The 57,671-nt window shown below is 61.6% G+C and carries 46 protein-coding genes (1 of these 46 running past the window's edge); 15 read left to right on the forward strand and 31 right to left on the reverse strand.

The annotated features are described in order from the left end of the window. Positions 1 to 168 precede the first annotated feature (168 nt). On the forward strand, positions 169 to 1,473 hold the full coding sequence (locus tag AC0L3X_RS17665; RefSeq protein WP_063986522.1) for an HlyD family type I secretion periplasmic adaptor subunit: 1,305 nt from the start codon (positions 169 to 171) through the stop codon (positions 1,471 to 1,473). 102 nt (positions 1,474 to 1,575) lie between these two features. Here the strand turns inward: AC0L3X_RS17665 and AC0L3X_RS17670 are convergent, their stop codons facing one another. The 4 genes from AC0L3X_RS17670 to AC0L3X_RS17685 all read right to left on the reverse strand — a co-directional run bounded on the left by AC0L3X_RS17670 (position 1,576) and on the right by AC0L3X_RS17685 (position 6,434). Continuing rightward, a complete protein-coding gene (locus AC0L3X_RS17670; RefSeq protein WP_063984334.1) occupies positions 1,576 to 2,262 on the reverse strand; it encodes a N5-glutamine methyltransferase family protein in 687 nt (228 codons plus the stop codon). 61 nt (positions 2,263 to 2,323) lie between these two features. Continuing rightward, positions 2,324 to 2,821 carry a hypothetical protein gene (locus AC0L3X_RS17675; RefSeq protein WP_187387758.1) on the reverse strand — a complete coding sequence of 166 codons (498 nt, stop codon included), beginning with the start codon at positions 2,819 to 2,821 and terminating at the stop codon, positions 2,324 to 2,326. A 119-nt stretch (positions 2,822 to 2,940) separates the two neighbouring features. Next, complete coding sequence (locus AC0L3X_RS17680; RefSeq protein WP_063984332.1) at positions 2,941 to 3,963, reverse strand: TAXI family TRAP transporter solute-binding subunit; 1,023 nt, start codon at positions 3,961 to 3,963, stop codon at positions 2,941 to 2,943. Positions 3,964 to 4,010: 47 nt separating this feature from the next. Continuing rightward, on the reverse strand, positions 4,011 to 6,434 hold the full coding sequence (locus tag AC0L3X_RS17685) for a coiled-coil domain-containing protein (protein ID WP_063984331.1): 2,424 nt from the start codon (positions 6,432 to 6,434) through the stop codon (positions 4,011 to 4,013). Between the two features lie 213 nt (positions 6,435 to 6,647). Between AC0L3X_RS17685 and AC0L3X_RS17690 the strand changes: the two genes are divergently transcribed. After that, entirely contained in the window at positions 6,648 to 7,184 is a 537-nt protein-coding gene (locus AC0L3X_RS17690) for a DsrE family protein (RefSeq protein WP_063984330.1), read from the forward strand. Positions 7,185 to 7,312: 128 nt separating this feature from the next. Here the strand turns inward: AC0L3X_RS17690 and AC0L3X_RS17695 are convergent, their stop codons facing one another. From AC0L3X_RS17695 to AC0L3X_RS17785, 19 genes are all read right to left on the reverse strand, one after another. Beyond that, on the reverse strand, positions 7,313 to 10,045 hold the full coding sequence (locus AC0L3X_RS17695) for a non-ribosomal peptide synthetase (RefSeq protein WP_063984329.1): 2,733 nt from the start codon (positions 10,043 to 10,045) through the stop codon (positions 7,313 to 7,315). 137 nt (positions 10,046 to 10,182) lie between these two features. After that, complete coding sequence (locus tag AC0L3X_RS17700; RefSeq protein ID WP_063984328.1) at positions 10,183 to 12,072, reverse strand: GumC domain-containing protein; 1,890 nt, start codon at positions 12,070 to 12,072, stop codon at positions 10,183 to 10,185. A gap of 10 nt (positions 12,073 to 12,082) precedes the next feature. Continuing rightward, entirely contained in the window at positions 12,083 to 14,071 is a 1,989-nt protein-coding gene (asnB, locus tag AC0L3X_RS17705) for an asparagine synthase (glutamine-hydrolyzing) (protein WP_063984327.1), read from the reverse strand. A gap of 3 nt (positions 14,072 to 14,074) precedes the next feature. Beyond that, on the reverse strand, positions 14,075 to 15,331 hold the full coding sequence (locus tag AC0L3X_RS17710) for an O-antigen ligase family protein (RefSeq protein ID WP_063984326.1): 1,257 nt from the start codon (positions 15,329 to 15,331) through the stop codon (positions 14,075 to 14,077). Then, positions 15,328 to 16,515 (reverse strand): glycosyltransferase, encoded by a 1,188-nt coding sequence (locus AC0L3X_RS17715; RefSeq protein WP_063984325.1) that lies wholly within the window; start codon positions 16,513 to 16,515, stop codon positions 15,328 to 15,330. The genes AC0L3X_RS17710 and AC0L3X_RS17715 overlap by 4 nt, the downstream gene beginning before the upstream one ends. A 275-nt stretch (positions 16,516 to 16,790) precedes the next feature. Further along, complete coding sequence (locus AC0L3X_RS17720) at positions 16,791 to 17,453, reverse strand: helix-turn-helix transcriptional regulator (protein ID WP_144030703.1); 663 nt, start codon at positions 17,451 to 17,453, stop codon at positions 16,791 to 16,793. Between the two features lie 289 nt (positions 17,454 to 17,742). Further along, positions 17,743 to 19,014 (reverse strand): polysaccharide biosynthesis/export family protein, encoded by a 1,272-nt coding sequence (locus tag AC0L3X_RS17725; RefSeq protein ID WP_063984324.1) that lies wholly within the window; start codon positions 19,012 to 19,014, stop codon positions 17,743 to 17,745. 65 nt (positions 19,015 to 19,079) lie between these two features. Continuing rightward, a complete protein-coding gene (locus tag AC0L3X_RS17730) occupies positions 19,080 to 20,120 on the reverse strand; it encodes an NAD-dependent epimerase/dehydratase family protein (RefSeq protein WP_063984323.1) in 1,041 nt (346 codons plus the stop codon). Positions 20,121 to 20,132: 12 nt separating this feature from the next. Further along, the gene (locus AC0L3X_RS17735) at positions 20,133 to 20,870 is read right to left on the reverse strand and encodes a sugar transferase (RefSeq protein WP_063984322.1); all 738 of its coding nucleotides are present in this window, start codon (positions 20,868 to 20,870) and stop codon (positions 20,133 to 20,135) included. Continuing rightward, positions 20,867 to 22,033 carry a DegT/DnrJ/EryC1/StrS family aminotransferase gene (locus tag AC0L3X_RS17740; protein WP_473316567.1) on the reverse strand — a complete coding sequence of 389 codons (1,167 nt, stop codon included), beginning with the start codon at positions 22,031 to 22,033 and terminating at the stop codon, positions 20,867 to 20,869. The genes AC0L3X_RS17735 and AC0L3X_RS17740 overlap by 4 nt, the downstream gene beginning before the upstream one ends. Before the next feature lie 18 nt (positions 22,034 to 22,051). Then, on the reverse strand, positions 22,052 to 22,768 hold the full coding sequence (locus AC0L3X_RS17745) for a nucleotidyltransferase family protein (protein WP_063986521.1): 717 nt from the start codon (positions 22,766 to 22,768) through the stop codon (positions 22,052 to 22,054). A 341-nt stretch (positions 22,769 to 23,109) separates the two neighbouring features. Further along, positions 23,110 to 23,388 carry an acyl carrier protein gene (locus tag AC0L3X_RS17750; protein ID WP_014496395.1) on the reverse strand — a complete coding sequence of 93 codons (279 nt, stop codon included), beginning with the start codon at positions 23,386 to 23,388 and terminating at the stop codon, positions 23,110 to 23,112. A gap of 48 nt (positions 23,389 to 23,436) precedes the next feature. Continuing rightward, a complete protein-coding gene (locus AC0L3X_RS17755) occupies positions 23,437 to 24,999 on the reverse strand; it encodes a class I adenylate-forming enzyme family protein (RefSeq protein ID WP_063984320.1) in 1,563 nt (520 codons plus the stop codon). After that, on the reverse strand, positions 24,996 to 27,023 hold the full coding sequence (gene asnB / locus AC0L3X_RS17760; protein ID WP_063984319.1) for an asparagine synthase (glutamine-hydrolyzing): 2,028 nt from the start codon (positions 27,021 to 27,023) through the stop codon (positions 24,996 to 24,998). The genes AC0L3X_RS17755 and asnB (AC0L3X_RS17760) overlap by 4 nt, the downstream gene beginning before the upstream one ends. A 5-nt stretch (positions 27,024 to 27,028) precedes the next feature. Next, complete coding sequence (gene nadE, locus AC0L3X_RS17765; RefSeq protein WP_231144506.1) at positions 27,029 to 28,039, reverse strand: NAD(+) synthase; 1,011 nt, start codon at positions 28,037 to 28,039, stop codon at positions 27,029 to 27,031. Beyond that, positions 27,993 to 28,895: a thioesterase domain-containing protein gene (locus tag AC0L3X_RS17770; protein WP_231144507.1), complete on the reverse strand. Its 903-nt coding sequence runs from the start codon at positions 28,893 to 28,895 to the stop codon at positions 27,993 to 27,995. The genes nadE and AC0L3X_RS17770 overlap by 47 nt, the downstream gene beginning before the upstream one ends. Continuing rightward, positions 28,888 to 29,046, reverse strand: a complete 159-nt coding sequence (locus AC0L3X_RS17775) for a hypothetical protein (protein ID WP_354097007.1) — start codon at positions 29,044 to 29,046, stop codon at positions 28,888 to 28,890. The genes AC0L3X_RS17770 and AC0L3X_RS17775 overlap by 8 nt, the downstream gene beginning before the upstream one ends. A 56-nt stretch (positions 29,047 to 29,102) precedes the next feature. Next, positions 29,103 to 30,407, reverse strand: coding sequence for a lipopolysaccharide biosynthesis protein (locus tag AC0L3X_RS17780; RefSeq protein ID WP_063986520.1), 1,305 nt, complete (start codon positions 30,405 to 30,407; stop codon positions 29,103 to 29,105). Positions 30,408 to 30,666: 259 nt separating this feature from the next. Next, a complete protein-coding gene (locus tag AC0L3X_RS17785) occupies positions 30,667 to 31,572 on the reverse strand; it encodes an FkbM family methyltransferase (protein ID WP_231144508.1) in 906 nt (301 codons plus the stop codon). A 370-nt stretch (positions 31,573 to 31,942) separates the two neighbouring features. On the opposite strand from AC0L3X_RS17785, the gene AC0L3X_RS17790 reads away from it, so the two are divergent. Continuing rightward, the gene (locus AC0L3X_RS17790) at positions 31,943 to 32,941 is read left to right on the forward strand and encodes a glycosyltransferase family 2 protein (RefSeq protein ID WP_063984317.1); all 999 of its coding nucleotides are present in this window, start codon (positions 31,943 to 31,945) and stop codon (positions 32,939 to 32,941) included. An 18-nt stretch (positions 32,942 to 32,959) separates the two neighbouring features. On the opposite strand, the gene AC0L3X_RS17795 is transcribed toward AC0L3X_RS17790, so the two are convergent. Both AC0L3X_RS17795 and AC0L3X_RS17800 read right to left on the reverse strand, forming a co-directional pair. Beyond that, on the reverse strand, positions 32,960 to 34,207 hold the full coding sequence (locus AC0L3X_RS17795; protein WP_231144509.1) for a hypothetical protein: 1,248 nt from the start codon (positions 34,205 to 34,207) through the stop codon (positions 32,960 to 32,962). A 314-nt stretch (positions 34,208 to 34,521) separates the two neighbouring features. Then, positions 34,522 to 35,328: a LuxR C-terminal-related transcriptional regulator gene (locus AC0L3X_RS17800; protein WP_063984316.1), complete on the reverse strand. Its 807-nt coding sequence runs from the start codon at positions 35,326 to 35,328 to the stop codon at positions 34,522 to 34,524. A gap of 582 nt (positions 35,329 to 35,910) precedes the next feature. On the opposite strand from AC0L3X_RS17800, the gene AC0L3X_RS17805 reads away from it, so the two are divergent. After that, positions 35,911 to 36,603, forward strand: a complete 693-nt coding sequence (locus AC0L3X_RS17805) for a LuxR C-terminal-related transcriptional regulator (protein ID WP_084795225.1) — start codon at positions 35,911 to 35,913, stop codon at positions 36,601 to 36,603. A 115-nt stretch (positions 36,604 to 36,718) separates the two neighbouring features. Here AC0L3X_RS17805 and AC0L3X_RS17810 read toward each other — a convergent pair whose 3' ends face one another. Both AC0L3X_RS17810 and AC0L3X_RS17815 read right to left on the reverse strand, forming a co-directional pair. Continuing rightward, complete coding sequence (locus AC0L3X_RS17810) at positions 36,719 to 36,955, reverse strand: DUF6894 family protein (protein WP_028147263.1); 237 nt, start codon at positions 36,953 to 36,955, stop codon at positions 36,719 to 36,721. A gap of 392 nt (positions 36,956 to 37,347) precedes the next feature. Next, positions 37,348 to 38,355 (reverse strand): NAD-dependent epimerase, encoded by a 1,008-nt coding sequence (locus AC0L3X_RS17815; protein ID WP_166097372.1) that lies wholly within the window; start codon positions 38,353 to 38,355, stop codon positions 37,348 to 37,350. Between the two features lie 376 nt (positions 38,356 to 38,731). Between AC0L3X_RS17815 and AC0L3X_RS17820 the strand changes: the two genes are divergently transcribed. The 3 genes from AC0L3X_RS17820 to AC0L3X_RS17830 all read left to right on the forward strand — a co-directional run bounded on the left by AC0L3X_RS17820 (position 38,732) and on the right by AC0L3X_RS17830 (position 42,545). Beyond that, positions 38,732 to 39,718: an aldo/keto reductase gene (locus AC0L3X_RS17820; RefSeq protein ID WP_063984313.1), complete on the forward strand. Its 987-nt coding sequence runs from the start codon at positions 38,732 to 38,734 to the stop codon at positions 39,716 to 39,718. Positions 39,719 to 40,006: 288 nt separating this feature from the next. Then, a complete protein-coding gene (gene glmS / locus AC0L3X_RS17825; RefSeq protein ID WP_063986518.1) occupies positions 40,007 to 41,830 on the forward strand; it encodes a glutamine--fructose-6-phosphate transaminase (isomerizing) in 1,824 nt (607 codons plus the stop codon). Positions 41,831 to 42,344: 514 nt separating this feature from the next. Then, positions 42,345 to 42,545: a hypothetical protein gene (locus tag AC0L3X_RS17830; protein ID WP_063984312.1), complete on the forward strand. Its 201-nt coding sequence runs from the start codon at positions 42,345 to 42,347 to the stop codon at positions 42,543 to 42,545. Positions 42,546 to 42,663: 118 nt separating this feature from the next. Here the strand turns inward: AC0L3X_RS17830 and AC0L3X_RS17835 are convergent, their stop codons facing one another. Both AC0L3X_RS17835 and AC0L3X_RS17840 read right to left on the reverse strand, forming a co-directional pair. Further along, complete coding sequence (locus AC0L3X_RS17835) at positions 42,664 to 43,062, reverse strand: hypothetical protein (protein ID WP_063984311.1); 399 nt, start codon at positions 43,060 to 43,062, stop codon at positions 42,664 to 42,666. Positions 43,063 to 43,352: 290 nt separating this feature from the next. Further along, positions 43,353 to 43,601 (reverse strand): hypothetical protein, encoded by a 249-nt coding sequence (locus tag AC0L3X_RS17840; RefSeq protein ID WP_063984310.1) that lies wholly within the window; start codon positions 43,599 to 43,601, stop codon positions 43,353 to 43,355. Positions 43,602 to 43,833: 232 nt separating this feature from the next. On the opposite strand from AC0L3X_RS17840, the gene AC0L3X_RS17845 reads away from it, so the two are divergent. The 7 genes from AC0L3X_RS17845 to AC0L3X_RS17875 all read left to right on the forward strand — a co-directional run bounded on the left by AC0L3X_RS17845 (position 43,834) and on the right by AC0L3X_RS17875 (position 52,666). Next, complete coding sequence (locus AC0L3X_RS17845) at positions 43,834 to 44,013, forward strand: hypothetical protein (RefSeq protein WP_166097357.1); 180 nt, start codon at positions 43,834 to 43,836, stop codon at positions 44,011 to 44,013. A gap of 77 nt (positions 44,014 to 44,090) precedes the next feature. Further along, positions 44,091 to 44,771 (forward strand): response regulator transcription factor, encoded by a 681-nt coding sequence (locus AC0L3X_RS17850; RefSeq protein WP_014496376.1) that lies wholly within the window; start codon positions 44,091 to 44,093, stop codon positions 44,769 to 44,771. A gap of 59 nt (positions 44,772 to 44,830) precedes the next feature. After that, complete coding sequence (locus tag AC0L3X_RS17855; RefSeq protein WP_063984309.1) at positions 44,831 to 46,252, forward strand: sensor histidine kinase; 1,422 nt, start codon at positions 44,831 to 44,833, stop codon at positions 46,250 to 46,252. Positions 46,253 to 46,443: 191 nt separating this feature from the next. Next, on the forward strand, positions 46,444 to 47,364 hold the full coding sequence (gene rpoH / locus AC0L3X_RS17860; protein ID WP_063986517.1) for an RNA polymerase sigma factor RpoH: 921 nt from the start codon (positions 46,444 to 46,446) through the stop codon (positions 47,362 to 47,364). Positions 47,365 to 47,503: 139 nt separating this feature from the next. Then, a complete protein-coding gene (locus AC0L3X_RS17865; protein WP_071915337.1) occupies positions 47,504 to 50,686 on the forward strand; it encodes an efflux RND transporter permease subunit in 3,183 nt (1,060 codons plus the stop codon). Continuing rightward, complete coding sequence (locus AC0L3X_RS17870; protein ID WP_063984307.1) at positions 50,683 to 51,954, forward strand: efflux RND transporter periplasmic adaptor subunit; 1,272 nt, start codon at positions 50,683 to 50,685, stop codon at positions 51,952 to 51,954. The genes AC0L3X_RS17865 and AC0L3X_RS17870 overlap by 4 nt, the downstream gene beginning before the upstream one ends. A 10-nt stretch (positions 51,955 to 51,964) precedes the next feature. Next, a complete protein-coding gene (locus AC0L3X_RS17875; protein ID WP_473316568.1) occupies positions 51,965 to 52,666 on the forward strand; it encodes a hypothetical protein in 702 nt (233 codons plus the stop codon). 87 nt (positions 52,667 to 52,753) lie between these two features. On the opposite strand, the gene AC0L3X_RS17880 is transcribed toward AC0L3X_RS17875, so the two are convergent. Together AC0L3X_RS17880 and AC0L3X_RS17885 are read right to left on the reverse strand one after the other, a co-directional pair. Then, entirely contained in the window at positions 52,754 to 53,962 is a 1,209-nt protein-coding gene (locus tag AC0L3X_RS17880) for an ABC transporter substrate-binding protein (RefSeq protein WP_208089359.1), read from the reverse strand. A 79-nt stretch (positions 53,963 to 54,041) separates the two neighbouring features. After that, the gene (locus AC0L3X_RS17885) at positions 54,042 to 56,942 is read right to left on the reverse strand and encodes an ATP-binding protein (RefSeq protein ID WP_063984304.1); all 2,901 of its coding nucleotides are present in this window, start codon (positions 56,940 to 56,942) and stop codon (positions 54,042 to 54,044) included. Between the two features lie 596 nt (positions 56,943 to 57,538). Here AC0L3X_RS17885 and AC0L3X_RS17890 point away from each other — a divergent pair. Next, positions 57,539 to 57,671: the 5' end (the start) of a helix-turn-helix transcriptional regulator gene (locus AC0L3X_RS17890; protein ID WP_231144511.1), read on the forward strand. Its footprint extends 761 nt past the window's final position; the window shows 133 of its 894 coding nt (coding positions 1-133); its start codon is at positions 57,539 to 57,541; its stop codon lies off the right edge, out of view.

Consider the following 57,671-nt stretch of genomic DNA (forward strand, 5'->3'; position numbering starts at 1 on the left):
TTCAACAAAGCAGATAAAGTGGCGCAGGAGCCGCGACCTCCGAGCAAACTCCTTGCGAAGACGGAGACCATGACAAGGTCGCTGGTCGATCTTGCCAAGCTGGTAGATCTTGCCAAGCTGGTCGATCTTGCCAAGGCGAAACTGCCGACCTTGTGGCCCCGGGGGGCAATGGGCAACGATGAGGATCCGTCGGGCGATTGGCAGACCCCCGCGCGGCGAGGCTTCCTGGTCGTCTTCCTGACCTTCGGCGTATTTGGCGGCTGGACCGCCCTCGCATCGATCGACGGTGCCGTGGTGGCCCCCGGCTCCGTCGTTGTCGAGAGCGACCGTAAGGTGGTGCAGCATCTCGAGGGTGGCATCGTCCAGAACCTGTTGGTCACAGGCGATTCTCATGTCGCGGAAGGTCAGGTCCTGTTGCGGCTCGATCCGACCCAGGAGCGGGCCAAGGAAGAGATCGCACGCTCGGCGGTGTACTCGGCGGTTGCCGAGGAGGCGCGCCTACAGGCGGAATCCGAAGGCAAGGACAGCATCACGTTTCCGACCGAGCTGCTCCAGAAGACGTCCGATCCGAACGCGATACGCGCAATGGGTGATCAGAAGCGGCGCTTCGATGAACGTCGCGCTGCACGAAAGATCGAGATCTCGATCCTCGAGGAACGTATCGCGCAGGCGCAGCGGCAGATCCAGGGGAATACCGCGCAGAACAAGGGCGCGCGCGCGCAGTTCGACAGTGTCAGTCAGGAATACACCAAGCTCAAGCCGCTCGTTGATCAGGGCATCGTACCGTTCGCGCGCGTCGCCACGCTGGAGCGCTCCAGAGCCGATCTCGAGGGCAAGATCGGCGCATATGAAGCGGATATCGCTCGCTATGGCCGCATCATCGACGAGTCGCGGCTCCAGATCGATCAGGTCGGGCAGAAGGTGCTGGAGGAAGCGACCGGGAAGCTCACCGACACGCGCGCCCAGCTTGCTGATGCGCGTGAGAAGCTGCGCGTCGCGGTCGATGTTCTGGCGCGGATGGAAGTACGCGCACCGCGATCGGGGCGGATCGTGAACCTCAAGCTTCACACGATCGGTGCCGTGATCAAGGCGGGCGACGTGCTGATGGAGATCGTGCCGGACAACGACGTTCTCGTGGTGGCCGCAAGGGTGTCGGCACTTGATATCAACCACGTCCAGCTCGGCCTTCCGACCGAGGTGCGGCTTCCCTCGTTCAAGGCGCGCTCCACCCCGATCGCTGTCGGCGAGGTTCTTTCGATCTCGGCCGACGCCACGCGCGACGATGTCACCCATCAGCCCTATTACGAGGTGAAAGTCTCGGTCCAGGTGACGCAATTCCCCGACAAAGTCCGCGAGAAGCTCAAGCCGGGCATGATGGCCGACGTCCTGATCGCAACCGGAGAACGCACAATTCTTGCTTATCTGACCCAGCCGATCACGGACGCGATCCGGCGCGGGATGCGGGAGAGCTGAGAACGTGTAGGCTGTGGCTGGTCGGCCCGTGCGAGGGCCGCTGGGTTCAGGGTGCTACGCTGCAATGCCAACGATCATTGTGGAGGAAGTGCTCGAATCCGGCTATCCCTTCGCGTACGCCATGACGACGCGACCGGCGCCCGCGTAGTCCAAGACCACGCTGACATTCTCGTAAGCGTCGTTGCGTTCGAGCAGGGTTGCCACCTGTCGATCCTGGTCGCGACCCACCTCGAACAACAGCAGTCCTCCCGGCCGCAAGTAGCGAGGTGCGTCTTTTGTAACGCGCATATGGATGCTCAGTCCGTAGGGCCCGGCGGCGAATGCCTCGCGCGGCTCGTTCATGAGTAGAGAGGCGCGATCGCCTTTGAGCCGGGATTCCGAGATATAGGGTGGGTTGCAGACGATCATATCGATGGTTTGCTCGAGTTGCAGGCCTGCGAGAGCTTCGAACAGATCGCCCTGGAGCACGGTGATGCGGGTCTCGGCGCCCTGGCTCGCGGCATTGCGTCGCGCGAGCTCGACACATCCGTCAGTCAGATCGCTCGCCCAGACGCGAGCGTCGGGAATATTGAGCGCGATCGCGCATGCAAGATTGCCGGCGCCGCAGCACATGTCGACGATCCGCGGCGAGGGGAGGTGTGCTCGGCGCAGTGCTTCAACCGCGGTCCTGCCAAGTAACTCCGTCTCCGGCCGAGGCACCAGCGCGCCGGGAGCAACCTGCAGTTCGATTCCCATGAACTGGGTACGTCCTCGCTCGTAAGCCTCGGCTACATTGATCGTCTCGCTCATCGCATTCACACCTCACGCGTGACGTCCTCCCTGTCAGCCGTTCAGCCCGACTTGCGGCTATTCAGCTGGGCGGCCAGGTGCAGACCTTTGCAAATCGCCGGCGAACGGCGTCCAGACCTGTCAGTTCAAATGTTTCCTCGTAGGGCGCAGCCGTTCCAGCATACACTTTCGTCAGAAGCCGGCCCACCCCTGGCATGGAGTTGATGAAGCGAACGGCGTCGCCCGGAAAGGTGAGACTTCGTCCGCCATCAGCAACCCTCCAGCGTTGATCGACAGGCGGTTGATCATTGATCTGGAATACGACCCTTATGTCGGTGCCTGGAGTTTTGGTCCAGGAACTCGCGGCGGAGAGCAAGACCTCGGTCCGATTGGCGCGACAATGAATGGCGAGCGACGAGGGCCCATCCTTCGCGCCGGCTCGCGCGGTGGTCCGGGCGGAGATCTGCGGCTTGTGGTCCACCGGTGATGTCGTTTCGCTCAAGATCCAGTTGGGACTTTGCGGCGGAGCTTGGAAGGACTGCTCAGGTGCTTCCCCAATCTGCTCGTCGACGCAAGTCATGTGCTCCATTCCCTGAAACTGCGTACATGCCCTCGAACGATCTGGCGTGTTGCCGGCTTGCGTGCAGCTTAGATGACCGGTACCCACGAGCAAGACGGCCGCAAGGGTACCGGTTCGCTTCATCGCGATAGTCCGACTGTCGCGCTGGGCGAGCGATCGAGCCATTCCTGCGCCGGACCAAACCGGGCAAGAGTGGGGACGCTGGCGCGGAGATTCACGTCCTTCCATTTTGTATCGAAGCCAGCGGATTGCAGCCGGTCGAGCCGTCCGAACAGGTGGTCAACAAAGCGCACCATGCGCCGATAGCGATCGGTCTGCGGCTGCCAGTTGTAGGCCGCAAGAATCGTCGGGACGGCAATGGTCGCGACCCGCTTGTCCGCCGGCACGAGGTTTGGATAGTCCTTTGAATCGAGGGACGACGGAAGATAATAGTCTTCAAATCTGGGGTCGTATTCGATCGGCAGGAACTTGAAGCCATCATCCCAACGTCCTTTCAAGAAGGCGTCGACCGGCTTTGATGTGATGAAGACGACCGCTGCGATTTCGCCGCTCTTCATCTGCTGCAATGCGACCTGGTGGGGAATGAACATTTTTTCGACGTTCAGTCCCAGCCGACTGAAGATCAGCGGACCAGAATATGCGGCTGCCGTACCCTGGGTGTTGAAATTGACCTTCTTTCCCTTGAGGTCGTCGAGCGACTTGATCTCGGGACGCACGAAGACGTGCAGCTCGGCCGGGAAGAGGTTGAGAACATAGACGATGCGCTTTTCGATCGACGGAACCTGCGCCTTGTACTCGTCAAGGGCATCCATGTTGATGATCGCGGCATCAACGCCCTTGAGATAGAGCAGCGAATTGACGTTCTCGGTCGCGCCGGTCGTCACGATCGGAATGACGTGAAGCTTGTCCTCCTCGTTGGCGACGCGTGCGATCTCTGCGGCGAGCCGAAGCGGTGCGCCCTCGATAAGTCCTCCGGCGAGTCCCACCGTCCATGCATTGATACGTTCCTTTGCGGCCGTATCGGCATTCCGCGGCGCGGTCGGCGCCGGCGGGTCGCGCGGCGAGCGAGATTGGGCATTGGCAGCAAGCTGCAGGCCGACCAGTGCCAATGCGACCGTGAACGCGAGCTTACTCAATGACATGGGGCCTCTCCATTCTCTGGTCTGGCTTCCGAGGCTCGCTCCAGCAGCTATTTGAGCCCCTTGATCCGTCCTTCTGCATCTCGAATGCCGCCGGCCTGGGCTCGTTCATACAGCTCGCGCGCCTTCGCGGAATCGCCGGCGACGCCGCGAGCGTCCCAAGATTGCAGTACGTGAGGATCGTAAGTTTCGGCCAGCATAAAGGCTGCTTGCGCGCTGCCATGTCCAAGCACGTATTCCAGCAAGCCGCGGGCACCGTTGATGTCGGACTGCCGCAACAATGCGCTGGCGCGCGCGAGCAGTCGCTCCTCGTTCGCAAGCGGGCGCGGTACTCCGCTCGCGGCGGCCTGTCGCTCCACCGAGGCCATGGCCTTGGAGTCGGCACCGGGCAGGGCAGCCCCCTTTGTGATCTGCGCGCTCGGTTGCGTCGGGGCGGAGGCAGATGGCGCGGGCGGAGGCGAAGCGGCGGGCCGGAGGCTGCTCTGGCTCGGTGCGCGGCCGGTGGGCTCACGCGATGGCGCCGCCACAACCGCGGAGGCATTCCATGCGGCCAGATGATCCCGGACGGATGCGAACGTTGGGAGCGTTGCCGCGCCGCTGCCCGGTTGTTCCTTTTCGCGCTTGGCTGCGGTCTTTGCGGCGGCCTCGGCGGTTCGTGCAGCCTCCGACGTTTCAGCCCGCGCCAGGTCGCGTTGATCCTTCAGCGACGCCGCCTCGCGCGCGAGAGCGTCCGCGCGACCGCGCTGCTGTTCGACCTCGCGTTTCAGTGCCAGTTTTTGCTCGGCGTCTGCAGCTCGGGCGGCAGCCAACTCGGAGCTCGCGGTTTGCGCTGTACGGAGTTCAGCCTGAAGGGGCTGCAGCTGGCGGTCCGCGCTTTCAGCTCGGTCGCGCTGCTTCTCGACCTCTCGTTTCAGTGCCAGTTTTTGCTCGGCGTCTGCAGCTCGGGCCGCAGCCAACTCAGAGCCCGCGGTTTTCGCTGTGCGGAGTTCAGTCTGAAGGGGCTGCAGCTGGCGGTCCGCGTTCTCAGCTCTGTCTCGCTGCTTCTCGACCTCTCGTTTCAGTGCCAGTTTTTGCTCGGCGTCTGCAGCTCGGGCCGCAGCCAACTCAGAGCTCGCGGTTTTCGCTGCGCGGAGTTCAGCCTGAAGGGGCTGCAGCTGGCGGTCCGCGTTCTCAGCTCTGTCCCGCTGCTTCTCGACCTCTCGTTTCAGTGCCAGTTTTTGCTCGGCGTCTGCAGCTCGGGCCGCACCCAACTCAGAGCTCGCGGTTTGCGCTGCACGGAGTTCAGCCTGAAGGGACTGCAGCTGACGGTCCGCGCTCTCAGCTCTGTCCCGCTGCTTCTCGAGCTCGCGTGTCAGCGCCAGCTTTTGATCGACATCTGCAGCGCCGCCCCTCGCGGTCTCGGAGGCCGCGTTCCGAAGGGGGCCGAGTTCGCTGATCAGGGCTTCTGTCTTGTCCTGCTCCTGCTTTAGTTCGCGCTCGAGAGCCTGCCTTTGTGCGGCCTCCGCCGCGGCAGACTTCGTGGCTTCGGATGCTGCGTTGCGCGAGGCCTCAAGCTCCGAGCGAAGCGAGGCAAGCTGGAGGGCAAAGCGTTTGGCCCCATTCCGTCGGTCGACCGGACGCTCCTGCTTCGGTTCGGGTTCGGGCGCCTGCATAGCCTTTGAAGCCGCAACCCTTGCGACGTCGAGCTCCGCCTTCAGGAAGGAGATCTCACGTGACAGATGATCGGTCTTTTCCCGCTCCTGTTCGAGCGCCTGCGTTTGCTGAATACCAATCTCCATGGCGCGGACAGTGTGCGTCTGGGTCTGCCGCGCCGCGTCGAGCTCCACTCGAGCCGCAGCCAATTCGCGCGCAAGCTTGTTCGCTCGTTGCCGCTCCTGATCCAGCAACAGGTTCTGGTTGAGCCGCTCCGTCTCGGAAGCTGCTTGAGCCGCATTTGACACCGGGGGCGGCGTAGACGTCATGTCCTGCGCAGGGGCATCGGCAGCCGCGCGGGGCTGCTCGGTCGCGGTCTTCGCTCCGCGCGGTCCGGTCGCGGCGGGCCTGCTTCCAGCGGGCTGTGTCGCGGCGGGTCGCGCCTCGTCCGCGCGTTGGACGAGCTTCAGCCTTTGTTTAATCCCATCGATCTGCTCTGGTCCGCGCGTACATCTGCACAGATCGAGCATCGCCGGTGTGATGTAGGAGGCACCCCGGTCGCCAACGTCCTGGGATTTGGCATCGGCAGTTCCTGTCAGAACCGGCAGAAAGCAGGTGATCAGAACCACCATGAGCCGGCCGGCTCTGTCGCATGCGCGCGAGCCGTCAGCGATGTCGAACAATCCGAGTTCGCGGAACGCAAATTGCCGGTGCCTGGGCCGGCGCGCAGCTTTGCTCAGCGCGACGGCTGTTCCTTTCGACAAGTCGAATCCGTGTACCCCCATTGCGACGCCCAACTGCTTGGTAGGGACCATGATGCTTGGTAGCTTGGTAGGGATCATGATGCTTGGTAGCGATCATGGCATGTCGTTTATGACGGCGCTTTCATCGACGCGATGTCGATGTCGCAGTTGCGGTAGCCAAAACGGAGTAGTGCGCCGACAATGGGAATTAAGTAGATCGGGCGGAGCTTTGGCCAAAGCTGCTTGCCCCCACGGTTGCGCTTAAATAGCTTGCGACGTGCACGCTTCGTCACACACGCAGGAAGCACAGTCATGAGCAGATCATTTGCCATTTTTGCCGGCGTGGCGGCTGTCGGACTGGTTCTCATTAGCGGCATCGAAACCCGCGGTTCTGCGCAAACCACCCTCTCCACCAAGAATCCCGGCACTGCCGCCAGGAACGCAAATGCCAAGATGGGTGTTGCGACACCTCGGAAGCAGCCGCCGCATCGACTTGTCATCCATGTCGACGTCAACGATCCGGCCGTCATGAATCTCGCTCTCAACAACGTCAGCAACGTCGTTCAGCACTACGGCGACCTCAGTCAAAAGGTCGAAGTCGAAGTCGTCGCTTACGGGCCAGGACTGCACATGCTGCGAGACGATACCTCGCCCGTGAAGGGGCGCATCAAAATGATGACCGAAACAACGCCCGAGCTTACGTTCTCGGCCTGCGGAAATACACGAGAGAACATGACCAAGAATGAGGGCAAAGAAGTGCCTCTCATCACGCAGGCGAAGGTCACCAAATCCGGGGTTGTTCGCCTGATGGAGCTTCAGGAGCAGGGCTGGAGCTACCTGCGGCCCTGATGATCGTACGCGGCACCCCCAAGCGCGAGACGGCGGGTTCGAGCCAGGTTTGAGCCGAACCCGCGTGATCTCCCCGTGCTGTCCTGTGGTGGGCAGGACCGACCCCTCAAAAAGCATTGTGTTGTGGATCAGGAGCAGGACGCCCCGATCGCGCGCTCGATGACGGGGCGATTGATCGAGAGGTGGGGCTCGACCACCAGATCAAGATGTCCCCCGGCGATCGGAATCACGTCCAGTTCTTCAAACAGGGAGTCCCATCCGAGGCGCGGCGTCACGCCAGGCCGATGGCAGGCAAAGACAGTTCCCTTGATGGCCAGACGAGGCTTGGCATCCTCGACCCAGCGTCCGAACGCGCGCATCCGGAGAATCTCCTCGAGCTCGAGCCTGAGCATGAAGCGCGTGTTTGCCAGGCGGGGCCATGTAATGGTGTCGATGAGCCTGCAGAATCGAGCCTCCTGGCCCAAGCGAGCGGCGAACTTCGCCACCGAGCGACAGAACATGCGGTAGATCGTCACTCGATGGGATCGAATCCGCTGTAGCGTGCGAGAGAGGGCTTCTCGGTGATTTGCTCTGCGAGGGCCGACATTGGTGTCGAGGATGCCCAGGAATTTGACGGCACGACCTTGTTCGATCAACCGGCTTGCGACTTCGAAGGCGACGCCGCCGCCCAGGGAATAGCCGATCATTCGGACGTCGCCGCGTGGTTGGGCTGCATTGATCTGCTCGACGGCCATCGCGGCCATCTCCTGCACGGAATCGCGTCCCGCGAGGCTCCAGCTCAGATCTGGATAGCGAATCGGAATCACCCGCGCCACCTTGCCGAGCTGAGCGCCAAATGCGGCCATGCTCGGGCCATAGCCCATGGAGCCGGGCAGTATGACAAGACCTGGGAGAATCTGGTCGTTGAGACGCTGCCGCACCGGTGGCTCCACCGTCGCGATAGCCCGGATCATGTCTTCGGCGCTCATATCGACCGTGAACGCTTCCATGCTGACTTCGCGGCCGATGAGGTCTTCGATATCCATGACGCAGCGCAGGAGCTTTAGGGAATCGCCGCCGGCCTCATCCCAGCGTCCGGCAGCTTCCGGCACGCCGAGGATACTGGTCCACACCTGCTGCACGATCCTGTTGGCCTCGGCCATTCCTTGCATCGTCGGCACAGGCGCGGGCGAGGTCGTTTTGCTCTCGAGATCGAGCAGTTTCAGCTTGGCGTGATCGATCTTACCTCCTGGAAGGCGCGGCATCTCCTGTATCTCGTGCAGCCTGGTCGGATGCAAAGCCGCAGGAACAGCCTGCCGGATGCTGTTGCGAACGTCGGTCCTGAAGTGCGCTTTTGGCGGATCGGCCGGCGATGCAAACAGGACCAGCTCGTTCGCGTCCGTCACGACGGCGACAGCGTCCTTCACATAGGTGAGCTTGCGCAACGCACTCTCGAGCTCGGCCGGCTCAACGCGCTGGCCATTGATCTTGAGCTGGCGTCCCTTCCGTCCAACGATCCGCATCAGTCCGTGCGTATCCACGATGACGAGGTCGCCGGTCTGATAGATGCGAGACTTTGGGTCATCCGGGGAGGGCGATGCCGGAGAAAGCCGTCCGTCTTCCCAGTATCCGAGCATGACGTACCTGCTCTTGATTACCAGTTCGCCGACTTCACCCTGCTGGGCGGGCTTCCCACTTTCGTCGACCACGGCGTACGATATGCCGGGAAGCAGGTAGCCAACAGGAACGCTGACGCCGTCCTCTCGCCATTGCTTGGGAAGAAACCACTGGGTGCCGGTGGTTTCCGTCGACAGATAGCTGACCTGGATGAAGCAACCCGGTGGTATCGCTCGCCGAACGAGCGCGATATCGGTCCACAGGACCTTCTCCCCGCCGATGCGGATCATGCGAAGCGAGTCGAGATCGCCTGGCCGGCTTGCGTTGATCAGTGCGCGCACCAGGGCTGGTACAACGTATGTAATCGTCACCTGTTGCGTGGTGATCTGGCGAAGAACGCTGCGCAATCCGAGCGCCTCGACGTCGACGATGTGCAGTCTTGCCCCCGTCAACAAAGCCGACAGCATCTCCCGGCAACCAGCGATCGTGGTGGGGCCGCTCAGAGGCATGAAGACGTCTGCTGCACCTATGTGGCAGGCGTCCACATATTGCTGGACGCGCTGGAGCAGGTTGCGTTGGCTGTTCACGACCCCCTTCGGAGCTCCGGTGCTGCCGGAGGTATAGAGCACTACGGCAGGCGCATCGACCGAAACCTTGGGGAGTGTTGAAGTTGCTGCGGAAGGGTCGCTGGCGCCGGCGACGTCGAGCCAGCGCAGGCCGTGCTGTTGGATCCACCCGGCGGAGCTGTCGCCGTCTTGCCCGATCAGCACGGAAATCCGGGCGGCCGCGGCGATAGCCGTGAGCCGCTGAACTGGATCGCGGGGATTGAGTGGGACAAGGACTCGTCCGGCCGCCATGCAGGCCAGCATAGCGATCGGCTGCCAGGCCGAGCTGCGCAATAGCCATCCGACGGCTTCCTGCTCCGGGATCAGCGCGCTGATCGCCTGGGCCAAGGTCAAGACGCGGGACAACAGCTGCGCGTACGTGAAGCTGTGATTGCCGTCGCTGATTGCGACCCTGTCGGCGAACTTCGCCGTCACCGCAATCAGGTGTTCGATGGCGGGAACGCAGGCAAAGCCGGCTTCCAGGGGATCGAATGATCGATCGACCGGACCGTTCAGATCGAGAGGGACTTCCACAGGGCTCAGCCAGCTCAGCGTCGCTGGAGCTTGCTGAACGGTCGAGGGCAGGTGCGCGTCAAGGGCGTCGCATGGATCGCCCGACGGATCGCCAGATATCTGAAGCCGCATCACCGTACCCGTCATTTTGCTGTCCCAACGTATTTAATCAGGCCTGGGCACGCATACTTCAAACGAAGGATGCCGGTTTCGCAGCCACCGTCTGGTCGATCGGCTGGCTGCCATATCGGAAGACCCGGGTGATTAACCCAAGCCGCCTGGGGTCATTGCCGTGGTCTCAGGCCAGATTCAGCGTGGTCGGAAACATTGATTACAGGTTCGATGCTTGTCCACCGTACCGCCGTTGTTTTGAAGCTGCGATAGTAATGCATCAAAGTCGATGTTGATGACGGCTCCAGATCCGAGGGCGCGAGCTCGGACGGTACTCCGTGCGTCAGGACACACCAGAGCTTGACACGAGAATCGAGATCCGACGTCCCGGCAAACCGGGTCAAAGTGCTTCGCACGACGTCGCGGCTCGTGCTTCCGGCGCGGACGGCAAGTAGAACGTGATCCGCCCAGGAGGCGAGGAGGCGCACTTCCGGCGCATCATCCAGCGATGGTGCGTTGATGACGACGAGATCGTAGGTGTTTCTGAAGTGCTCGAACAGCGAGGCGACTTTCGGACCCGCCAACGGCCCCAGGCGACTGCCCTCGGACAATCTTGACGATATGTAGTCGAGTCCAAGCTCCGGGATGTGCTGGACGGCCTTGGCGGCCGCTCCGTCGTGCGCCAACAGCTTGAACAGATCTGCAGCCTCGCCGCCGACGCGCCGGGGCAATTGAGAGAAATCCAGGAACAGAACGCGCTGTCCGAGTTGCGCCGCACAAAAGCCGAAACTCCAGGCGATCGCGCTCTTGCCTTCACCGTGCAAGCTGGATGTCACCAGGATGACATGCGGCGTCTGTGGCGAGACCGGATCGGCGGCCATGAGGGATACGACGGTCGAGCGAACGGCCCTGTTATGCGAGACAGCCGATTGCTCTACGAAGCGCTGCGGCGAGATGCTCAGCTCCGGCGGGATCGAGGGGATCAACCCGACGCACGGGATGTCCAATGCCTCTGCAGCTTCCGCCTCCGTGTGCAGACTTCGATCGAAGTACTTCAGGATGATCGCGACGAGGCATGCCAGGAGAGCGAAGATAATCGTGATCGGTGGAACAAGGAGGAACGGGTTCAACGAGCTCGGAAAGTCGGGTGGCGGGGCGTCCGCGATGACGGTCACGTCTGGCTCGGCGACCACGCCCTTCGTGGTGAGATCCTGTCGCTTTCGTATCAGTGTTTCATATTGCTGCGCCAGCGTGGTGATTTTCCACTCCAGCGCGGCGGCGGCCTGTGCGGCTGCCGGTGATGACGAGGTCTGACCTGAGTGACTGGCGTCCCATTCCGCCTTCGCCGTCGACAATTCGCGCTGAACATTCGCCGATTGTGCTGCGATGGCGTCCAGAGCCTGGAGCTCCACGGCCCGCTTCTGCCGGACTAGCTCGTCAGCGTAGGATCGGGCGACCAGGTTTGCGACGTCTGCGGCCCGTTGTGGATTGGGGTCGCTGGCAATTACGCTGATAACTCTGGACCGGCGCTCCTGGCTGACCTTCAGGCGCCCTTTCAATGCTGCCACCGCCGCGCCGTCGCTCGGTTGGTCTTTCCGGAAGGAGAGGAACCCCTTTATCTTTGACAAGGCAGTGCGGAGCATCGAAGCCGTGCCGTTCTCGTTGGCCGGGTTGTCGAGCATCCTCAGTGCCGGCAGGAGCCGCCGCAGATACGCATCGGATGACATGACCGTTACGTGCGTATCGATCGTCGGGTCGTCCGAACCGCCAGTCGGCGTGGAATTGCCGGGTGCACCGGCATTGTCGGCCGCTCCGCCACTTCGAGCGCTCACGACAAGCTGTGCCGTTGCGAGATAGGTGGGTGACATGAAAATACTACCGAGCACTGCGAGCAGCGCGCCCGCGCCGATCATTTTGACGATGAAGAGCTTGTATCGCCTGATGCTCTCGAAGACATGCTTGAATGCTGCGATGGCGTCATCGGGAGGTGACTCGTCGCCTTTTGACCGGCCCTGGGACAGGACAGTCACCGGCAGAATCCGTTTATTTGTGAACGCTTCCATCGCCTGCTCCTTATTGCGCCGGTTCCATCACGCCTGCTGTTCGCGAAGGCCCGGAGGTAACTGCTGAGTCGAGCCAGGACTGCAGCATCAAGACAGCCCACAGCGGTCGTGAGAAATCGCGGCGACCGCTAAGATGTTGAAGCCAGCACTCCTGCACGCGGGAAACGTCCAGAAGATGCTGGTTGCGAAGGCGCGACTCCGAAAGGAGGTCCGACGCCCACGAACGAAGCGGTCCCTTCAGCCAGGAGCCGATCGGCACGTCAAAGCCCTGTTTCGGTCGCTCGAAGAGGTGGCGCGGCAGGTAACGGCCAAGGACCTGGCGCAGGAGCCATTTTCCCTGGCCATGACGCACCTTCGCCGAATTCGGCAGCGCCCAGCTGAACTCGACAACGCGATGATCCAGAAGCGGGCAGCGAGCCTCCAGGCTCGTGGCCATGCTCGCGCGATCAAGCTTCACGAGAATATCGCTCGGGAGATATCCAAGCATATCCCGAACGATAAAATCAGACAGCAGATCGTTGAGCGGCGGGATCGTGTCCGGCTCCGAGCCTGCCTGGGTCCGCGTCAACTGCAGTTCGGAGAGCCGCGTCGACCGACGGTACATCTCGCCGACGTCGTTGCTGCCGATAAGATCTGCCAGGCGGTTGATCCGGTCGCCGTGTGTCATCCTCTGCAACCAACCTGGAAGACGAAGTGTTTCGACGACGCTTTCGCGCATGCCGCGCCCGAGCAGCGCCACACCGCTCGCGGCCATGGTCCGGATCGATCGGTTGGAGTTCAGCAGAGGCGCTAAACGGGCGGAAAGTACGTGCCTGGAATACCCTCCGAAGCACTCGTCACCTCCGTCGCCCGAAAGCGCAACGGTGACGTCCTGCCGTGCAAGTCGAGATAGAAGCAGTGTCGGGATCTGCGATTCATCGGCAAACGGCTCGTCCCAGATGGTTGGAAGTTCGGGGATGACCGCTCTGGCGTCCGCGGAGGTGAGACGTAGCTCGGTATGGCTGGTGCCGAGGTGCCGCGCCACGGCCGCAGCGTTAGCCGTTTCATCAAAGGCGCGCTCACCGAATCCGATCGTGAAGGTCCGTACCGGGCGCGCCGATTGGGCCTGCATCAGGGCCACGACGGTCGAACTGTCTATTCCGCCCGACAGGAACAGCCCGACCGGAACGTCGGCAACCATTCGGTCGGCGACCGCGGCCTTGAGCAGATCGCAAGCCTGGGAGACGAGTTGCTGGTCATCTGCAGTGGCGAGCGCTGCGCGGCCCGTGTGCGCGACATCGGCCAACGACCACCAGGAGCGCGCGCGTTCTTGTAGAGCTGCGGCATCCCGGCAGACCAAGAGGTCCTCGGCACGGATCGATAGGGCGCCCCCGGGTGGAATCTTGAAGACGCCTCGCCATATGCACTGGTCTTCCGGCAACCATCCGCGCGATAGAAACTCCGCAACCGCGCCCGGGTCGATCTCCTGGTGAAAGTCGGGGAATGCCGCGATGGCCTTCAACTCCGACGCGAACACGACCGCATTTGACGTCCGCGCGACGTAGAGCGGCTTTTTCCCCATTCGATCGCGGGCCAGGTGCAGCGTGCGGTTCCGGCGATCCCACAGGCCGATTGCGAACATACCATTGCAGCGCTGGAGAGCCTTCTCCAGGCCCCATTTCTCGATCAGGGCCAGCAAGACCTCCGTATCACTATTGCCGGTGAAGCGCTTGCCTGCGCCCTCGAGCTCTTGCCGCAATGGCTTGTAGTTGTAGATCTCGCCGTTGAACGTAATGACGAAGCGGCCGTCGCTCGAAAGCATTGGCTGCCGGCCCGCATCGGAGAGATCGATGATGGACAGCCTGCGATGCCCGAACGCAACGCCGGCGTCACGATCGCTCCAGAACCCGTCCGCATCAGGACCGCGGTGGCGCAGGCGAGCCGTCATCGGCCCGATCGCCGCCAGGTCGGCGGATCGAGAAGCATGCGGCGTCTGAAGTATTCCTGTAATTCCACACATTGCTTAACTTCCAACTCGCGCTTGCGCCAATGAGCGCCGATCCGAGCCCAGGATGAGGCCCAGCGTGACGGCAAACCACACGGTCGGGTGCCGCAGAATGAAATGGCTGATGCTGAAGACGGCGAGTGCAAAGATCAGGACAGCCAAGGCGTCGAGCCGTGCGCGAAGCAGGAGCGCAAACGTGCCGACAAGCAGGCTGACAATGGCGATCACGCCAGGCAGTCCACCTTGGGTGAACACGTCCAGGAGGGTGCTGTGAGCTTCCACCGGGAGTGCTACGCCCTTGTCCGTGATTCCGCTTGGCTTCTCCAGATGCGGCCCGGGCCCAAGGCCAAGCGACCCGGACTCCAGTCCGGCATGCAAGGCGTCTTGCCAAAGACTTAGCCGCAGATTGGCGGTTGCCTTCGTTGCCTCACCGCCACGATCCTTCATCATGCCGGCGGCCAGCCCCTCGACATCATTCGCCGTTGCCATCCCGTAGGGGAGCAGTGAGAGCGAAAGGGGAATTATGGCGACAACGACGATCGCTGCAGCTGCGAAACGCAAACTCCATCGATGTTCGGGGGATGTCAGCCAGCTTCGCAAGCGCAGCGCAATGAGCAGCGGTATCGACAGCGACATCGAGATAAGAAAGGTATCGCTCTTCGTCAGCCGGCCGACGACGAATGTTACGATGCAGCTAAACACTGCGACGAACCGGCCAAACCGCTTGGCCGTCAGAGCCATGTGAAGCGAGAGTGGTGTCAAAACCGCACAGTAGATTGCAAGCTGGTTTGGATTCTCCGACCACCCGCGGAACCGGTCCCAATACCATGGATCGACCGACGAGATGCTGAGGTAGCCCCAGCCCAATGCAAGTTGCACCGCCACGGCGACGATCCAGAATCCGATCAGGAACCACAGCGATTGGCGTAGGGTATCCTCGGGTCTCAACGTTGCAGCCACCAGGCACGTGAGGGCCGCCACGAGGAGATATGCGAAGATGTCGTGCACGACGAGCTCTGGGTCGACGATCTCCGGGCGCAGCAATGCAAGGAAGCCCCCGAAACTCTGAATCAAGACAAAGCAGCCCCAGAATACAACGAGCCAGAGCAGAGCTTGGGGGTTGTAAATTCTTGAACCCACCAAGAGATGCAGGGATGCGAGACCGAGCCAGAGGACGAGGCAGGCTTCCCCGATGCCCAGGGGGAAGCTGGGAAGACGCAGCTGCGAGGCTGTCCCAAGCACGAGGCCAAGCGCAAGAAGGGCACTGCCGATCATTGTATTTCACTGCTGCTGTGCGCCGCCGGCCGCCAGCCACTGGAATAGCTGCGGGGAAGCAGCTGCGTGTAAAGCTCGGCATAGCGATCGGCGACGACGTTGAGGTCGAACTCCTTGCGCACCACGTTGATCGAGCGTTGACCCATCGTCTTTGCACGCGCGGAATCCTGAAGAAGGTCGAGAATTGAGGCCGCGAGCGCGCGCGGGTCGCGCGGCGCTACAAGTTTACCGTTCCAGTCCTCGCGGACCACGTCATCGCACCCCGGCATGCGGGAGGCGACGATTGGTACGCCAGCCAATCCGGCTTCCAAAAGAACACGGGGAATGCCTTCGCGATATTCAGTCGGAAAGGCAAAGAGGTCGGCGATTCCCAGAAGCGCGGGAATATCCGATCTGGCGCCGGTCGCAATCACATATGGTGCGTGCGCCTCGATCAGCTCCTGACCTACGGCGAATGGACCCTCGCTTTCGCGCGGACCGACGAGCAGAAAGCGGACATTCGGGCGGACCTCATGCACGAGCTTTGCCGCTTCGAGGAGCGTTGTGATTCCTTTTTGGACAGTTAATCGGCTTACTGTCAGGACAATCTCGGCATCGCCGAGCCCGAGTTCGGCGCGCAGCGCGGCAGGCGAGGCCGTTCGCGCTTGCGCCGCTTCGAAAGCGCCGACATCGATCCCCGAGCTTCCGATGATAACAGATGAGCTCTTTCCAAGCAGGCGGTGTCGTTTAAAGAAGCTGCTGTCGGCCTTGTTCTGGAAAACCGTCGCCGCGGTCCAGCAAGCAGCCAGGCGTTGCATCGCCAGATAGACGGGGCGGAAGGCCAAGGCTCTCAGTTCTGTCGATGAGAATACCCATCCCATTCCGTTGATCGTGCGCACAACCGGTACGGAGCCGCGAAGCGCCAGCGGCGCAAACAGATTGGGCTTGGTATCAAACGTCTGGATCACGTCGGGCCGAGCGCTCTTCACGAGCCGCGTCAGTTGACCCATGGCCGCGCGATCGGCAAAGCCGACGCCAAATCTGTCGAACTGATATTGATGATACGGGATTCCGGTCTTCGCGAATGCAGATGCTGCACCAGTGCCGGCCGCGCTCACGCGCAGGCCGCGGTTCTGCAGAGCCGCCAGGAACGGGATACGCAAAGCGTGATCCTCGCCTCCTACGCAAAGCAAGTGCAGCGCCATGTTGGTTCCTTCTAGCCCTTTGAGCAATCCCGCCAAGATGTTAATCTTTGCGGAGGCCCCCGGTTTTCCCGGCGAAAGTTTGACAGGATCAGGTTAGGACGTGGCCGCGGCCTGTCTTCATTCATTCGCATGACAGCGGAAGTGAGCGGTTGGCGGACGTGCTCGAACAGGGCTGAAAAGACGACGCGGCGCGAGTGCATGTTTGCTGAACGCGCCGCGAAGCACGTCGATCTCCGACCAGTCGAGACAACGCGACACCGTATTCCGCGTCCACGCTAGGGCAGGACGGCGAGGCGGCCCAGTAACGCGATCAGGTCTGCTTGCCGGCGTGTCTGTGTTTTGACAAACAGGGAAGCCAACTGGGAGCGTACTGTCGTTCGACTCAATCGTCGCGAACGAGCAATGTCGATCAGGTTGTTGCCTCGCGCCAACTCGAGAGCAAGCTGGGTTTCGGCAGCGGTGAATCCAAACAATCGCTGCAGCGTCCGCGGCGAAGGCTCCGGATGCGCGTCGAGATCCAGCAGGATCAATGCGATGGTCTCGTCGGACCACGCATTCGCGACCTGGTTGATCAGCGCGGTAAATCCTTCCTTGGTGGATGTTGCCAACCAGGAAGTCGAGCCTGCCGGAAACTGTGCGCCGGCGCGGTGGACCAGTTGCTTGACGGCGCCATAGAGCGTTTCGTGGCTCGCATCCACGCGCGCTTCGCGTTCCAATATTGCACGGCCGGCCGGACTGAGCTCGATAACCTTGCCGCGTCTGAGCAAGACCTGTCCGCAGCCGATCCGCGCGAGCACCCCGCGCAAGCCGTCCTGCTTGGGGTTCTGGGCGTCAGAGTGAGCAGATGAAACGGGACTGGAAATATTGAATATCGATTCAGAAGAATGACGCTGTAGAGCAATGGTAGACCTTGGCAATGCTTGGCTTAAGTTCAACATTTTATTCCCCCGGCCGCGCTGACCCGATGGAGTGAACGTGCCACAAAGATTCCCAACTTCTGCCACGCCTGGCAACGTTGAATGGGGGGTAACCCCGCGGCCGTCGGAGGGGGTGAAAGTTGCCGATCTTCCGGGCATCGACCCGGTTGTGATCAACGAAGAGGTAGCAACGCGGGTTGAAGGGGTAGCAAGGCGGGTTTAAGCCTCGCGGGAGCAGCCATGGGGGTATGCGGAAGCTACTCCTGAAGGAGCGCCCTGCTTACTCTTAAGGGAGTACCTCTGTTCGTGCTCAGTTCGAGAAGGCCGGCGCAGGGCGCAATGTGACTTCGATCACATCGCCGGGCTCCACGTCGAAGTCGACGGATGCGGTTATCCTGTCCCACTGCTGACCGAGCCGCCGCACGACGATCACGTCGGGATTGAGCTCACCTGAATTGACGGGGATGGCACCCGAGCCGCCGATGGGCTGCAGTTTCTGGCTGAGCGCCTGCATTCTCACGCGCAAGTCCGCCAATCGAACGTTCGAGTCTTTCTGCTCCCTGAGCAGATTGATCGTGCGCTGGCTGGTCACACGTCCCGCTTGCCGCAGGAAGTCCTCACGCTGGCGCTGGAGCCGCATGAGTTCGACGCTCGTCTGCAGGCGTCGGGTCGACGACAGCAACAGGGCACGCCGGCTTTCGCTGACACGAGGACTTGCAAGCAATCCGGAGCCGAACGCCTTCATGACCCGTTCGAGCTCCTCTTCGTCGGCCTGCACGCCCTTCTCTTCACCTTCCTGTTGCTTCTTGAGCGTAGCGAACTGCGCGTCCGTCTGCTTTACGGCGTCGTCCAGGAAGCGTTGTTCCGTGCGGTAGTCGCTTTGTGAGGTCTTCAGGGAGTCCTTCTCGGCTTGAACGACCGAACCGATCACACCCGCGGGCAGCGAAATGTCGCTTGGAGGTGTGGCGTCGAACGTGTCGCGGCCATCAAGCTCCGCGCCGGTTCGGACGATATGGAAGTATTCCTTGGTGTATTCGGTGGCGAGAGACTGGTAGTCCCGCACAAGATCCGCAGGGTCGGTGGCGCCGGGCTGCATGCCACGCGACCGCAACAGGCTGAAGCCGCCGGCCACTGCCACGGCCTGGCGCACGGTCATTGAAGCCCGATACGTCTGCTGTCCGGGCGTGAGCACATCGCCGGAAACATAGACCGGCCGATATTCCACGACGCTTGCTATGACGTCGCCGGGCTTGACCACGAATGCCTGGTCGCGTCCGTCGGTCAGGCGTTGACGCAGTATCCGTGCCTGCAGCAGCGTCTCGATGCGGTTCTGCATCTGCGCCGGGGTCAGGCCGGCAACTTCAACCGTCCCTCCGCCCGGAAGCGGGATGGTGCCGTCGATCTGGATCTGCGTGCGGTTGCGTTGATCGGGGAGGCCACCGATCGAAATCTCGATGGTATCACCCGGTCCCAGCTTGTACGGCGCGGCAAGGGATAGCCCGCTTGTCGCGAAAAACAGAACTGCCGCGCATGAGCCCAGCAGGAGGGTGGAAGAGGGTCTGCCTTGCTTCTTGCACTTCATGGACGAACTCCCGATGTAACCGAGCCTTCGCCGCTCGCGATTTAGGGACGCCGATATCGGATCCTTCAGCCGGCTCTCTTCAAATCCGGGATGAGGGCGGTCGGAAGGAAGATCTCGTAGTTTCCGAAGAAGTGCCTCTGCTCCTCGACGTGGTCGAACAGGCCCTGGCTCAAGGCAGCGAGGATTTCGCTGATCCCTTGCTGAACGCTGATCTCGGGCGTGAAATTCAATACCCGACGGATCTTGTCGAAGTTCACGCGGTAATTCCGGGGATCGGCGCCGCGCTCCTGATAGGTCACCTTCGATCGCGGAATGTGCCGCATGATCTCCTCAACGACCATCAGCTTGGTGAAGTTGTTTTCCTCGCAGCCCACATTGAAGACTTCGAAGGCGACCTTGCTGGTGGGCGCGCGGAGCACTTCCTCGATCGCGCGGGCAAAATCACGAACATGGCAGTAAGGACGCCAGGTGTTGGGATCGAATACCAGCAGTTCTTTTCCCAGGTGCAGTTCACGCACAAATTCGTTCACCGTGAGATCGAAGCGCATTCGCGAGGAAAGACCAAAGGCCGTCGCAAAGCGGAGAACCGTTGGATGGAATCCAGCCTTTCCCTTGAGACCGAGGATCTTCTGCTCCATCTCCACCTTGTGCTTGGCGTAAAGGGAGAGTGGTGCGAGCGGGTAATTCTCGTCGACGGCCGTGTCTACTTCCACTAGCCCATAGTTCGAGCAGGTGGACACGAAGATCAGCCGATCGACCGGATGGTGTTGCATCGCGTCGATGAAGGACGCGACGCCATTGCGATTGATGGCGTGACTTTCATCGGGGTACTTGCTCGTGATCGGATCGCCGACGAGCCCGGCGAGGATAACGACGTCATCCACACCCTTCAATGCTTGATTGGCGAAACGGGGATCGCGAATATCGCCTTGCATGAACTCGTATTGCGGAACGCTCAGATAAGGCCAGGCACAGCTCTCGTTCTTGTAGATGAGCTGATCCAGGCAACGGACGTGCCAACCCTTTCTCAGAAGATGGCCCGTGATCACTGAGCCCACGTAACCAGCACCACCTACCAGAAGCACAGTTCGCTTTTCAGTCGCCATTTGATCACCCGTCTACTTTTGAAATAAGTTCGCACCGACAGATCCGCCAGTTGGCGCTATGCCGCTCTGGCTCTCCGGTCGGGGTCTTCGCATGCGGTTGAGAAGCGGCTCCCCCACGGCGATCCAGCCGGCCTGAACGATCCACCGGAGATCGGACGTGACGGTTCGATTGGAATAATATGCCAGGTCGATCTTCGCCTTGGCGGGAAACAGAACCTCCCGATAGAAATCCGCCACATTGCCGTCCGGCGGGAACAGCTCATTTTCATGCCGGAAGAGAACCTGGCACGGCCCGACGAGGCCTGGCCGGTGTTCCAGGATCTTTTCGAATCCGTTCCTGAAACAGTCGGCAAATACGAGCGTCTCGGGTCGCGGGCCGACGAAAGACATGTCACCCCGCAGGATGTTCCAGAGCTGCGGTAGCTCATCCAGCTTGAATGCAGCCAGCAGCCCGCCGATCGTCGTCATGCGGTTGTCGTTCACCATCGTGAGCGGACTTCCGCGATCGTCGCAATCGGCTCTGAACTTCCGGAACTTGTACATGCGGAACGGCGCCCCGTTCAGCCCGAGACGGAGTTGCGAATACAGTATCGGTCGCCCGCCTTCGATCCAGACTGCAAGCGCAATGACCAACAGGATCGGCAGCGAGACGAATATGGCCGTCCCGGCACCGAGGACATCGATGACGCGCCGCAAACGCACGGCCGGAGCTGCCGGCCCAGCGCATCCCGCATTGACCGTTTCGCTCATGCCTGTTCGACCTCCGCGGGACAGGTTGCCCGAAGTCCATCCGCGAGGCTGTCTGCCACGTGATCGACGTCGGCGGGAGTCATCGCGGGATGGAGCGGCAAGGTGAGCTCACGTCCGCAAAAATCCTCAGTGTTGGGGAGGCTGATGCCCGGATACTGGTCCTGGTAGAACGTCAACCGATGCACCGGCGGATAGTGAATGGTCGTCTGAACGCCGCGCTTGCTGAGCTGCTCGATCAGGGGCTGCCGCGCGCTTGCCGCGGGGAGAAGAACCGGCATGAGATGGTGGGCCGATACCCACGACGCGTTGAATGGCACCAGGACCGAAGGGCAACGCTCGGCGAGCCGCCGCCGATAGTGCAGCGACAGATGCCGCCTGGCGTCGTTCCAACCTGCCAATTTACGCAGCTGCACCAGGCCGACCGCGGCGCGCAACTCGTCCATGCGGTAGTTGAATCCAAGAAGCGTCACGTCGTATTCGGGGCTGCGGCTGACGAGGCGCTGGCGCGTGTTGGTGGTCATGCCATGCGACCTGGCGCGCTTGATCATGTCGTTCAATATCCGGTGACGCGTTATGATTGCGCCGCCTTCAGCAGTCGTCATGTTCTTGTTGCCGTAGAAGGAGAACGCGGCTGCATCGCCAAACGTGCCGACCCCCTTGACGCCGGGTGCATGCGCGGCGTCCTCGATCAGGAGCAGACCCTTGCTGCGAGCGACGGCCTGCCACTCGTCTCGATCAGCGAGGTAGCCCCCAAAATGCATGAGGATCACCGCTTTCGTCCGCGAAGTGCACTTGCGGAGCGCATCGGCCGCGGACATCAGGGGAACTGCCCCGGATTGGACATCGACGAACACGGGCCGTGCTCCGACGTAGAGCACGGCATTGGCCGTGGCAACGAACGTGAGAGATGGAACGAGGACTTCGTCGCCGGGGCCGACTCCGAGCGCATGCAGGATGAGGTGAAGTGCGGCCGTGCATGATCCGACTGCAATCGAGTCCTCGGCGCCATGCATGCGTGCAAACGTCTGCTCGAACTCCCGTACGCGGTCCCCCATGGTGATCCAGCCGCTATCGATCGCGGCAACAAGAGCTTCCTTTTCGTCAATTCCCAGGGCCGGTTCTGATACCAACAGCATGTGTTCCTCTTCCCGTTCATTCCCCATGCGAAGGGTGACGCTGCGTCACGCAGCCGCAGTTGCGAATGCAGTCGATTGCTCGTCCCACGCAATGTCCTGGGCTTTCAGGAAGTCCTCGACCCGGCCAATGTCGAGCCACAGGCCAGTATGCTTGAAGACGTTGACGCGGGCTTCTTCCTCGAGCATCTGGAACATCAGGTCGTCGAATCCGAAGGGGACGCCCGATGGAATGCGCTCGAGGACGACCGGATTCATGCAGTAGATTCCCATGCTGACGAGGTTCGTCAGCTCCGGCTTCTCGCGAAATCCGGTCACGCGTCCATCGATTTCATCAATCACACCGAAGTCCATCTTCGTGCTCCGAACGGAGGTTCCGATGGTGATGTTGGCGTCGGATTTTCGGTGATTGTGGATCAGCTGGTTCAGGTTCAGGTCTGTCAGGACGTCACCGTTGAGGACCAGGAACGGCTCGTTGAGCTGTTCTCGCAGCAATGACAGCGGGCCGATCGTGCCGAGCGGCTCGAGCTCCTGCGTATACGTGATCTGCATGTTCCACTGGCTGCCGTCACCACAGACGCTGCGGATCAGATGGCCCAGATAACCGGTGGTGACGAAGACCTCTCCTATCCCGTTCCGTCTCAACCATTTGAGAACGAGCTCGAGGACGGGACGGGCGCCGATTGGCATGAGGGGTTTTGGCAAAATGGACGTATGTGGACGAAGTCGAGTTCCTCTGCCGCCGCACTGAACTACCGCTTTCATCTGAACCTCCATGTACTCAAAAAAATACGCTTCAAAAAAAACGAGATATGCTTCTCAAGGAAAAAGGTAGGAGCAAACCATGCCTGCGTCTTCGTTCGTTTGCATGAGAGCGTTGGAATCGGACGGCGGAGGAATGCCGGCGGGTTGTCCACGCAGTCGTGCAGCCGAGGCGTACCTCTCCGGAAGACACGGGATCCGCCTTGGCCAAGGGGCTAATGCGGAAGGGTTCGCGAAGGGCGAAAAAACGCCGCACTCGGCGGCCGGGTGAACCCCCGGGGCGCCAAGCCGCGATCGAGTCACAGGACAGCTCGTTTCCTCTGCTTGCCGAACGCGCCGGTCCGTCAGGTATCGGCGGCCAAGTTAACCTTGCTGGCGATGTAACGTGCCATGCCCCGAATTGAATCGAGATTCTCGGGCAGGATCTCATTGTCGTCGACGGCGATGCCGAAAGTCGTCTCGATGAACCCGACCACCTCGAGCACTCCAGTCGAATCGATGATCCCCTGGTCGAGCAGGGAAGCGTCGTCGTTCAGCGCCGCGATGTCGCTGATGTAGAAATTCGATGTCAGAAAAGCGCGGATCTGCTCCTTGCAGCGGTCGGGTGCCAAGACCAGTGTCATTGCGTTGGTGCTCCATGAAAGCGGGTGCGTCGATTGGTCGTCCACAAGCTATCCCGTGATGAGCTCTCTCTTGTTGATCTTGCCCGTATCCGTGCGGGCCAGTTCCGGCACGATAACGACGTACTTGGGGACCATGAAGCTCTCGAGGCGCTTGTGACATTCGCGCTGGATCTGCTTGGCGTCGATCGGCCGCACCTGGTCGATGACCACGAATGCCTTGATCGCGTGGCCGAGCAGATCATCGGGAACGCCGACGACTGCCGCTTCCCTTATGCCGGGAATGTCCAGCAAAGCGCTCTCCACCTCCTTGGGCGCGACCTTCTCGCCGCGTGATTTGATGACCTCGTCGCTCCGGCTGACGAAGTACAGATATCCGTCGGCGTCCATCTGACAGTAGTCGCCGGTGTAAAGCACCTGCTCGCCGGGAAGCGGTCCGGGCTTGAGTTTCTTCGCAGTAGCTTCGGGCTTTCGCCAATAGCCCTTCATGACGGTCGCACCGCGGATCACCAGCTGTCCGGCGATGCCGGCGCCGACCCGTTGATCACGCTCGTCGACGATCCACATTTCGGTATTCGGGATGGCAATTCCTACGCTCGACGGCTTCCGATCGAGATCCTCCGGCGGCAGGTAGGTGCAGCGTTTGCATTCGGTAAGACCGTACATGGAGTAGATGCGGGCGCCGGGGAACGTGTGTCTCAGCTGCCCCAGGTGCCGGACCGGCAGTGCGGCACCGGTGCTCGTCACGTAGCGAATGCTGGATAGATCGTAACTCTTCAACGACTCAAGCTGCAGCAGAGTCGAGAACATCGTCGGCACGCCGGGAAAACCCGTCACTCTCTCTTCTGCAATACGCCGAAGCGTCTCGGCGGGGAAAGCAAACGAGCGTTCGAGAACAAGGCGTGCTCCGGCGCGTACGGCCATGATCATCTGATACAGGCCGTAGTCGAAGGCGAGTGGCAGAGCGTTGAGGATGACCTCATCGTCACGGACGTCGAGATACGACGAAACCGACGTACACGCCGTCATCATGTTCCGGTGCGTCAGCATCACCCCTTTGGGCTCGCCGGTCGAGCCCGAGGTGTAGACAATGGCGGCGAGATCGATATCGATGCAGCGGCGCGCGGGTGCTGCGTCGTGCTCGGTGGCCGTTACAGTGTTCCATCGCACGGCATGCGGCAGCGCGTTCAAATCGGCGTCGTCGATAGGGCCGGACACGATTACGCGGCGCAAGGACGGGCAATGTCGTGCAGGTTCGCGGAACGTTGCGTAAAGGCGCGTTTGCGTAATGAGCGCAGTCGGCTGGCAGTCGTTGAGGAGATAGCCGAGCTTGTCGGGTTTCGTGAGAGGATTGATGAGGCATACGATCGCGTTGGCCTTGAGGACGGCCCAGAAACTGACGGCTGCCTCGACGGTGTTGTCGGCAAAGATCATCACACGATCGCCGCGCTCGACGCCGGCCTCGACCAGGTGGTGCGCGACCGCATTCGACCACGCCTCGAGCTGGTCGTAGGTGACCCGATGACCGTCGCAGACGAGCGCGACCTTCGCGCCGTCTTGATGGGCCGCGTGGATCAGGTAATCGTGCAGGAGCGGCACAGGATCGTTGATCATGCGTAAACTCCCGGTACGTCCTGGTGGTCGACGTCCACGCTGAGCTCGAGACGGTGCGGTGCTTCCTGCCGGTCCGCGACGAACTGCTGGAACAGGAGCTGAGTGGACAGGACGCCGACGAGCGCCATGTTGTCGAAATTGGACAGGTCGCCATCGCCGGCGTGCGCATGGGCTTGGCATTTGGTGCGCAGCCGCTCGACCGCCACCGGGTCGAAGATGTTGGCGGCGCGGACGCTTGCACTTGAAAGAGCTTCGTCGACATAAGGGGGGGCATCCCTGTCGACGAAGCAGAGCGCATTGGGGGTCCGGTAGGGCTGCTTCTTGCGTGTGACGATCTCTGGTGGAACCTGCGACTGTGTTACACGCTTAAGGACGTGCTTCTCGTCGAGGATGCGAAGTTTGCAGGCGTCGGGAAGGGAGTTCGCGAGCTCGACGACGTCGTCGTCAAGGAATGGAAAGCGTCCTTCGACCGAGTGCGCCATCAGCATCCGGTCTCCCTGGGAGGAGAGCAGGTAGCCGGCCAGGAGCGTCTTGGTCTCGAGGTACTGATCTTGTGCAAGCGGCGTCCAGCGGGAAAAATCCGGCGGCAGACGATCGAGCAATTCGGTCACCGGGTCGGCTCGCGAAGTCGCCGCGCGCATGTCTGCGGAGAACAGGCGCTTGATCGCGCTGGTGCTGCGCCAACGCGGAGAGTGAGCGAAGCCGGGCGCATCCGGGGCAGAAATGCCGTGTCCGAAGAACTTTAGCGCGATGGCCTGCATGTGGACCGGCGATCGAGAGATGTAGGGATAGAGCCGGCTCAGGAGGGCGGCGCGCCGCGTTGAGGCCGGCTGGCGGCCCCAGAAACGGCGGATCTTGCCTTCCCGAAACACATCGTAGCCGGCGAACATTTCATCTGCGCCTTCGCCGGTCAGCACGACCTTGATGCCGCGCTCGCGTACGAGCTTCGAGAGCAGGAACAGCGGTGCAGGGGCGGTCCGCAGGATTGGCCGCTCAGTGTGGTAGATGACCTTGGGAAATACCTCGGCGATATCCTGCCGCGAGACCATGAGCTCGTGGTGCTCGCTCGCAATCGTGCGTGCCATTAGGCGTTGATAGGAGGTCTCGTCATATTCAGCGTCGGAAAAGCGCACGGAAAACGTCTGGAAGCGCCTGCCCGCAAACCGGCTCCCCAATGCCGCAACAAGCGAACTGTCGAGACCACCGGAGAGATAGCTTCCCACGGGGACGTCGGACCGCACCATTCGGAGCGCCGTAGCCGCCTCCAGTGCACTACGCACAGAATCGATCACATCGTCATTGCAGCCGGCGGACGAAACGCGATGGTCGTCGGACCGGGTCGCATAGCACGGAGTCCAGAATGCGCGGTCCCGGACCGCGCCGCGCACGTAACTGCGGACGTGTCCCGGTTCAATTTCCGTGATCCCCTGAAACACGCTTTGCGGCGGCACGGTGCTCCAGAAGGTAAAGGTCTGGTCGATGCCTGCTGGATCGAATGCCCGAGGGATTGCCGGATCTGCCGCGAAGATGGCCTTGATCTCACTGGCGAAGTAGAGTTGGCCTTGATGGTTGCAGATATAGAGCGGACAGATTCCGGTCCGGTCACGGGACAAGACGAGGCGGCCGGCGGAGGCGTCCCAGATGGCAAGGGCCCATTGGCCGTTCATCCGTTCGAATGCTGCCTCGCCCCAGGCGCGATAGGCCTGAATCACGACCTCCGTGTCGCTGCGGGTGCGGAAGCGATGGCCGAGCGAGATCAGCTGCTCGCGCAGCTCGACATAGTTGAAGATCTCGCCGTTGAACACGATCCAGGCGGGCCCGCCGGGATCGGAGAGAGGCTGTTGTCCGCCCGCTATGTCGATGATCGAGAGCCGGGCGTGCGCCAGGCCCGCGCGTTGGTCCCGGTAGAGGCCTCGCTCGTCTGGCCCGCGATGTGCAAGCGCCCCGGTCATCCGCAACAGCGCTCTCCGCGAAGGACTCGGAGCGTTCGCACTCAGCGCCACGATGCCGGCGATGCCGCACATGCCGTCTAGTCCTCGATTACCGCATCAACGAGTAGAGGCGGGCTGTGAAGATAGCGCGTCGCCCGACGCTTGGAAGTGATGTCCTTGAAGACCTTCTGCACCTGCGCTGTCGCCAGACCTACGGCCTCGGCCACGTTGTCGGCGGAAATGCCGTGGTTGACCGCGTACATGCAAACATCAGTCAATCGATAGGGGGCAGCGAAATAGAACTCCTCCTGGCTCTGCGGCAGCGAGAACGTGTCAGACGTCGGCGGCCGTCGCCTGATCTCGTCGTCGATGCCAAGGTATTCGGCCAGTTGGTAGACCTGGCTCTTGTAGAGATGCGCAATCGGCATGACGTCCGCGTCCCCGTCACCCTGCTTCACGAAGAAGCCCTGATCGTGCTCGAGCCGGTTTGGCGTACCTATCACGGCATATTTCAGACGGTCCGCGTGATAGTACTCGGTCATCTTGCGGACCCGTTGCTTGTAGTTGGTTGCAGCAACGATCTGCAGGTAGACCTCGGGCGGAAGACGCACGGTGGAGGTTTCGCCGTCCGGGTCTTGTACGGTCAGACGGGTGATGTTGATGCCGGCGCTCTCCGAGCCCGAGCTGAGTACCAGCTTGCATTTCCAGTCGGCTCCGTATTCGGGTACGACGGCTTGGATCGCCTCTCGCTGCCGGCGGTATGCGCCCAATGCTTCGAGCGCCGGTGCGATGTCTTCGACAACCGTCGTGAGGCGCAGTTGCGTAGCAACGACCCGGCCGAGCCTCAGCGAATCGGACGACGAATCGCGCTCGGGCATCAGCAGACCGAGGACCTTCGTATTTCCAAATGCGCGCGCACAGAGCGCTGCGACCACGGAGCTGTCGATGCCGCCGGACAGTCCGACGATGGCTCCGCGTCGGCCAAGCACGCCAAGGACACGGTCGCGCAAGAACGCGACGATGCGCGCGACCTCCAATGGCGCATCCAGGACCAGGGCGTCTTTACTGAACGCGGGTTCGGTTTGGCTGTGGGCTGCTTGCAAGGTCACTTGAACAATCCGCCTCTCTCTGGGGAAACTCGGCCGGTGAGTAGGTTTGCGACAGCGCCTTCTGGACGAGGTGCAAGTTCATCGCGAGGTAAGGCGGCATGACCAGATCGGTGTGAGTGCCTGCGCTTGGGACGACATCGATCTGGGCAAACGCACGATCCCATCCCAGAGTTTGCGGCATCTTCTTTCGCTGGCATCGGAACAGAACGGCGGAGAACGGCAGCATCGATTTCGGCTCCGCCAACCAGCGGAAGTAGGCCTTCGCGCGCAAGACTTCCTGCAATTCCTGCTTGAGCCTGAACGACGTGAGATCGAACTGCCCCCTCGCGCGGCGATCGAGCATCCGGGCCAGGTTAGCTTCATGGCCGATCGCAACGGTTGCCTTGGCGAGGGCCCGGCAGACCATCCGGGGCGCGGTGACCCGGTTGTTGCGGATTCGACGGATCGTGCGGGTCAACGTCTCCCATGCAGAACTGCGCTCGCCCATGAGGCTGGTGTCGAGAATTCCGAAGAACTTCACCGAGCGGCCGGCGGCAAACATTCGCGTCGCGACCTCGAAGGCGACCGCCCCACCGAGGGAATGACCGAGAAGTCTGATGTGGCCGCGCGGCTGGATGCGATTGATCTGCTCCACGGCAGCAGCAGCCATATCGCAAACGCTGTCCTGACCCTGCAATATCTTGCCGAGATCCGGGTAGCGGATCGGAACGACATGTGCAATTTCGCGGATTGAGGCTGTCAGGGCGGCGAGGCTGGCTCCATAACCAAGTGAGCCGGGCAGTAGGAAAAGCACGGGCGGCGCCGCCGCCACAATGCACGAGGGCGGAGAAGCCAAATCCTCGCCTGTATCAATCAATGGCCGTAGCTTCATTGGCATGCAACCGACTGACCGAGCTCCAAAATTGGAGTATGAAGACGTTGAAAATCCTCTCATCATTCATTCGCATGAAGCACATGGTCGCGCCCAGGAAATTGGTTATCTTCGCTCCAGCGCGTCTGTCGTCCATGTGCCGCCTCCTCGAGCGGACGCGAAGTTCGGGGCGTGCTCTTTCGACCCTCTGGGTCACACAGGCCCATTGATCGGTGCGCCCGACGTCCGCGCGCCGCCAGGCCCATTCAAGAGAAACAGCGCCACGATAATTCCCAGGGCGTAGCCGGTAGCTCCTCCGGCGGCCATCATGTAGATCACCTGCAACGGGTCGAGGCCGAGGTGAGCACCGATGAGAAGCGGGCCAAATACGAACACGGCCCGCACCAGATCAACCAGCAGACGCAGTTCCTGACGGCGAAAAAGAGTCGGAACTTCCTGAATGGGCGTCGACAAGGCTTGTGCGGCGCACATGAGCGCTAGGGCGCCCATGATCTGACCCGTAGGTATCCAGGATTCTCCGAGCAGCGGAACGACGACGTAGGGGGAGATAAATCCAAGGCCGAGCACCGGCAGAACGATCAGGCCGGCCGCAACGACCAACAGGCCGCATGCGGTGCCGAGCAGATGATGACGGTCGAAGTCTTTGCTGGCCTCGGCGACGAAGACATTGCTGAGCGGCAAGGCGATCAGGGTGACCGGACCGGTCACGAGACGGGCGGCGACGCCAAAATGCCCGGCGAATGCGGTACCGAATAGCGAGCCTATGAAGATTGCGGGGAGATTGATGATCGCGAATCCCGCAAGGGCCGAGGGCAGCTCGAACAGGGGAAATTTGTACTCTCGCCGCGCCGTCGCCGCGACCGAACCCCACGGGGCTTGCGCGATGCGGCGGATGTCCTCCCATTTCAGGAGCCGGACGCAGAGAAATGCGATCAACACAGCCTGGCTCAGGATGTGGGCTTGGATCATTGCGCCGTCCCCGAGGTGCGCGAGGCCGAAGCTCACCTGGAGCACTGCCATCGACGCCGGCAGGATCAGGCGGCCCATGCCGAAGTCACGCATATGATTGAAGCGCAAGCACCAGCAGTTCATTGCGTCGGCAACGCCGACCGCAGCCATCCCGATGGGTACGAGGTAGGTAAGATGTTGCAGTCGTGCTGGCACCACGTCCGACAGCAGGTATCCCGCGGTTAGCACAACAGAGGTCGTAAAGCAGACCGCCACGAGCGTGAGCTTGAGCGCGACCAGCGCGTGAGCTCTGTCCTCAACCACATACAGAGACGTACTGAAGCGAAGTCCGGCTATCGCGCCGACGATGTTTACGATTGAGAGATAGATCGTGAATATTCCAAAATCCTCCGGCGAATAGAGCCGGGTAAGGATGGGAATGGCCGCTACGAGCATGAGCTGGCCGGTGAGTGCGAGGGCGGAGACGCCCGCCGCTGCACGAACAAGTGCCCTTGTCCGCGTCGGACCGGTCGCCGGTTTCGCGGCCATGAAGAACTTCCTCGGTCCAGAATTCATTTCAAAAACGGCAAGATCGTCGCGACGACGGTGCGATCTATTTCGATTCGATCGTAGGATGGAGAGGGGTGCGCGCCATCATTCGTTCGCATGACGCTGACTGAAGTGTCGCGGAATCGAAGGAGAGTTTGCATGAACAGCTCGTGCTTGCGGAATAGACGACGCATGGAGCCCGATCGTGGGGCCGGAACCCAGCTGTGATGCGCGTGGCTTGTGGGCGGATGATGGATGCTCACGCAAGCCGCGCCGACGGGAGACGCCGATCTACAGGCGATGGGGACGTGAGCTGTGCAAGCCGAAGGCCGGTCCGCGCGAGCAAATCCGACAAGGCGGATGGTCTGACGGCGATAAGGTTATCGTCGTCCGGTCCGGGTACGTCAGGAGACGCCGGCTCCAGTCGTCCCGCCCTGAGATGGAAGAGCTCAAACCCGTGATCGGTCAGTCGGTCATACAGCTCCGCACGCGAGGTGCCGGCCCGCCGAAGGTTGAGCTCAGAATCCTCTATGTACAGACATCGGCAATTGGAAATGGTCTGGGCGGCGCCCTTGAGAAGATCGACTTCGAACCCTTCGACATCGACCTTCAGGAGATCGATCGCCCGATTTCCGACGATCGAATCGAGCGTTCGTACTGGAACTCGGAGCGCCGCGATGCCGGCCGGAGGAGTAGCGCATGCGAAGTTCATGTCGTCACTCCGAAAGTCCGTGAAGACGAGCTCGCCTTCCGTGCTGCCGATCGCCGTGTTGTGGACCTCGACGGTCAATCCGTTCAGGCGAATGTTGCCCAGCAGGTATTTGCAGATGCGCGGATGTGCTTCGATAGCGATGACTCGTCCGGACCGGGCAACGCGCATAGCGGCCGCGAGGCTCAACTGTCCGACATTTGCGCCGACATCGACGAAGGTTTCTCCGGGCTGCAGGTAAGATCCGACGAAGTCGGCGTCTTCGGCGCGAAGGTTCCGGTTGCGCCAGAGTCCTGCGGACATGGAGCTGGGATAGAAACGCATTCTGTATCCGGCAGGAAAGCCGAAGGTGATAAAGCGGCACAGTCCGCTCACCCACAGTCCGCGCGATAGCAGGAATCGAGCCTTGTCGGGCTCCTCTTGAATTCGAGCGAGCAGTTGATGCAATTTGTGCAAGGGGCCACCCATCTCTAGCGGTTAGCTGCTCGGCAGAGCCTAGGCTGACCGGAGCGCCCGGCCATCCTTCATTTGCATGATGGTATCGATCGTTCGATTCTGGATCTCCCGGTCCCGCCGTGATCTTGCCGACCTAGCTGACCGCTTCGAGACCTCGCGTCTGGGGATGATCATCGTCATGCGAATGAAGGATGACCAGTCCCATGCCGCTACCTAGCGTTCGTCGTGTGTAATTCGGTCGGTCTTGACGTTCACTGCTTGTCAAGAAGGACACGGTGCAACGCGATGAGGTCGGTTTTCTGCGGAGCGGATCGCGGGTTCGTCAGGGTCGACTGCTTGAATGACATGAACTGAGCTTGAGGGAAAAGCGATGAACCTGTTGCAGCACGACGGGTCGGAGGGCATTCGAGATCCGGACGCCCGCCCCATGATTTCGGTGGCCATACCAACCTTCCGTCGACCGGATATGATACGCCGTACGATTGAAAGCGTGCTGCAGCAGAACTACGCCGACTGGGAAATGGTGATCAGCGACGACGAAGGTCCCAAAGGCGTCAGTTGGAGCATTCTGTCTGAATACGCTCGGAGCGATTCCCGTATTCGAATTGTCCAGAACCACCGGGGACGGGGCCAGGTTGAGAATACGAACAGCGCAATGCTCGCATGCCGCGGTCATTGGATCAAAGTGTTGCATGACGACGACTGGCTGGTGCCGGGATCGCTCGAGACTTTTGCGGAATTGGCGAGGACGTACCCCACCGCTGCGTTCATGACCTCCACATCTCATCTCGTTCAGGATGAAGGCATAAAATACCGCCGGGGAGGGCAGGTCACGCTGTATTCGAGCCAGCAGTGCCTGACGGATCTCTATTTGGTCGGCAAGACCCGGGTGCTGGGAATTGTTCCGTCGACCCTGCTGATCAACAGCGAGGTCATCCAGGCGGGTTGTCTGATGCGAAACTACAAGTCGATCCGCTGGGGAGTGGACCAGCTGTTCTTCGTCGACCTCGCCTGTCATGGCGACATGGTGGCGATCGACGACGGCTTGATCTTCTACGATATGACGGACCACGCGAACATTACCGCTTCCAAATCGTTCTCTCAGATCGATGAGGAGACCCTTGATCTCAAGAATCTGACCTGGAGCCTGGTCGAGGACAAGCAAGGGCTTCCGGATCCCGAAACGGTCGTGCGTGCATTGCGGGTTGCAAGATTGCGCGGAAGATTTCGCCACCAGTCCTGGGGGGCGACGATCCGGGACGCGCTCCAGATCCTGCGTCCCTCGGTTATCAAGGCAGCCAACAAGGCGATCCGGGCGCGAGCGCGTACATCGGCAGCGGGCTCACTAGCTCGTGTGGGTCACGCCTGACGGAGCCGCCGCCGATCATTATCGGGACAGGGCGCTGGTCCGATCGGGGGCATCGAGACGTGTTACGAAGTCGAACACGGGGCCGCCCGCTACCCCCCAATTGCTCGACCAGATCACCTGGGAACCGTCGGGCGACGGCGAGCCGTGAGTCTCGCTCCAGTAGTCGTGCGGGACGTTGCGTGTGTACGCGATGCGTCGGAATTCGCCACTGCCGTCAATTCGCAGAGCAATGACTTCCCGAGCGAAGGGCGCAAACTTTGGTAGCTGGGCGATCTCGGCTGGATCGCCGCCATAGCTTAGAATCACCCAGCCGGGCCAGTGGATCGCGCGCGTGGACGCATGCGAGGCCTCTCCACGCGGAGCAAGGGCGGTAACCACGCCGTCATCCAGCCGGCGCTTGATCACCTGGTATATGTCGGGATCAGCTTTGCTGATTCCGACGTATACCTCGCGTCCGTCTGTGTCCACGGCCATGTCGCCATGACTCGGACGATGATGTTCGGTCCAGCTCTGCACCAGATCGCCTGCGACGGTATAGATGAATGCCTCATCCTTTCCGTCGACCCAGCGGCTGCATCTGATGTAGCTGCCCAGGGCAGATATCTCGCAAACGCCGTCTCGCCCGGGCAGTTTCCCCACTTCGATATCCGGAAACTTCTGTCGGCTCACGAGGTCAAACGCGAATGCGACGACGACGCCGTCGGCGCGCGTGCCTCGCACGGCGATGCGCCGGCCATCCTGAGAGGGATTGCCCTTGCCCGGTCCGAACTGAAGGCCGCGATAGCCCTCGGCCATCAGCATGATCTCTTCGGCATTGGTTCGCGGCGTCCAGAGCGAGATCTTGCGCCCGATCACGCATATCATGCGCTCGGGATCGCGCGGGTGCCATTCGCACTCGTCTTCACGCTGCCGGCGGAACAGCGGAACGTATGTCCGTCCGTCCAGAAAGCAGAGCCCGTTACAACCGTTGGCGATCAGAAGCAGAGTCTGGTCGGCGTTCCAGGCCTGCGCGCTCGAATATCGGTGGGTGCAATAGGCTCGTTGGCAGGCCAGGCCAGCGCCCAAGGGCCCCGGGGTTGTTATCCGGACGATCGTGGCGCCGGTGTCGGGATCGGTGACCGGAACGAGATAGTCGGGCAAGTTCATGCTGCTGGCAGTAGTCAGCTTGGTCTTTGCAAGCGTCTGTGCGGCGGCGATGCCCGCCAATGCAAGCACGACGGCCACGGCGCCGGCCAGGCCAATTCGCGTGTAGAGGGACGGAGACATCCGTATCTTGCTCCATGGCAAGCAGGGGGCTCGGATCATCCGGGTGGGCAAGCGATCGATACAAGGTTCGATGCTTGCCGGTCACCAGGCTCCTGCGGGGACCAGGACTATTGGTTCGACGATGCGTTCTAGCCGCTCGGTCCCAGCGCGCATCATTTGAATGCAGGAGACGCCCCACGAAATGTTGCCGCTCCACGGGCAGGTCCTGATCCTCTCGATCGATAGATCAGTCCGGCGCGGTTAGCCGGGCGGCGCGTATAGGCGCCGCCCGGAATTTGTCGAGGGCTTGATGGGCGTCAGGCCGATCCGCCAGGTTAGTCCGGCTCTGCGGCGCCGATTTCGTGACGTCCGCGGTCGCTTGAGACGAGGCTGAGCGTAGGTTCCCGATCGATTGACAACGGCAGCGCGTGACCATTCGAGACCCGCACCAGTGATCCGTTGTTCATTCCCCAAATTGCGGCCTGCGTCCTATTCTGGACCCGTATCTTGCGCAGGATCGCCTTGACGTGAACCTTCACGGTGGCCTCGGCAATATCGATCTTTCGCGCAATGCACTTGTTGGAATTGCCCTCGATCAGATAGGAGAGAATCGCCCGCTCTCGCGGTGACAGATGAGGTGCTATCCGTTCTTCGGCAGCAACGAGGAGATTTGATCGCTCTTCGATCACTGGCTGAAGCTGAGGCTCGCGATCGAAACCGCTATCGAGCACGAATGACAGGAAAGCCGGTGGAAACACCGTCTCGCCCATCGTTACGAGTTCGATGGACTTGATGAAAGCGTCGCATGAATTGACGTCGACGAAATAGCCGCTGGCGCCGGCCTTGTAGGCCGCGATCAACTCATCCGGCCGGTAGTGGTCCGAAACGATCGCTACGCGCGCATCCGGATAGTTCTCTCTTACAAATCCGATGTGCTTCATGGCTGCATCGAATTCGCCGGTGCTGTGGATAATCACAAACAGGAGCTGCTGATGTGCCTGGAGTGTGCTTGTAACTTCATCGGTGCTCGAGGCCGACACCGCAATTTGAAAATCTGCCGCATGCAGTATTTGAGAAATTCCCTCTCGCAGCAAAATGTTTCGTCCGATCAAAACAACTTTGCAGGATTGCCGCCTCCTCATCTTACCCTCCGCAACCAACGCAATGACACAACTTGAATGAAAAACACGCAGGAAAAGGAACAAAGCATTGCATAGCCCGGTTTTTCTGATTTGCAGAAGCCGGGCGCCGTTTAGTTAATAATTGCTGAAGGTTAGATTCGATCTTTCGATTTTGCCTATATACCTTTGGTTATAGGCCGATGGGTCCCCAAGCTGTTGGTGAACGGCCGTCAGAGATTGACTTGGGGGCGAAAGAGAATACTGATTCAACCTTTGAATGTTCGCCCTGAGCGGGTGAATCCGTTCGCGAAAGCCTTGCTCCATCGCGATGCTTTCGAACTTGCCAAGTGGCAAGACCGCTCTCCAGCGGTTGTGAGCCGAGACCACCGGGTTCATACGGCCCTTTGATCCGGCGAACTTGATGTATATTGCGATCACAGACTCGTGCTGTTATTTGCCTCATAGGTCCGCTACGCCAAATGATACTTTAGGGAATTGCTCGAAGTTTATTTGTTGGTGATCAATTGATGTTGGAGCGGCAAGGGCGGGGGCCTGTAGCTTCAATCGCGGGAATTTTGGGGGCGGCAGGTTAGGGAGCGCCCGATGCGTCGTGCGACTGTAGTGATTGCAGACCGACACCCAATGGTTTTGCAGGGTCTCGCAAGTGTTCTCGGTTCAGAATCCGATTTTGAGGTCGTTGCATCCTGCGGCGATGCTGCGAGTTGCATCCAGGCAATTTTGACGCTTGCGCCCGACATAGCGATCATGGATGCGGCAATGCCGGAGCTGACCGCGCTGATGAACAATTCGCTCAGCCATTCGGACAGCCGACCAACGCGGTTTGTGTTCTTCGCGCCCAGCGAGGACTATGATCTCGTGTTGGCGGGCGCCCCCGCCGGGTACAGTGTCCTTCTCAAGGAGATGACAGGCCAAGCCGTGGTGCAGGGCTTGCGAGACATTGCCAACGGCCAGACCGTTGTTCCGTTGTCGCCCACCGATCAGGCCGCGCCTCGCGAGCACAGTCCGAATCCGGAAAGTGCGCTCGCGGTGCTCACCGAGCGCGAGCGGCAGATCATGCGCCTGGTCTCTCGTGGCCTGTCCAACAAGGAAATCGGCCGCCGGCTCAACATTGCGGACGGCACCATCAAGGTTCACCTCCACAACATTTTCCAGAAGCTTGAAATCGGCAATCGCACTGCGCTTGCGGCCCTCGCCATCTCGCAGGATGACCGCGCCAATTCGGCGCAGGACAAACCGGCGCATGCTGGATCGGATCCGGTGCCCGGGGAACGCTAAGACATCATCTCGCACTGTTTGCAGTGCGATATGCGGGCATTTCGCCGAAGCCCAGCCGAGCGACTATTGCACCTTCAGATTGCGCAAGCGCCGGCAAAGCTGCGCTTTCGGTCTCTTATCCCTCGATGGAGAACTGAAGAACGAACAGCGACCGGCCGCCAAGCTCGGGGCTGTCGCTGACTTCCACCTGCCAGGAAATGTAATGCAGGAGTGGGTCCATCACGTCGTGCTTGAGGATCTCGCCGCTCAGTTCGATCGCAGTGGTCCGTGCCGCGGAAATGTCGGGGAGATCAAGTCCGACATCGTCGAGCACTGAATGACCGTCGTGGATATGAAAGAAATACCGCGGCATGGATGTCTCCGGACAACGCGAACATTCCGATGACTGCAGCGAGCCCCCCGCATCACGGTCAAGATTTCGCATCGCAGGGGCGCGCATAGCAAGCGGCTATTCTAGGAGGGCTCAATCATCATTGATGGGTACCCCGACGTTGATCTCTATGATCACGAATTCAGAATGAACAATTGCTTCTCGAGGACTACGATGATGTTGCGTCGACGGAGCCCACTTCGGCGCAGCGTTGCGGCCCCGGCCCTGCGAATCCCCAATGCCCCCGCCGGGGCCGCGCTCTTTTCTTCGCAAGTTCCGCCTGGTCGTCCATCACCGCCGCGCAGAAGTTGCAACCGATACTCCGATCGATCGGGAGCGGACGGTTTGACCCTTGGGGAGATGATCTCGAAAAATCATATCCGGTAGTAGTCGCGATACCAGCGGACGAAATTGGATATGCCGGTTTCGATAGGGGTGGAGGGCGAAAAGCCGGTATCGCGCATGAGATCGCCAACGTCGGCAAACGTTTCCGGAACATCCCCAGGCTGCATTGGCAGCATTTCCTTCGCCGTGGTTCGTCCCAGCTCTTTCTCGATCAATTCGAGGACGTGCATCAGCGCTTCCGGGCGGTTATTGCCTACATTGTAGAGCTTGGCCGGTGCGCCCGCCGCATCGGCGTTGTCCTCCGGAGCGCGCTCGATCAGCCGCGAGATGACGCGCGTGACGTCGTCGACATAGGTGAAGTCGCGCCGCATCTTGCCATGGTTGAAGAGCTTGATCGGCTTGCCTTTAACGATCGCGTCGGCGAACAGGAATATCGCCATGTCGGGCCGGCCCCACGGGCCGTAGATCGTAAAGAATCGTAAGCCGGTGACCGGGAGCCGGTACAGGTGGCTGTAAGAATGGGCCATCAGCTCGTTGGCTTTCTTCGTCGCGGCATAGAAGCTGACGGGGTGGTCGGCCCTATGCCGGGTCGAAAATGGCAACTCGGCATTGGCGCCGTACACGGACGATGATGATGCGTAGATCAAATGACCACAGGCGTTATGCCTGCAGCCTTCGAGGACGTTGAGGAACCCCTCAAGATTGGCGTCGACATAAGCGTGCGGCTGATCGATCGAATGCCGGACGCCGGCCTGAGCGGCCAAATGGACCACTCTCGCAAAACGATGTTTTGCGAACAACTCGGCCATCGTCGACCGATGTCCAAGATCGATCTGCACGAAGGAAAAACGCGGATCGCGGCGCAGAATGTCGAGACGCGCGCGCTTCAAGGCGGGATCGTAGTAGCTGTTGATGTTGTCCAATCCGACGACCCGGCGTCCCTCGTCGAGCAGCCGACGGGCGACATGAAAACCGATGAAGCCAGCAGCTCCGGTCACCAGAACGTCGTCGGCAACTTGTTCTGAGCGAGATGACATTCGCTGTCCAAGTTAGATGGAGTTTCGAACGGCGAAGAAGGCGCCATCGATCGCAGAAAGTTAACTCTCAATCGCGCCGCATCTCGATTGCGCAAATGAGCACACCTGACGATGGCGGCGGAGCCGAGCTGCCAGCAGCCGCTCGAACGGACTACTCCGTGCATCCCCGCCACTGTCTCAAATTCCAGGGGCGTAGCGTATGTAATGTCCGAGCGAACCCCGTCATCATCCATTTGCATGAAGATGAAGCCAGGCAAACCTGCAGAGATGTTTCGGCGGCGGGCTTGCCCGACGTGGCCGTCGGCTTGGAGTACGCGCTGTCGAACGATCGACGTCGGTGACTTGAGCGCAAACGGCGTGGTCAGGGGTGCTTGCGATGAAGATGGTCCGTGTTGATGCTCTCGGCGCGAATGTATCGAGCATCGGTTTCGGCTGCGCGTCGCTCGGGGGGCGCGTTGGGGCTCGCAGGGGGATCGAGGGGCTCGAGCGCGCATACGACGCCGGAATAACCTGGTACGACGTGGCGCCTTCGTATGGCGATGGGATGGCCGAGTCTATTTTGGGCCAGTTCGTATCCAGCAAGCGCGGCAGCGTCCATATCTGCACAAAGGTCGGGATGCGCCCGCGTGATACCTCCGCCGTTAAGCGGATCCTGAAGCCGATCGCGCGCGCCGCTCTTGCGGTGTTTCCCGGGATCCGACCGCGCCTCTCCGCAATGAAATCGAAGCCCTTCAAAGTGCCGCTATCGGCCGAGCTGATCAGGACGAGCATCGAGGATAGCCTGAGGCGACTTCGCACGGATTATGTAGATGTGCTTGCTCTCCACCGTCCCACCCGCGAAGAGGTCGTTCGCGAAGACATCATTCGAGCGGTCGAGCGCATCGTTCAGGACGGGAAAGCCCGCGCAATTTCGATTGCGGGCAATAACGAGGGCGGAATTGACGACCTCCATGAATCTCTACCATATCGGCTGATACAGATCGCGAATAATCCGCTCGAGCCGAATCTTCAGAGATCGACGGAGATTGCGCGGCGCAGGACGTTTGTCACGTATGGATCATTCTCGAGCGTCGATCCGCTTGTCGCGAGGCTGGGATCGGAGAAGGAAATACTGAACGGCCTTTACGAGATGGGATACCGGGGCGACCTCACCGAGATCGCTGCTGCCTTCGTCGTGGATTACGCGCTGGCAACGAACTCTACAGGAGTCTCACTGTTTTCGATGTTTCGGAAAGAGCATCTCGCGTTCAATCTGCGCCGGTCAGCGCAAATCCCGGCGCTTCATCAGCTCAATCGCATCGTCGCCGAGCTCTCGAACGGGCCGCGGCAAACCGAACGATTGGTCATGCGTGCGTCGGTGTAGCGATCAAGTGCGGAGCTTATGGGCATGAGGTCTACTCCGTCATCATCATACAATCGGCGGCTGCGCGTGCTAGAATTCGCGTCCCACGATACTACTCGCCAATGTTGTCGACGATATTCGACAGGCGCGCGGGCGGCCGGGAGGCGGCTAGCTTGAGCGTCTCGCCGAAGCATGCGCAGCAGGGCAGGCCAAAGGTGAGGGGGCCAGGCCGATGCCGTCGCGTTAGGAGATTGCCCGCAATCGTGGTTGCGCTTGGTGGGCCCGTTGGTAGTTGCTCGGAGAGAGGCCATGTGCGGAATTGTTGGTGTCGTCGGGCGGGGCCCAGCCTCTGCTCTTCTTTTGGATGCGCTGAAGCGGCTTGAATATCGCGGATATGACTCAGCCGGTATTGCTACTCTCGAGGACGGTTCGCTGACGCGACGTCGTGCGGTCGGAAAGCTCGTGAACCTCAAGAGTCGGCTCGACTCGGAGCCGCTTGCCGGGCGGATCGGAATTGGTCACACCCGCTGGGCAACGCACGGCCGTCCCGATGAGACGAATGCGCATCCTCACATGGTTGATGGTGTGGCGATCGTGCACAATGGGATCATCGAGAACCATCGAGAGTTGCGCAATGATCTCAAAGCGGCCGGTGCACATTTTGCGACCGAGACCGACTCCGAAGTGGTTGCGCATCTCGTTAGCCGCGAGCGGAAGAACGGATACGAGCCGGTCGCAGCGGTGCGTAAGGTGCTCCCGCGCTTGAGCGGAACGTTCGCGCTCGCCTTCCTGTTCGAGGGGCACGACAATCTCCTGATCGGTGCCCGAAAGGGCTCGCCGCTTGCTGTCGGCTACGGTTGCGGCGAAATGTTCCTGGGGTCGGATGCGATGGCGCTCGCGCCTCTGACGGACATTGTCGCCTACCTTGAGGACGGCGACCTCGCCGTCGTGACCCGGGAGCAGATCGAGTTTATCGACGTGAACGGCGCGCGCCTGCGCCGTACGTCGGCCAAAATCGCTGGTGCCGCCGTGATTGTTCACAAGGGCGAGCACCGCCACTTCATGGCGAAGGAGATTCACGAACAGCCGAAGGTGGTTGGGCAGACGCTTGCGCAATATATCGCACCCGACGGGACGATCAGGTTGCCGGCAGGCGTGGATGCGGACCTCAGGACAGTCGATCGCGTGTCGATTGTAGCTTGCGGGACCTCCTTCTACGCCGGTCTGATTGCGAAGTACTGGTTCGAGCGCTACGCCAAGCTCCCGGTCGAGATCGATATTGCTTCGGAGTTCCGCTATCGCGATGTTCCGTTCGGCGCGGGCAATCTGGCGATTTTCGTGTCGCAGTCCGGCGAAACGGCCGACACGCTCGCTTCGTTGGAGTTCGCCAAGACCCACGGCCAGCGCGTTCTCGCTGTCGTCAACGTGCAAACCTCGACGATGGCTCGTTCGAGCCACATCGTAATGCCCACATTGGCCGGTCCGGAAATAGGGGTCGCATCGACAAAGGCGTTCACCTGTCAGCTGGCAATCTTGCTCTGCATTGCAATCGCTGCCGGTCGCAGTCGCGGTGTGCTCTCGGCCGAAGAAGAGCGCTCGCTCGTCCGGACCCTTGCCGAGATTCCAGACTATATGGCCCGCGCGCTCGAACTGGAGCCGAAAGTCCATGAGCTCGCGCGTGAGATCGCCAGGGCCAGAGACGCTCTATTCATAGGCCGGGGCACCAATTATCCGCTGGCATTGGAGGGAGCCCTCAAGCTCAAGGAGGTCACTTACATTCACGCAGAGGGCTATGCGGCCGGTGAGCTCAAACATGGACCGATCGCGCTAATCGACAAGGGCTTGCCGGTCATCGTCATTGCGCCGTACGACGCGACGTTCGAAAAGACCATGTCGAACATGCAGGAGGTGATCGCCCGCGGGGGCCGCATTATCCTCTTGACCGACGAGAGAGGTGCTTCACTCGCCGCGTCCAGTGGTTGCTCGGTCTTGGCCTTACCGGATATGCCCCCGATCGTGGCGCCGCTGGCTCTCGCGGTGCCGCTACAGCTCCTTGCCTATCACAGTGCCGCGATTATGGGGACCGACGTGGACCAGCCGCGGAATCTCGCGAAGTCCGTGACCGTCGAATAGTCGGTCCGTTCGCGCCACTTCCGCTTCAGAAAGAGGTGCTGTCGAAAGCAGGATGCTGGTCTGACAGACCGGGGCGCTCCGAAATGGGTGCCTCTTTCGACCAGTCCGCGTTCCCGGCGGCTCGGGGTAAAATCTGGTGGCCTTCGGGCTCAGGTTAAGCACCGATGTCCGCAGGGCAGGCGGCCCCGCTATATTGTAACCGCGTTGGCGGGGCCGCTGCTGCCGAGAAACGAGCTAGGACCTGAGGTCTGCTTCCATCCGGCGAAGCGAGTGGGTCGTCTCGGGGGCAATGCGGCGCGGGACTCGAGATACGCAACTCCTCAGAACCAGCCGCCTTGCGCGCGCTCCGCAGCCGGATCCTCGCAGACTCTTCGGCATCAGGCCGCAAGGGCAGCCCGATCAGGGAGTAGTCCTTTCGGGTTATTGGAAGAATGTTCTGCTTCGAGATAGCTTCAGGCAAGCCCGTCCGGTCGACGAGCTCGTTTGGCATGCTACGTGCGCTTCGCGAGGGATCATGTCGGTTTTGACGGGAACAGCCGGCGCGGACATTCGACGCGGTGATATGATTAAGGTGATCAAAGGGAGGCTGTTCCCGGCGCTCCTTTACGAGCAACATGAGGGCGGCGCCGCCGAAGATATTCCCGAGGGCGCCCGTGCCTATTGCCTCAAAGATAAAGTCTGGCGAACGATGCCTCCGGGCTTCCGCCCCTCCTAGAGCTTGCTGGCAAACCAGCATCGCAAATGGCCGAGCCAGGCTCGGCCAAGTCGTGAGCGGGCGGGCGCCGCAACCTTCGCGGTAGGTCTGGACCGCGGCGGAGCGCCGTGTGTGCAGACTAGCTGCAGCTCAGCGGCAACGGCTGGTCGGGGTGCAGCTCGTACCAATCGTAGCAATCTGGATAGGCGCCGTAGAATCCGTATCCGGATCGATTGCGACCAAAGCGGTGGAACGCATGTTGGCGCAGGCCGATGCCGCCGTTGCCGACATGACCGCCGAATCCGAGATGTTCGCCGCCAAAGCCTCCATCACGCGCCATGCCACCGAAATGCGCGCCGCCGCCCCCGAAGCCCATATGTCCGCCGCCAAAGCCACCACCGCCAAAACTGGCGTGGCCGCCGCCGCCAAAGCCACCACCGTGGCCACCGCCGCCGCCACCGCCGTGCGCCTCGGCCGCGCCGATGGCCAGGGTCGAGGCAAGCGCCGCCGTTGCCAAAATCATGATTGCTCGTTTCATGGGACACTCCTTTCGTGTCGATCTGCCTGGTCATCCATGCAGTCCGCTTCCGCGTCGTGCCGTCGCCAAAAGCTCCTGATGACAAGGCTCGTGATGAAAGGAGAGGTAGGAGCGATGCGCGGCAATCCCACTAAATTCGACTTCAGGAACGAGGCGCACCGGTAGGGAAGGTGATCCTGCCGCGGGGGCCGCGGCTCACAGAAGGGGCGGGCCGAATGTTCCAGCCCGCCCCCGTCGTTCGATGAGGAGCGGCCGACCGAGGCGCCCGGCCGGCCAAGGAAATGCCGTGATCAGAAGCTGCCCGTGCCGGGCTCGCAAGGCACGTTGTTGCCGGTCCACGGCGCCGTCGCGAAAGCGCCGACGCGCGGCGCGGGAACGCAGGCGCGGCCTCCCTGCTGATAGAAGGGCGCATCCGGTGCGGCCGTATCGGTTGTCATCGCCGGCTGTCGCATGACGGAATGGTGCTCGCGCGCCATGACGGGTCCGCCGAGCACGGCGGCTGCAATCAATCCCGTCGACAAGAGTTTGAGAGTGGTCATTTCGGCTTCTCCTTTGATGACATCAGGCCGACCAAGCGGCTCACCATCAACGTATGGACGGCCGGGCGTCGTCCAAATGCACGAATTGCTCACCTGATTTCAACGGCCTGTGACCCGGCGCGGCGCTGCAAGCACGATCGTGCGAATGCGCAACATCCGTTGCCTTGAGAGTAACGGGGAGCGCATCGCAGGCATATGTTCATGAAAGCGCAGTTCAGAATGGAGGCGGAAGATGATCACGACGACAGCGAGACGTATGGCCATCGCGCTGGCCCTGTTGGCGACGGGCTCGGCGCGCTTCCTGAATCGCTATTTAGTGGTGCCCCATGCTCCGCAGGACTATCTCGTCAGACAACGAGTGGCCTATGGCAGGCTGGCGCGGCGCCGCGCGTTCAGAGCGGGCGGGCATTGAACATGACGCTCCGGACCGCCGAGCCCGTGCTCCTCCGCCGCAGGCCGAAACGCCTCGCAGAACGTGGGAGCAGGATCATGACGCGGATTCTTCTGATCGAAGATGATGCCGAAACCGCCGAGGTGATCGTCGCCGAACTCGCCGATCGCGGTTTCGAGGTCCAATGGGCCCCTGACGGCGTCGACGGTCTCGATCGGGCGCGCGCGGCGTGTCCGGATGCCATGATCGTCGATCGCATGCTGCCCGGAATGGACGGGCTGACCGTCATCGAGGCCCTGCGCAAGGATCGGGTCGGGACGCCGGTGCTGGTTCTGAGTGCGCTCGGCGCCGTGGACGATCGGGTGCGCGGATTGCGTATGGGGGGAGACGACTATCTCACCAAGCCGTTCGCGATCATCGAGCTCGTCGCACGCATAGAGGCGTTGTTGCGCCGTCCGATGGACAGCCGTGAGACCACGTTGCATGTCGGGCCGCTGGAACTCGACCTGATCGAGCGGACCGCGCGACGGGACGAGCGCGAGATCGACCTGTTGCCGCGTGAGTTCCGCCTGCTCGAATACATGATGCGCCGGAGCGATCAGTTGCTCACGCGCGCGATGCTGCTCGAAGAGGTCTGGAACTACAAGTTCGTTCCGGCAACGACGAATCTGATCGACGTGCATATGGGCCGGCTGCGCCACAAGGTCGATGGTCCCGGCGATACGCAGCTCATCCACAATGTTCGCGGCTCCGGCTTCATTCTGCGTTCGCGCGCATAGAGGCGTGAAACCCAGGGGCTCGCGGAGCACATCTCGGACGAATATCGAGTGCCGGTTCGATGCGCCAAATTCAGTTCATCCGTTCGAACACGTTCCTCTGGGCCCTGGCGGTGGCGGCCGCATTTGCACTGTTCGTGGTCGGGCTGTTCGCGTTCACCTATTGGAAGCTCGACGACTATCTGATCGCACGATCCGATCGCATGATCATGACCCGGATTAACTTCATCGCAGATTTGCCGTCGGCGCGCCGCATCGGAGCGATCTCCGATCATCTCGAGCAGGATTCCAGAGGCGTGCAGTACGCGGGACTTTTCAATGGTGCCGGCACCCGGCTTGCCGGCAACATCGACAGCTTGCCGCGCGCACTCGATCTCGGCGGAGCGGCGCAGGGTGTGCGGCTCGACCTCATTGAGAAATCGGCGGTCCACGGACCGGTCATCAGGGTCGTGGGCAGGCGTCTTGAGAACGGCGATGTCCTGGTGATGGGACGGAATGTCGATGAGACGCGCGAGATATCGAGTGTCGTGGGGCAGGCGCTCGCGCTTGGCCTGCTGCCGGCGTTCTGCCTCTGTCTGCTGGCCGGAGCGTGGCTGAGTGTTCGCGCCCAGAGACGCGTGGAGGAGGTGAACCAGCGGGTACAGCGGATCGTGGCCGGGGAGTTGCGCGAGCGGCTGCCGGAGGACAATTCCGACGATCCGTTCGCGCGACTGGCCAGGATCGTCAACGGCATGCTCGCCGAGATGGAGACCATGATCAACGCGCTTGCCGGTGTCGGCAACGATATCGCCCATGATCTCAGGACGCCGCTCACGCGCGCACGCCTGGCGCTGGAGCGCGGCCGAACGCATGCGACCACTTTGGAGCAGCTCCAGGAGGTCACGGACAAGGCAATGGCCGGAATCGATCAGTCGCTCGCGATCGTCACCGCCTTGCTGCGCCTCACCGAGATCGAGAACAGCCGCCGCACCGCCGGTTTCGGTAACGTTGCGCTCGACGAGATCCTGCGCGAAGTGTGCGACGTCTATGAGCCCATCGCCGAAGACAAGGGCATCGGGCTTGGCGTCGTCATCGATCGCAATGTGCAGGTGTGGGGCGATCGGGACCTGTTGTTCGAAGCGATGGCCAATCTCGTGGACAATGCCGTCAAGTTCACGCCGCCCGGCGGCCAGGTGAGGCTCGAACTGGTGTCGGAAGACGACACGGCACTCGTGCGCGTAAGTGACACCGGGCCCGGCATCAGCACGCAGGAGCGCGAAGCGGTGCTGCGGCGATTCTATCGTTCCGACAAGATGCGCAACACGCCGGGGGTTGGGCTGGGACTGAGCCTGGTGGCTGCCATCGTCAAGCTGCATGGCTTTCGATTGATCATCGGTCCGGCTCCCGGCGGGCGGATCGAGATCCTTGCCTGGACCGGGAGGGCGAGCAAAGCCGCCGCATGCCGGTCCCGGACCCCAACTCTCGAAGCCGTTAATCAGATGTGATGCCCCTCATGATGCGTGATGTTCTCGATGCCATGACATGCCGAGTGACATGCCGAATGTCTGAAGGCGAATTCAGGTTTGTTACGCTCAATTCAGTGGCCTCCTCCTTCGGAGGCTTCCTAGAGTCCGCTTGCCGGTTTCGTATGTGGGAGTGACAGATGCAGAGCCACGAAGTCGCGAGGAATGGTGCCATGGCTGTCGCGGCCGGAGCCCCATCGCTCCCCTTCCTCAGCGCCTATTCCGCCGCCATCAAGCGCTATGAACTGCTTGAGCCCGGTCACGAGCAGCAGCTTGCGCGCCGCTGGCAGGAGACGCGGGACCGCGGTGCCGTGAACGCGCTCGTCACGAGCCATCTCCGGCTCGCAGCCAAGGTGGCGCGCGGCTACAAGGGGTACGGTCTGCCCTTGGCCGATGTGATTGCGGAGGCAAATCTCGGCCTCGTCATCGCGGCGTCACGCTTCGAACCCGGCCGCGGTGCGCGGTTCTCCACCTATGCGGTTTGGTGGATCAAGGCCTCGGTTCACGAATACATCCTGCGCTCCTGGTCTCTGGTCAGGATCGGTACGACGGCAGCGCAGAAGAAGCTGTTCTTCAAGCTCCGTAGCGAGATGAGGAAAGCCGCGGGCGGCGCGATGGCGGCGCTCACGCCCGATGTCGCCGAGACGATCGCGGAAAGGCTCGACGTCACGGCGCGTGAGGTGATCGAGATGGATTCCCGCCTGAACGGTGACATGTCGCTGAACGCGCGCGTTGGCGACGACGAGCAGGGAACCGAATGGGAAGCGTTGCTGGTCGATCAGGCGATCGACGCGGAGACGGTGCTCGCCGATCATGAGCAGACGGAGCGCCGTACCAACGCCTTGCGCGTTGCGCTGGGCATGCTCACGGCGCGCGAGCGTCATATTCTGGAGGCAAGGCGGCTGGCGGAATGCCCGGTTACGCTGGACCAACTCGGCTTCGAGCTTTCGATCTCCAGCGAGCGGGTTCGGCAGATCGAGATCCGCGCCTTTGCCAAGGTCAGGCGAGCCGCAATTCTTGCCGCGCAGGATGCGGCACGCAAGCGCTCCGACGGCGCCTCGGGCTCACGGCCGCGGGAGCTCACCGCTCCATGAGCGATCGAGACGCGGTGATGCCGGTACGAATGATGTCTGTCCTGCCGCGGAGCATCTGAATTCGTTTTCATTTGAACGGATGCTCTCCCGTCCTCATCTGTTCAATGATCCCGCGCAACTTGCTTCAGGCAGAACCACCATGGGAATTGTTCGCTTCGCGCTACGGTTTCCGCACACGTTCTATGTGCTTGCGGCGTTGATCCTGTTTCTCGGCGGCATCGCGATCTGGTCGATGCCGACGGACATTTTTCCGGAGATCCGCATTCCCGTCGTCACGGTGGTGTGGAGCTACACCGGCCTGTCGACGCCCGAGATGGAGCAGCGCGTCAGCACCTACAGCCAGTATTCGATCAGCGCCAATGTCAGCGGCATCAAGAACATCGAGGCGCAAACTCTCAACGGCCTGTCGGTTCAGAAGATCTACTTCCAGCCGGACGTGAATCTCGACCTCGCAATCTCGCAGATCGTCTCGGCAACCAACGCCATCCGCGCTCTGATGCCGCCGGGCATTCAGCCGCCAATCATCGTGCAGTTCAATGCATCGAGCGTGCCGGTGCTGCAGCTCAGCCTCGAGTCCAATAGTCTGAACGAGCAGCAATTATACGATTTCGGCATCTACCGTATCCGGCAGCAATTGGCGCCTGTTCCGGGCGTGACGCTGCCCACGCCTGCCGGCGGCAAGTACCGCCAGATCATGGTCGACATCGATCCGAACAAGCTCCTGTCGCGCGGATTGACGCCGCTCGACATCGTCAATGCGGTGAACACCCAAAATCTGACGCTGCCCACCGGGACGACGAAAATCGGCGACACCCAGTACACCGTTCGAACCAACGCCACGCCAGCCTCGATCAAGGATCTCAACATGATCCCGGTCAAGTTCGTGAACGGGGCCACGATCTTCCTGAAGGACGTTGCCCAGGTCCGGGACGGCTCCCAGGTCCAGCAGAACATCGTGCGCGAGGACGGTCATCGCGCCGTCCTGCTCAGCGTGATCAAGAACGGAAATGCCTCGACGCTCGCTGTCGTCAACGGGGTGAAGAAGGCCTTGAGTTCGATTCGCGCGTCGGCTCCTGCAGGGCTGAAGATCAACGAGCTGTTCGATCAGTCGGTCTTCGTCACCCATTCGGTCGATGGCGTGCTGCGCGAGGGCGCGATCGCGGCCGGCCTCACGGCACTGATGATCCTGCTGTTTCTGGGATCGTGGCGATCGACACTGGTCGTCTTGATCTCGATCCCGCTGGCGATGCTGTCTTCGCTGGTCGTGCTGTATTGTCTCGGCGAGACCTTGAACACGATGACGCTCGGCGGGCTTGCACTCGCGGTCGGTATCCTGGTCGACGATTCCACGGTGACGATCGAGAACACGCACCGGCTCTGGACCGAGGAAGGCATGCCGTTGCCTGATGCGACGCTGCACGGGGCGGCTGAAATCGCGGTGCCGACGCTCGTCTCCACGCTCGCCATCAGCTGTGTGTTCACCTCGGTTGTCTTTCTGGAAGGGCCGGCCAAATACCTCTTCACCCCGCTGGGTCTGGCGGTGGTGTTCGCGATGTTGGCGTCATATGCGTTGTCGCGAACGCTGACGCCGATCACCATCGGCCTGCTGCTGAAGGGCGAACGGCGCCATGGCGAGGGCGGAAGCCCGTCGGGCATCTTCGGCCGCGCCTCGGCGATGTTCGACCGCGGATTCGAACGCCTGCGCAACGGCTATTCCGATTTGCTGTTAACGTTGCTTCGGCGTCGCGTTGTCGTGCCGGTCGTCGCGGTGCTGGTGCTTGCTCTTGGGGCCACCATGTTCGTCTATGTCGGTAGGGACTTCTATCCCCTGATCGACGGCGGCCAGATCCAGCTCCACGTTCGCGCGCCCGCGGGCACCCGCATCGAGAAGACGGAAGCGATCTTTCAGGCGGTCGAAGACAAAATCCGCCAGGTGATTCCGGAGCGGGACCGGGCGCTGATCGTCGACAATATCGGGCTTCCGGCGCGTCCCTACAATCTCGCATTCACCGACGGCTCGACGATCGGTGTGAACGACGGCACCATTCTCGTGTCGCTCAAGGACGGACACAAGCCGACCGCGGACTACGTCAGGAAACTGCGCCAGGTGCTGCCGGCGGCATTCCCGGAGGACACGTTCTATTTCCAGGCGGCCGACATCGTGACGCAGATCCTGAACTTCGGTCTTCCGGCGCAGATCGATGTCCGCACGGTTGGCTACGGCGCCAACAATCTGGCCGTGGCCAAGGAGCTGCAGAAGAGCCTCGCGGCGATCCCCGGTGTCGTCGATGCGCATCTGCAGCAGGAAGTCGATGCTCCGGCGTTCTATGCCGACATCGACCGCACGCGGGCCGCGCAGCTCGGGCTCAACGCGAGCACGGTGGCGACCAATATCAATGTCAGCCTCAGTTCGTCGGCTCAGGTCTCGCCGAACTTCTGGACCGATCCGACGTCGGGCATCCCGTATTATCTGGCCGTGCAGACACCCGAATACAGGGCCAATTCGCTGAACGCACTGGGAAACACGCCGGTGTCGGCCTCGCTTGCCGCGAGCGGGCAGACGGTGCCCGGCCTCCTCAGCAATGTCGCGACGTTCAAGCGGGGGAGTGTCCCCACCAATTCGAACCAGGCAAACGTCCAGCCGGTGTTTGACGTCTATGCGAGCGTCCAGGGTCGCGATCTCGGCGGCGTCGCGGCCGATATCAACAAGGTCACGTCCACACTCCAGAAGCAGCTCCAGCCGGGTAATTCGATCCAGGTCCTGGGACAGATCCAGAGCATGAATCAGTCGTTCCGCAATCTCGGAATCGGCCTGCTGTTTGCCGCCATCCTGGTCTACCTGCTGATGGTCGTGAACTACCAGAACTTCGGCGATCCCTTCGTCGTCATCATGGCGCTGCCGGCGACCTTGTGCGGCATCTTGACGATGCTGTTCATCACCGGAACGACACTGAACGTGCCTTCGCTGATGGGGGCGATCATGGCGGTCGGCGTCGCCTCCGCGAATTCGATCCTGCTCGTGACGTTCGCGCGTGATGAGCAATTGAAGGGACATTCCGCGTTCCAGGCGGCGCTGAGCGCGGGCCGCACCAGGATCCGTCCGGTCCTGATGACTGCTGCCGCGATGATCGTGGGCATGATCCCGATGGCGCTCGGAGGTCCGGGCGAGGAGCAGAACGCCGCGCTCGCGCGCGCGGTGATCGGCGGACTTCTGTTCGCGACCCCGACGACATTGCTGATCGTGCCGTACCTCTTTGCCATGCTGCGCAAAGGTAACGATGGCAAGCCTCACCACGGCGTATTCGAGGAGCAACCGGAATGAGCGACGTTCGTGTGCGGACCAATGACGACGAGGCGAGGGACCCGCCCGATGCGGAGAGCCGCCGCATCGTCGAGCTCCCCGGCAAGGCCGCGCCATCCGGACGCCGTTACGGCGGCGCGCTGCTCGGAGGAGGGATGCTGCTGCTGCTCGCGGGCGGTCTCGGCATTGGCGGCTGGCGGCACTATCAGGCGGCGCGTGAGGTCGCTGCAGTGGCGGAGCAGGTGAGAACCGCCATTCCGGAGGTGCGGGTGGCGGTGGTCCGGCCCAGCGGCGACCTGATGAAGGTTACCTTGCCGGCGACGACGACCGCGTTCGAGGCAGCCAATATCTTCGCGCGGACCAGTGGCTATATCGAAAAGCGCTACGTGGATATCGGCGATCGGGTCAAGAAAGGCGATCTTCTCGCGGCAATCACCGCTCCGGAGCTCGACCAGCAGATCGCCCAGGCCCAGGCGACGTTGGCCCAAAACCAGGCCGCCTTGCAGCAGGCGCAAGCGAGCCGGGAGCTCGCCGACGTCACCAATGCGCGCGACAGCAATCTGGTCAAGCAAGGCTGGCTGACGGCACAGCAGGGCGACAACGATCGTCTCACCCTGCGTGCACAGCAGGCGGCCGTCGGTGTCGCCCAGTCGAACATCACAGCGCAGGAAGCCCAGATTCGGGTGCTCCAGCAGGAGAAGGCCTATCAGCGCGTGGTGGCGCCGTTCGACGGCGTCATCACACAGCGCAACGTGGACAATGGCAGCCTGGTGCAGGCAGGGTCGACCTTCATGTTCACGCTGATGCATTCCAACGTGATCCGAACCCAGGTCTTCGTGCCGCAGGACGAGGCCTTCGGAGTCGGGCCGGGCGTCGACGCGGATATTCGCGTCCCCGAGATCCCGGGGCGGACGTTTCCGGGGAAAGTCACGCGCATCGCAAGCGCATTGCAGCCGGGAAGCCGAACTCTGCTGACCGAGATCGACGTGCCCAATCCGGACGGTGCCTTGAGTCCCGGTATCTACTGCACGGTCGAGCTGTCGATCCCGCGCAAGACGCCGTCGATGACCGTCTCGTCCGATGCGCTCGTCTTCGATCAGAACGGTCTTCATGTCGCGGTCGTGCGGAATGGCACCGTTCATCTGCAGCACGTCTCGATCGCGCGGGACTTGGGCACCACAATTGAAGTGCGCGAGGGCCTCCAGCCCGGCGACCAGGTCGTGCTCAATCCGGCGGTGAACCTGGCGGAGGGCAGCAAGGTCACCATTCGCAAGGTCGAGGTCAGTTAGGAGCATAGAGATGATCCGGATCGTGCTCGCAACAACGATCGCCTTGCTGTTGGGCTGTTCTTCGAGTGAGGCGCAGGTCTCAACGATGGGCACCACGGCGATGGGCCTTCCAACCGTACCGGGTGCGATCGTGACCTCGCCGCTCAATAGTCCGGGTCCGTTTTCCGCAACAACCGAGCCTGGCGTTCCCGACACGACGCTCGCGCCTGTTCCGCTCGCCTCGGATCCGGCGACGCCGGGTACGGTCGTCGTCTGCGCCACGCCATCGACGTCCCCGATGCCGGTGCCGGCGACCCCGATCGTATCGAGCATCGGCGCGTCAGCGTCAGGCATCGGCGCTCCGCTATTGCCGGTCACAGGGCAAACCGGCAGCTCCATCGGAACGATTCCCGCAGCGGCACCGGCGGGAACGGGGACGACGGTCGCATGCAGCTCGACGCCGGGAGGGCTCGCGACAAGCGCTGCGTCCCTGCCGCTCTCGATCCCGCAAGTGCCGTCCAGTCTCGCGCCCGGCACGATCCTGGCGGACACCAGCGCCGCCGGCGGCACCGGCATCGATCCGAATGCCGCCGTCATGCCGAGCCCGAACAGCACGGCCTGCGCGGAAGGAGTCTCGATGAACCTCGCAGCGCCTGCGACCGTGTTGCCGGCCAACGCCTCAGGCGCGGCGCCAACGCCGGGAGTGTCGCCGATCTTGCCGCCGGGATGCTGAGGCGACGCCGCTACAGGACTCTCGTCGCACCGCGTGGGGAACGGGGGACGACACTTCGGCTAGCATAGCCTTGGCCGCACCGGCGCTTCACGTTGCCGGTCGTAGCTTCAAAACTTCGGCGTCGGGCGGCAGCATCGTTCCACCGTCCCGGTACTTCCAGTCCACCATCACGCCCTTGTTGGCCCGTACAGTGGTGCGGCCGACGAAGGTCCCCATCGTGCTCTGATGGTCGATGGAACGCCAAATCGCCGGGCCGAACGGCGTTTCGAAGCCGACGTTGCCAAAGCCGTCGGCCATCGCCTCGGTATCGAATTTCCCGAGCTTTGCGATCGGCGCCGCGATGGAGCTGATCAAGGCGTGACCGACCACGGATCCCATCGTGGGAGCCTCGCCATATCGCGCGGAATAGGCCGACACGAAGGCGCTGTTGGCGTGACCCAAGACCTCGGTCACCGGATAGCCGGTCACGATCCATCCCTCCGGGGCGTCCTGCCCGAGGGGAAGAAGGTATTCGGGTTCGCCGGTCGTGAACGACACGACGTGTCGCCCTTCGAACAGGCCGCGATCATTGCCTTGCCGGACAAATCTGGCGAGATCGGGTCCGAAGGTGACGTTGAGGATCGCTTCGGGCTTCTGCTGCGCGAGGGCGTTGACGACCACGCCGGCATCAATGGCACCCAGCGGCGGCCACTGACTGTTGATGAACGCGACGTCGGGGCGACGGCGGCTCAGAAGCTGCGTGAACCATCTTACGGCCGACTGGCCGTATTCGTAGTTCGGGGCGATCGTCGCCCACCGCGTCGCCTTCAATTGAGCTGCCTCCTCCACCAGCATGGCTGCCAGCATGTATGTCGAGGGGCGGAGCCGGTAACAATATCGATGTCCTTGCTCCCAAACGAGGGCGTCGGTGAGCGGTTCGCTCGCCACGAAGAGGATCCGGTTTTGCCGGGCGAAGTCGCTGATAGCCAGTCCGACATTCGACAGATATGCGCCTGCCAGAAGATCGACGTCATTCCGTCGCACCAGTTCTTCGGCGGCACGCAGCGCGACGCTCGGCTTGCCTTCATCGTCCCGGCTGATGACCTGCAGCTCTCGCCCGAGCAGGCCCCCGCCCGCATTCAGCTGTTCGACCGCCAACTGCCAGCCGCGACGATAGGGCAGGGTAAACGCGGGCGCGCTGCTATAGGAGTTGATCTCGCCGATCCTGATCGGTCTCGTGCCCTGGGCGCGGATGATGCCGGGCGAAAACACCGACGCGCCAACACTGCCTAAGACCTGTCGTCGAGAGATGCTCATCTGGTGCGATCCGGAGGATTGAGTGTGAGGGCTGGTCCAGCGCTGCAGGACATGTCGTGCCGGTCGAAAGATCAGCAACCTAGTGGCAGGTGCAGGACGGGGGCCGGTCGTCGCCGCCTGTCGAAATCGAGATGCCCGGACTTGCAGCGAGACCGCGCGCAAAGGCGAGCGCGGGAAGATCGACCTCCCGATCGAACAAAGCGCTGACCGGACCGACGAGATCAAGCGCGGTCTGCTGGCGGTCCGACGCTGCCATGATCCTTGCCCAGGCTGCCGCGACCTTCAGCTCGTAGAAGCGGCATTGCTGCTCTCTGGCAACGGACAGGCCCTCGGAGAACAGGACTTCCGAGCGGGACCGATCTGACGAGCCATCGGCAAGCAGGATCTCGCCCTTGATCCGCAGCAGATCAGCAAGGCACCACAATTGCTGGCCTTGCCGGGAGATGGCCAGGGCATCTTCCACGGCGGCCAGGGCCTGCGCACTCTCGCCGACCGCGAACAGTCCTTCGGCGAGCGATCCGAGAAATTCGGGATTGCGCATCAGCCAGCCGTTCTCGGCCCGCGCTTTCAGTCCGCTGCGCAGCAGCTCTATTCCATCGTGATGTCTGCCTTGCAGGACGAGCAACTGCCCCTTCAGGCAGGACGTCCAGCTCGTCCAGAAAGCTATTCCCTCGCGCGTGACGAGCTCGAGGAGAGACGCTATCGCCTGATCGGCAGTGGCGACATCATGCGTCATCAGCGCAATGGGGCACACGGCGTTCCGCAGCGCGTAAGCGATCGCGAGCTTGTCCTTCTCACGCTGCGCCTCCTCGAGGCATTCCGCGGCCAGGGATCTGCTCTGGGCGATCTTTCCCTGGAGCAGCAGCACGCGGGCTAACATGGCTTTTGCCAGGACGCTCTGGTTGAGCAGGAACCACATCTGGTTCGCGCCGTCCTTCAATCCGTGAGCCGAGTGGTCTAGGGAGAGGGTCAGTTCGCGTCGAGCTTCCTCCTGCGCGCCGTAAAAATGGGTGGCGGCGCCGATCAGGCGGCGGCCGACCGTCTCGTTGGCGGGGTTTCCCGTGCGAAGGGCGATCTCCAGATATCGCTCTCCGACACTCTTGGCCGCGTCGTATTGGCCCGAGTTGAGATTATAGCTCCACAGCGTCCAAACAGCCTTGAGCTGAAGCTCGAGATCGGACAGCTCTTCGCCGAGCGCAAGGCCGATGTTCAGGGCCGCTTTCATGCGATCCGCCGAGCCAGTCGTATTGAGAAGCGCGAACCCCAGCGCGACGTAGAGCTGCGCCTTGAGCCTTGGATTGCAGGTCAGCTCTCCGTCAAGATGGGCGAGAGCGTGCTCGATCCGGGTCGAGCATTCCATGAAGGACAGCAGTTGCATCCACACCGGCACAAAGCCGGCCGTCAGCTCTACGCCGAGCGCGGCATCGCCGCTGGGTGCGAAGGCCCAGTCGAGCGCCGCATGCACGTTTCCAATTTCCTGGGCAAGGCGAGTGAGATCGTCGGAGGCGGGGGAGGCATCGCCAGGTGGCATGATGAGCTGTCTGAGAAAGCCCGCATGCCGTCTGCTGGCCTGCTCGCAGAGCCCTGCTTCTGCCAGCTTCTCCAGAGCATAGGCGCGGGTGGTCTCCAGCAGACGCCACCGCCCTTCGAAGGAGGGATCGAGCGCGACCAGCGATTTTCCGACCAGATTGAACAGTGTTTCGATGACGTCCGACCGGGACAACGCGTCGTCCATCATTGCAATGGCCGCATCGAGTGTGAAACCTGCCGGAAACACCGCGAGCCAGCACAACAGCCTTTGCTCGTCGGGCGACAACAGATCGTAGCTCCAGTCCAGCGTCGCTCGCAGGGTCTGGTGCCGTGGCAGTTGGTCCCTGCGGCCGCCGCTCAGCAACTCCATTCGCCTGTCCAGGCGAAGCAAGACCGTGTCTACCCCAAGATTCGCGGTCTGAGCCGCGGCGAATTCCAGCGCGAGCGGAATTCCGTCGAGCCGGCGACAGATGGCAGCCACTTTCAGCAGATCGTCCGCGCCTGGAGAGAAGTTCGCGCGTAGCGACTGTGTGCGAGCGACGAAGAGCTGCACGGCGCTTGCCTGCAACAGCAAACCGGGATCACGCAAACCAGAGTCCGGAACCGACAGCGGCGGGATGGCCGCGACGTATTCGCCATCGATGCGGAGGCCTTCCCGACTGGTCGAAAGAATAGTGACATTGGGACAATAGCGAAGTGCAGCACTCGCGATCTGTGCAGCGACGTCGATGACATGCTCGCAATTGTCCAGGATGAGAAGCAGACGCCGTGACCCGATGGCCTGGGCGATGCAGGCGGCCGAAACCTCCTTGTCACTCAAGGCAAGCTTGAGCGCACGGGCGGTGGTCGATGTCGCAAGTGCCGGATCATGCAAGGTCGCGAGCTCGACCAGCGCCACCGCACCATCGAATGAGGATGCGACCAGGCGCGCAAGTTCGATGGCCAGCTTTGTTTTCCCGATGCCTCCCGGGCCGACCAAAGTCACGGCCCGATATGCGAACATAAGTTCGGCAATTTCGCTCAGGCAATCCTCGCGCCCGATAAGAGGAGCGCGCGTGTTCGGCAGGTTGTTCGAAAAGGATTCGATGGCCGGGACGGATACCGATGTCGCTGCGGGCTGATCCAAATGCCCGCTTCGCCAGGTCCCGGCGAGGGTATATCCACGGCCCGAGATCGTCTTGAGGAGATCGCGATCTTTGCCCAGCGCCTTGCGGACGGCGGAGATATGGACTTGTAGCGTGTTGTCCTCGACGGCCAGGCCTGACCAGACACTTCCGATCAAATCATCCTTGGTCACCAGGTGACCGGCGCAACCCGCCAGCTTCTCGAGAATCTCGAATGCGCGGCTTCCGATCGGGACCGTGATGTTGTCGCACTTCAGCTCTCTCCGCTGGCAATCGATGAGCCAGTTACCGAAAGAGTAGGTTCGTACGGCGGGCGAAGGCGACATAAGGGGGTCCGTGGATCAGCTTCACTGCCGCAATCTAGGAGAGTGACGTGACCCCCAAAGATCACCGCCCCTGGCAAGATTCTGAAAGCGTCAGTATGCCCAGGTGTCCTACAGGGGAGGCCGTTGGGGTGTCAAGGCGACCTTCTCAGTAGTCGGCTGTTCGCCATGGCTCGATGCAGGCGTCCGAAACGCTCGTTGCTTGCACACGAATTCGTGAGGACGAATGGGAGTGCCAAAATGGGAGAGCGGGCCGGAAGGAGCGTGCAGCACATCCCGACAGCAACACGGGGCAGGGGACTTCGCGTCGCAACGGTTCAGAAGCTCGGCAGCCTGCTTGGTCTCTTCGTTATCGAGCGGTCGAAGCGACACCTGTTCACATCGCGAGCTGCAGGATATCGCGCGGCATCTCGATTGAAAGGATGGCACGACGCATCGCTTCGACGGTGTCGGCATGTCGGCGAAGGAGAGCCTGAAGTTTCCTGATTTTGCGCCTCTTCACTCGCGATCGGGCCATAGCTTGCTACCTTACTCTGCGATCGATGCGCTTCGCCGGAATGGAGCATCATCGTTTGGATTGTCCTTGCCAGAGTAAGATCATGTCTCAGCCATTATTACTGTCGCCACAACCGAAGCATGGCGACACCCAGGCGACCGTCACCGCGGACGAAACAGATTTCCGCTCGGCCATCGCAATGGCCTCGATCGCGCCGCTTCCGAAGGTCATCGCGC

This window comes from Bradyrhizobium sp. MI1.7, assembly GCF_055811795.1.

Coding starts and splice junctions, on each gene's coding strand:
- AC0L3X_RS17665 (WP_063986522.1), top strand. CDS start 169: ATGGGCAACGATGAGGATCCGTCGGGCGATTGGCAGACCCCCGCGCGG.
- AC0L3X_RS17670 (WP_063984334.1), bottom strand. CDS start 2,262: ATGAGCGAGACGATCAATGTAGCCGAGGCTTACGAGCGAGGACGTACC.
- AC0L3X_RS17675 (WP_187387758.1), bottom strand. CDS start 2,821: ATGACTTGCGTCGACGAGCAGATTGGGGAAGCACCTGAGCAGTCCTTC.
- AC0L3X_RS17680 (WP_063984332.1), bottom strand. CDS start 3,963: ATGTCATTGAGTAAGCTCGCGTTCACGGTCGCATTGGCACTGGTCGGC.
- AC0L3X_RS17685 (WP_063984331.1), bottom strand. CDS start 6,434: ATGATCCCTACCAAGCTACCAAGCATCATGGTCCCTACCAAGCAGTTG.
- AC0L3X_RS17690 (WP_063984330.1), top strand. CDS start 6,648: ATGAGCAGATCATTTGCCATTTTTGCCGGCGTGGCGGCTGTCGGACTG.
- AC0L3X_RS17695 (WP_063984329.1), bottom strand. CDS start 10,045: ATGACGGGTACGGTGATGCGGCTTCAGATATCTGGCGATCCGTCGGGC.
- AC0L3X_RS17700 (WP_063984328.1), bottom strand. CDS start 12,072: ATGGAAGCGTTCACAAATAAACGGATTCTGCCGGTGACTGTCCTGTCC.
- asnB (WP_063984327.1), bottom strand. CDS start 14,071: ATGTGTGGAATTACAGGAATACTTCAGACGCCGCATGCTTCTCGATCC.
- AC0L3X_RS17710 (WP_063984326.1), bottom strand. CDS start 15,331: ATGATCGGCAGTGCCCTTCTTGCGCTTGGCCTCGTGCTTGGGACAGCC.
- AC0L3X_RS17715 (WP_063984325.1), bottom strand. CDS start 16,515: ATGGCGCTGCACTTGCTTTGCGTAGGAGGCGAGGATCACGCTTTGCGT.
- AC0L3X_RS17720 (WP_144030703.1), bottom strand. CDS start 17,453: ATGTTGAACTTAAGCCAAGCATTGCCAAGGTCTACCATTGCTCTACAG.
- AC0L3X_RS17725 (WP_063984324.1), bottom strand. CDS start 19,014: ATGAAGTGCAAGAAGCAAGGCAGACCCTCTTCCACCCTCCTGCTGGGC.
- AC0L3X_RS17730 (WP_063984323.1), bottom strand. CDS start 20,120: ATGGCGACTGAAAAGCGAACTGTGCTTCTGGTAGGTGGTGCTGGTTAC.
- AC0L3X_RS17735 (WP_063984322.1), bottom strand. CDS start 20,870: ATGAGCGAAACGGTCAATGCGGGATGCGCTGGGCCGGCAGCTCCGGCC.
- AC0L3X_RS17740 (WP_473316567.1), bottom strand. CDS start 22,033: ATGGGGAATGAACGGGAAGAGGAACACATGCTGTTGGTATCAGAACCG.
- AC0L3X_RS17745 (WP_063986521.1), bottom strand. CDS start 22,768: ATGAAAGCGGTAGTTCAGTGCGGCGGCAGAGGAACTCGACTTCGTCCA.
- AC0L3X_RS17750 (WP_014496395.1), bottom strand. CDS start 23,388: ATGACACTGGTCTTGGCACCCGACCGCTGCAAGGAGCAGATCCGCGCT.
- AC0L3X_RS17755 (WP_063984320.1), bottom strand. CDS start 24,999: ATGATCAACGATCCTGTGCCGCTCCTGCACGATTACCTGATCCACGCG.
- asnB (WP_063984319.1), bottom strand. CDS start 27,023: ATGTGCGGCATCGCCGGCATCGTGGCGCTGAGTGCGAACGCTCCGAGT.
- AC0L3X_RS17775 (WP_354097007.1), bottom strand. CDS start 29,046: ATGGACGACAGACGCGCTGGAGCGAAGATAACCAATTTCCTGGGCGCG.
- AC0L3X_RS17780 (WP_063986520.1), bottom strand. CDS start 30,407: ATGGCCGCGAAACCGGCGACCGGTCCGACGCGGACAAGGGCACTTGTT.
- AC0L3X_RS17790 (WP_063984317.1), top strand. CDS start 31,943: ATGAACCTGTTGCAGCACGACGGGTCGGAGGGCATTCGAGATCCGGAC.
- AC0L3X_RS17795 (WP_231144509.1), bottom strand. CDS start 34,207: ATGTCTCCGTCCCTCTACACGCGAATTGGCCTGGCCGGCGCCGTGGCC.
- AC0L3X_RS17800 (WP_063984316.1), bottom strand. CDS start 35,328: ATGAGGAGGCGGCAATCCTGCAAAGTTGTTTTGATCGGACGAAACATT.
- AC0L3X_RS17805 (WP_084795225.1), top strand. CDS start 35,911: ATGCGTCGTGCGACTGTAGTGATTGCAGACCGACACCCAATGGTTTTG.
- AC0L3X_RS17810 (WP_028147263.1), bottom strand. CDS start 36,955: ATGCCGCGGTATTTCTTTCATATCCACGACGGTCATTCAGTGCTCGAC.
- AC0L3X_RS17815 (WP_166097372.1), bottom strand. CDS start 38,355: ATGTCATCTCGCTCAGAACAAGTTGCCGACGACGTTCTGGTGACCGGA.
- AC0L3X_RS17820 (WP_063984313.1), top strand. CDS start 38,732: ATGAAGATGGTCCGTGTTGATGCTCTCGGCGCGAATGTATCGAGCATC.
- glmS (WP_063986518.1), top strand. CDS start 40,007: ATGTGCGGAATTGTTGGTGTCGTCGGGCGGGGCCCAGCCTCTGCTCTT.
- AC0L3X_RS17830 (WP_063984312.1), top strand. CDS start 42,345: ATGTCGGTTTTGACGGGAACAGCCGGCGCGGACATTCGACGCGGTGAT.
- AC0L3X_RS17835 (WP_063984311.1), bottom strand. CDS start 43,062: ATGAAACGAGCAATCATGATTTTGGCAACGGCGGCGCTTGCCTCGACC.
- AC0L3X_RS17840 (WP_063984310.1), bottom strand. CDS start 43,601: ATGACCACTCTCAAACTCTTGTCGACGGGATTGATTGCAGCCGCCGTG.
- AC0L3X_RS17845 (WP_166097357.1), top strand. CDS start 43,834: ATGATCACGACGACAGCGAGACGTATGGCCATCGCGCTGGCCCTGTTG.
- AC0L3X_RS17850 (WP_014496376.1), top strand. CDS start 44,091: ATGACGCGGATTCTTCTGATCGAAGATGATGCCGAAACCGCCGAGGTG.
- AC0L3X_RS17855 (WP_063984309.1), top strand. CDS start 44,831: ATGCGCCAAATTCAGTTCATCCGTTCGAACACGTTCCTCTGGGCCCTG.
- rpoH (WP_063986517.1), top strand. CDS start 46,444: ATGGCTGTCGCGGCCGGAGCCCCATCGCTCCCCTTCCTCAGCGCCTAT.
- AC0L3X_RS17865 (WP_071915337.1), top strand. CDS start 47,504: ATGGGAATTGTTCGCTTCGCGCTACGGTTTCCGCACACGTTCTATGTG.
- AC0L3X_RS17870 (WP_063984307.1), top strand. CDS start 50,683: ATGAGCGACGTTCGTGTGCGGACCAATGACGACGAGGCGAGGGACCCG.
- AC0L3X_RS17875 (WP_473316568.1), top strand. CDS start 51,965: ATGATCCGGATCGTGCTCGCAACAACGATCGCCTTGCTGTTGGGCTGT.
- AC0L3X_RS17880 (WP_208089359.1), bottom strand. CDS start 53,962: ATGAGCATCTCTCGACGACAGGTCTTAGGCAGTGTTGGCGCGTCGGTG.
- AC0L3X_RS17885 (WP_063984304.1), bottom strand. CDS start 56,942: ATGTCGCCTTCGCCCGCCGTACGAACCTACTCTTTCGGTAACTGGCTC.